At 62.3% G+C, this 56,148-nt stretch carries 49 protein-coding genes (2 of these 49 cut by a window edge); 23 read left to right on the plus strand and 26 right to left on the minus strand.

Features of this window, described 5'->3' with window-relative positions; genetic code table 11:
* The 3 genes in view from ACILSQ_RS01360 to ACILSQ_RS01370 are tightly spaced (at most 53 nt apart) and all read left to right on the plus strand, a layout consistent with a single transcriptional unit that may run on beyond the window.
* Window positions 1–305 carry the 3' end of a response regulator gene (locus tag ACILSQ_RS01360; protein ID WP_395741772.1) on the plus strand. The gene continues 946 nt to the left of window position 1, outside the view, so only the last 305 of its 1,251 coding nucleotides appear in the window; the start codon falls outside the window, past its left edge; the stop codon is at window positions 303–305.
* Between the two features lie 50 nt (window positions 306–355).
* Window positions 356–1,705, plus strand: a complete 1,350-nt coding sequence (locus ACILSQ_RS01365; RefSeq protein WP_395741773.1) for a sulfatase — start codon at window positions 356–358, stop codon at window positions 1,703–1,705.
* A gap of 53 nt (window positions 1,706–1,758) precedes the next feature.
* Entirely contained in the window at window positions 1,759–2,943 is a 1,185-nt protein-coding gene (locus ACILSQ_RS01370) for a DUF1080 domain-containing protein (protein ID WP_395741774.1), read from the plus strand.
* A gap of 25 nt (window positions 2,944–2,968) precedes the next feature.
* On the opposite strand, the gene ACILSQ_RS01375 is transcribed toward ACILSQ_RS01370, so the two are convergent.
* From ACILSQ_RS01375 to ACILSQ_RS01425, 11 genes are all read right to left on the minus strand, one after another.
* A complete protein-coding gene (locus ACILSQ_RS01375) occupies window positions 2,969–4,123 on the minus strand; it encodes a hypothetical protein (protein ID WP_395741775.1) in 1,155 nt (384 codons plus the stop codon).
* The gene (locus ACILSQ_RS01380; protein WP_395741776.1) at window positions 4,120–4,614 is read right to left on the minus strand and encodes a hypothetical protein; all 495 of its coding nucleotides are present in this window, start codon (window positions 4,612–4,614) and stop codon (window positions 4,120–4,122) included. The genes ACILSQ_RS01375 and ACILSQ_RS01380 overlap by 4 nt, the downstream gene beginning before the upstream one ends.
* A gap of 205 nt (window positions 4,615–4,819) precedes the next feature.
* Window positions 4,820–5,758 carry an ROK family protein gene (locus ACILSQ_RS01385; protein WP_395741777.1) on the minus strand — a complete coding sequence of 313 codons (939 nt, stop codon included), beginning with the start codon at window positions 5,756–5,758 and terminating at the stop codon, window positions 4,820–4,822.
* 456 nt (window positions 5,759–6,214) lie between these two features.
* Window positions 6,215–6,415, minus strand: coding sequence for a hypothetical protein (locus ACILSQ_RS01390; protein ID WP_395741778.1), 201 nt, complete (start codon window positions 6,413–6,415; stop codon window positions 6,215–6,217).
* A gap of 31 nt (window positions 6,416–6,446) precedes the next feature.
* Window positions 6,447–7,181: a type III pantothenate kinase gene (locus tag ACILSQ_RS01395; RefSeq protein WP_395741779.1), complete on the minus strand. Its 735-nt coding sequence runs from the start codon at window positions 7,179–7,181 to the stop codon at window positions 6,447–6,449.
* Window positions 7,178–7,912: a hypothetical protein gene (locus tag ACILSQ_RS01400; RefSeq protein ID WP_395741780.1), complete on the minus strand. Its 735-nt coding sequence runs from the start codon at window positions 7,910–7,912 to the stop codon at window positions 7,178–7,180. Before ACILSQ_RS01400 ends, ACILSQ_RS01395 begins: the two co-directional genes overlap by 4 nt.
* Window positions 7,913–8,164: 252 nt before the next feature.
* A complete protein-coding gene (gene pstB / locus ACILSQ_RS01405) occupies window positions 8,165–8,956 on the minus strand; it encodes a phosphate ABC transporter ATP-binding protein PstB (RefSeq protein ID WP_395741781.1) in 792 nt (263 codons plus the stop codon).
* Window position 8,957: 1 nt separating this feature from the next.
* The gene (pstB, locus tag ACILSQ_RS01410) at window positions 8,958–9,746 is read right to left on the minus strand and encodes a phosphate ABC transporter ATP-binding protein PstB (protein ID WP_395741782.1); all 789 of its coding nucleotides are present in this window, start codon (window positions 9,744–9,746) and stop codon (window positions 8,958–8,960) included.
* 16 nt (window positions 9,747–9,762) lie between these two features.
* Window positions 9,763–10,944 carry a phosphate ABC transporter permease PstA gene (gene pstA / locus ACILSQ_RS01415; protein WP_395741783.1) on the minus strand — a complete coding sequence of 394 codons (1,182 nt, stop codon included), beginning with the start codon at window positions 10,942–10,944 and terminating at the stop codon, window positions 9,763–9,765.
* Window positions 10,941–12,875: a phosphate ABC transporter permease subunit PstC gene (gene pstC / locus ACILSQ_RS01420; protein WP_395741784.1), complete on the minus strand. Its 1,935-nt coding sequence runs from the start codon at window positions 12,873–12,875 to the stop codon at window positions 10,941–10,943. The genes pstA and pstC overlap by 4 nt, the downstream gene beginning before the upstream one ends.
* A gap of 92 nt (window positions 12,876–12,967) precedes the next feature.
* Window positions 12,968–13,783: a PstS family phosphate ABC transporter substrate-binding protein gene (locus ACILSQ_RS01425; RefSeq protein ID WP_395741785.1), complete on the minus strand. Its 816-nt coding sequence runs from the start codon at window positions 13,781–13,783 to the stop codon at window positions 12,968–12,970.
* A gap of 275 nt (window positions 13,784–14,058) precedes the next feature.
* Here ACILSQ_RS01425 and ACILSQ_RS01430 point away from each other — a divergent pair, with 275 nt between their 5' ends.
* Window positions 14,059–15,726: a porin gene (locus ACILSQ_RS01430; RefSeq protein WP_395741786.1), complete on the plus strand. Its 1,668-nt coding sequence runs from the start codon at window positions 14,059–14,061 to the stop codon at window positions 15,724–15,726.
* A 157-nt stretch (window positions 15,727–15,883) separates the two neighbouring features.
* The gene (locus tag ACILSQ_RS01435; protein WP_395741787.1) at window positions 15,884–16,708 is read left to right on the plus strand and encodes a hypothetical protein; all 825 of its coding nucleotides are present in this window, start codon (window positions 15,884–15,886) and stop codon (window positions 16,706–16,708) included.
* 221 nt (window positions 16,709–16,929) lie between these two features.
* On the opposite strand, the gene ACILSQ_RS01440 is transcribed toward ACILSQ_RS01435, so the two are convergent.
* The 5 genes from ACILSQ_RS01440 to pyrH form a co-directional block, all read right to left on the minus strand.
* The gene (locus tag ACILSQ_RS01440; protein WP_395741788.1) at window positions 16,930–17,841 is read right to left on the minus strand and encodes an alpha/beta fold hydrolase; all 912 of its coding nucleotides are present in this window, start codon (window positions 17,839–17,841) and stop codon (window positions 16,930–16,932) included.
* A gap of 135 nt (window positions 17,842–17,976) precedes the next feature.
* A complete protein-coding gene (locus ACILSQ_RS01445) occupies window positions 17,977–21,066 on the minus strand; it encodes a DUF6600 domain-containing protein (RefSeq protein WP_395741789.1) in 3,090 nt (1,029 codons plus the stop codon).
* A 61-nt stretch (window positions 21,067–21,127) separates the two neighbouring features.
* Window positions 21,128–21,805 (minus strand): UDP-N-acetylglucosamine diphosphorylase, encoded by a 678-nt coding sequence (locus ACILSQ_RS01450; RefSeq protein ID WP_395741790.1) that lies wholly within the window; start codon window positions 21,803–21,805, stop codon window positions 21,128–21,130.
* A gap of 102 nt (window positions 21,806–21,907) precedes the next feature.
* Entirely contained in the window at window positions 21,908–22,474 is a 567-nt protein-coding gene (gene frr, locus ACILSQ_RS01455) for a ribosome recycling factor (RefSeq protein WP_395741791.1), read from the minus strand.
* 44 nt (window positions 22,475–22,518) lie between these two features.
* Complete coding sequence (gene pyrH, locus ACILSQ_RS01460) at window positions 22,519–23,256, minus strand: UMP kinase (protein ID WP_395741792.1); 738 nt, start codon at window positions 23,254–23,256, stop codon at window positions 22,519–22,521.
* 82 nt (window positions 23,257–23,338) lie between these two features.
* On the opposite strand from pyrH, the gene ACILSQ_RS01465 reads away from it, so the two are divergent.
* The 4 genes from ACILSQ_RS01465 (at window position 23,339) to ACILSQ_RS01480 (ending at window position 27,129) form a co-directional block, all read left to right on the plus strand.
* Window positions 23,339–24,502, plus strand: coding sequence for a trans-sulfuration enzyme family protein (locus ACILSQ_RS01465; protein WP_395741793.1), 1,164 nt, complete (start codon window positions 23,339–23,341; stop codon window positions 24,500–24,502).
* An 18-nt stretch (window positions 24,503–24,520) separates the two neighbouring features.
* Window positions 24,521–24,811: a hypothetical protein gene (locus ACILSQ_RS01470; protein WP_395741794.1), complete on the plus strand. Its 291-nt coding sequence runs from the start codon at window positions 24,521–24,523 to the stop codon at window positions 24,809–24,811.
* Window positions 24,812–24,985: 174 nt separating this feature from the next.
* A complete protein-coding gene (gene tnpA, locus ACILSQ_RS01475; protein ID WP_395741795.1) occupies window positions 24,986–25,432 on the plus strand; it encodes an IS200/IS605 family transposase in 447 nt (148 codons plus the stop codon).
* A 215-nt stretch (window positions 25,433–25,647) separates the two neighbouring features.
* Window positions 25,648–27,129, plus strand: coding sequence for a PLP-dependent transferase (locus tag ACILSQ_RS01480; RefSeq protein WP_395741796.1), 1,482 nt, complete (start codon window positions 25,648–25,650; stop codon window positions 27,127–27,129).
* Window positions 27,130–27,350: 221 nt separating this feature from the next.
* Here ACILSQ_RS01480 and ACILSQ_RS01485 read toward each other — a convergent pair whose 3' ends face one another.
* Genes ACILSQ_RS01485 through ACILSQ_RS01495 form a run of 3 tightly spaced genes read right to left on the minus strand, consistent with a single transcriptional unit; the run spans window position 27,351 to window position 32,957 of the window.
* Complete coding sequence (locus ACILSQ_RS01485) at window positions 27,351–27,608, minus strand: hypothetical protein (protein ID WP_395741797.1); 258 nt, start codon at window positions 27,606–27,608, stop codon at window positions 27,351–27,353.
* Entirely contained in the window at window positions 27,605–27,988 is a 384-nt protein-coding gene (locus tag ACILSQ_RS01490; RefSeq protein ID WP_395741798.1) for a hypothetical protein, read from the minus strand. The genes ACILSQ_RS01485 and ACILSQ_RS01490 overlap by 4 nt, the downstream gene beginning before the upstream one ends.
* 40 nt (window positions 27,989–28,028) lie before the next feature.
* Window positions 28,029–32,957 carry a PVC-type heme-binding CxxCH protein gene (locus ACILSQ_RS01495; RefSeq protein ID WP_395741799.1) on the minus strand — a complete coding sequence of 1,643 codons (4,929 nt, stop codon included), beginning with the start codon at window positions 32,955–32,957 and terminating at the stop codon, window positions 28,029–28,031.
* A 182-nt stretch (window positions 32,958–33,139) separates the two neighbouring features.
* On the opposite strand from ACILSQ_RS01495, the gene ACILSQ_RS01500 reads away from it, so the two are divergent.
* Entirely contained in the window at window positions 33,140–33,526 is a 387-nt protein-coding gene (locus ACILSQ_RS01500; RefSeq protein WP_395741800.1) for a molybdenum cofactor biosynthesis protein MoaE, read from the plus strand.
* 303 nt (window positions 33,527–33,829) lie between these two features.
* Here ACILSQ_RS01500 and ACILSQ_RS01505 read toward each other — a convergent pair whose 3' ends face one another.
* Window positions 33,830–34,057 (minus strand): addiction module protein, encoded by a 228-nt coding sequence (locus ACILSQ_RS01505; RefSeq protein ID WP_395741801.1) that lies wholly within the window; start codon window positions 34,055–34,057, stop codon window positions 33,830–33,832.
* Between the two features lie 103 nt (window positions 34,058–34,160).
* On the opposite strand from ACILSQ_RS01505, the gene ACILSQ_RS01510 reads away from it, so the two are divergent.
* The 6 genes from ACILSQ_RS01510 (at window position 34,161) to ACILSQ_RS01535 (ending at window position 39,894) form a co-directional block, all read left to right on the plus strand.
* Window positions 34,161–35,801: a fumarate hydratase gene (locus tag ACILSQ_RS01510; protein WP_395741802.1), complete on the plus strand. Its 1,641-nt coding sequence runs from the start codon at window positions 34,161–34,163 to the stop codon at window positions 35,799–35,801.
* 10 nt (window positions 35,802–35,811) lie between these two features.
* Window positions 35,812–36,090: a hypothetical protein gene (locus ACILSQ_RS01515; RefSeq protein WP_395741803.1), complete on the plus strand. Its 279-nt coding sequence runs from the start codon at window positions 35,812–35,814 to the stop codon at window positions 36,088–36,090.
* A gap of 150 nt (window positions 36,091–36,240) precedes the next feature.
* Window positions 36,241–36,582, plus strand: a complete 342-nt coding sequence (locus tag ACILSQ_RS01520; RefSeq protein WP_395741804.1) for a transposase — start codon at window positions 36,241–36,243, stop codon at window positions 36,580–36,582.
* Window positions 36,583–36,910: 328 nt separating this feature from the next.
* Window positions 36,911–37,921, plus strand: a complete 1,011-nt coding sequence (locus tag ACILSQ_RS01525; protein ID WP_395741805.1) for a hypothetical protein — start codon at window positions 36,911–36,913, stop codon at window positions 37,919–37,921.
* A gap of 63 nt (window positions 37,922–37,984) precedes the next feature.
* Window positions 37,985–39,049 (plus strand): hypothetical protein, encoded by a 1,065-nt coding sequence (locus tag ACILSQ_RS01530; protein ID WP_395741806.1) that lies wholly within the window; start codon window positions 37,985–37,987, stop codon window positions 39,047–39,049.
* A gap of 56 nt (window positions 39,050–39,105) precedes the next feature.
* The gene (locus ACILSQ_RS01535) at window positions 39,106–39,894 is read left to right on the plus strand and encodes a ThuA domain-containing protein (protein WP_395741807.1); all 789 of its coding nucleotides are present in this window, start codon (window positions 39,106–39,108) and stop codon (window positions 39,892–39,894) included.
* Between the two features lie 174 nt (window positions 39,895–40,068).
* On the opposite strand, the gene ACILSQ_RS01540 is transcribed toward ACILSQ_RS01535, so the two are convergent.
* The 4 genes from ACILSQ_RS01540 to ACILSQ_RS01555 form a co-directional block, all read right to left on the minus strand.
* A complete protein-coding gene (locus ACILSQ_RS01540) occupies window positions 40,069–41,640 on the minus strand; it encodes a long-chain-fatty-acid--CoA ligase (protein ID WP_395741808.1) in 1,572 nt (523 codons plus the stop codon).
* Window positions 41,641–41,787: 147 nt separating this feature from the next.
* Window positions 41,788–42,261: a 3D domain-containing protein gene (locus ACILSQ_RS01545; protein WP_395741809.1), complete on the minus strand. Its 474-nt coding sequence runs from the start codon at window positions 42,259–42,261 to the stop codon at window positions 41,788–41,790.
* Window positions 42,262–42,458: 197 nt separating this feature from the next.
* Window positions 42,459–43,796 carry an SBBP repeat-containing protein gene (locus ACILSQ_RS01550; protein WP_395741810.1) on the minus strand — a complete coding sequence of 446 codons (1,338 nt, stop codon included), beginning with the start codon at window positions 43,794–43,796 and terminating at the stop codon, window positions 42,459–42,461.
* Window positions 43,797–44,085: 289 nt separating this feature from the next.
* Entirely contained in the window at window positions 44,086–44,871 is a 786-nt protein-coding gene (locus ACILSQ_RS01555; RefSeq protein ID WP_395741811.1) for an NIPSNAP family protein, read from the minus strand.
* 519 nt (window positions 44,872–45,390) lie between these two features.
* On the opposite strand from ACILSQ_RS01555, the gene ACILSQ_RS01560 reads away from it, so the two are divergent.
* From ACILSQ_RS01560 to ACILSQ_RS01570, 3 genes are all read left to right on the plus strand, one after another.
* On the plus strand, window positions 45,391–46,740 hold the full coding sequence (locus tag ACILSQ_RS01560) for a hypothetical protein (protein ID WP_395741812.1): 1,350 nt from the start codon (window positions 45,391–45,393) through the stop codon (window positions 46,738–46,740).
* A gap of 204 nt (window positions 46,741–46,944) precedes the next feature.
* A complete protein-coding gene (locus tag ACILSQ_RS01565) occupies window positions 46,945–48,033 on the plus strand; it encodes a DUF4236 domain-containing protein (RefSeq protein WP_395741813.1) in 1,089 nt (362 codons plus the stop codon).
* Window positions 48,034–48,728: 695 nt separating this feature from the next.
* On the plus strand, window positions 48,729–49,238 hold the full coding sequence (locus ACILSQ_RS01570; RefSeq protein WP_395741814.1) for a hypothetical protein: 510 nt from the start codon (window positions 48,729–48,731) through the stop codon (window positions 49,236–49,238).
* Between the two features lie 90 nt (window positions 49,239–49,328).
* On the opposite strand, the gene ACILSQ_RS01575 is transcribed toward ACILSQ_RS01570, so the two are convergent.
* On the minus strand, window positions 49,329–49,592 hold the full coding sequence (locus ACILSQ_RS01575; protein ID WP_395741815.1) for a hypothetical protein: 264 nt from the start codon (window positions 49,590–49,592) through the stop codon (window positions 49,329–49,331).
* Window positions 49,593–49,796: 204 nt separating this feature from the next.
* On the minus strand, window positions 49,797–51,188 hold the full coding sequence (pabB, locus tag ACILSQ_RS01580; RefSeq protein WP_395741816.1) for an aminodeoxychorismate synthase component I: 1,392 nt from the start codon (window positions 51,186–51,188) through the stop codon (window positions 49,797–49,799).
* 73 nt (window positions 51,189–51,261) lie between these two features.
* On the opposite strand from pabB, the gene ACILSQ_RS01585 reads away from it, so the two are divergent.
* The 4 genes from ACILSQ_RS01585 to ACILSQ_RS01600 all read left to right on the plus strand — a co-directional run.
* Complete coding sequence (locus ACILSQ_RS01585; RefSeq protein WP_395741817.1) at window positions 51,262–52,671, plus strand: hypothetical protein; 1,410 nt, start codon at window positions 51,262–51,264, stop codon at window positions 52,669–52,671.
* Window positions 52,672–52,690: 19 nt separating this feature from the next.
* The gene (locus ACILSQ_RS01590; RefSeq protein WP_395741818.1) at window positions 52,691–54,706 is read left to right on the plus strand and encodes an SUMF1/EgtB/PvdO family nonheme iron enzyme; all 2,016 of its coding nucleotides are present in this window, start codon (window positions 52,691–52,693) and stop codon (window positions 54,704–54,706) included.
* A 5-nt stretch (window positions 54,707–54,711) separates the two neighbouring features.
* The gene (locus tag ACILSQ_RS01595) at window positions 54,712–55,599 is read left to right on the plus strand and encodes a hypothetical protein (protein ID WP_395741819.1); all 888 of its coding nucleotides are present in this window, start codon (window positions 54,712–54,714) and stop codon (window positions 55,597–55,599) included.
* A gap of 125 nt (window positions 55,600–55,724) precedes the next feature.
* On the plus strand, window positions 55,725–56,148 hold the 5' portion of the coding sequence (locus ACILSQ_RS01600) for an alpha/beta hydrolase fold domain-containing protein (RefSeq protein ID WP_395741820.1). The gene runs 509 nt beyond the window's last position; 424 of the gene's 933 nt are visible here — the first part of the coding sequence; its start codon is at window positions 55,725–55,727; its stop codon lies beyond the right edge, outside the window.

The following is a 56,148-nucleotide window of genomic DNA, read 5'->3' on the forward strand; positions in this document are numbered from 1 at the left end:
TGACCCTGACCGATGACGGTCCGGGTCTGGCAGGCACTGTGCTGCGCTCGGTGTTTGATCCCTTCTTCACGCACGCGGACGCTTCCACGGATGCCCCTGGCCTCAGCCTCATGGGAGTCTTCTTCCTGGCCTATCACCTCGGAGGACGCATCACCTCTCAGCGGACGGCGAAGGGTCTCATCCTGGACATCGTCGTGCCTGCCACCGCTCCAGCGCCGGTCGCTCCGGTGGATGGCAGCCGTGAATTCATCACGAACGTCCTCATGAACGACATCCTCTGGGAGCGCCTGCTGCCCAACGGCTGATCGATCTGACCTGCATGGAATGTGCGCAGAACCGCCGTATATAGGCGGCCATGCGCACATTTTTTTTGCTTTTCCTCCTCCTCTGCCCTGCCCTCCTCGCCGCGCAGCCTCCCAACATCGTCTTCATCCTCGCCGATGACTTCGGTTATGGCGATCTCGGCTGCATGGGCGGCAGGGACATCGCCACGCCGAACATCGACCGCCTCGCCGCCGAGGGCGTGAAGTTCACCGACTTCTACGCCAATGCGCCCGTCTGCACCCCCACCCGCGCCGGATTCATCACCGGCCGCTGGCAGCAGCGCTGCGGCATTGAGTTCGCCTTCGGCTATCAGGTGGAGCAGTTCCGCCGCATGAAGGGCGAATGGGTCCCTGAGCCCGACATCCACGGCCTCGGCCTCCCGCTCGGAGAAACCACCATCGCCCAGCGCCTCAAGTCCGCGCATTACGCCACCGGTGCCTTCGGCAAATGGCACCTGGGCTACAAAGACGAATACAACCCCACCAGGCGCGGCTTTGACGAATACTTCGGCGAACTCCTCGGCCATGCCGACTACTACAAGCACACCTACTACGACGGCACCTACGCCCTCCGCGACGGCATGGAACCGGTAAAACGCGAAGGCTACTTCACCGACCTCATCAACGAGCGTGCCGTCAAATTCATCCGCGACCACAAATCCGGCCCCTTCTTCCTCTATGTCCCGCACCTGGCCGTCCATTCGCCCTTTGAAGCACCCGATGCTCCGGACACCCCCATGGTGACCAAAGAAAGCATGCTCAAAGGCAGCCGCGCCATCTACAAGGCCATGGTGGAACGCATGGACAAGGGCGTGGGCATGATTCTTGCCGAATTAGACACACAAGTCCTCACCGAAAACACCCTCGTCGTCTTCTCCAGCGACAATGGCGGCGAGCGTTTCAGCCGCAATCTCCCCCTCTTCCACCACAAGGCCACCGTGTGGGAAGGCGGCATCCGCGTCCCCTGCCTCATGCGCTGGCCCGGCAAACTGCCGAAGGGAAAAGTCACCTCCCAGATGGCCATCACCATGGACCTCCACGCCACCTTCCTCGCCGCCGCCGGCGTCACCGAGCCCGCACCTAAACCATTGGATGGCATCAACTTACTGCCTCTCCTCACCGGAGATTCCAAGCCCGTCGAACGCACCTTCTACTGGCGCATCGACCGCTCCAACCGCAAGCAGCGCGCCATACGCCAGGGCCCCTGGAAATACATCAACGACGGCAACACCATGGACCTCCTCTTCAATCTCGACGACGACATCAGCGAACGCACCGACCTCGGCTACCAGCACCCCGACATCCTCGCCGACCTCAAATCCAAACTGAAAACCTGGGAAGCCGAGATTGATGCCACCGAGCGGGAGATCTGGGTGAAGTGAGTCTGTGAATCCCCGTTTGCTCCGCGCGTCTTCCTTTTTACCTCTCCACCATTATGAACCGACCCACGCTTCACACTCTCGCCCTGTCTCTGCTCTCCACCGCCGCGCTGGCTGATGGCGCGTTTTATGGCGATCCGCCGGATGCCACGCATCCGTGGGCGATTCATGACATGAACCGTCCGCAGCCCGTGCGCGTGGAGCCGGGCACTTTCAGCTCGCAGGAAAAGCCAGGCACGCCGCCTTCGGATGCGGTGATTCTTTTCAGCGGCAAGCCGGAGGAGATCGAAAAATGGCAGGCGGACAAAACGCCGGCGCAGCCGACCAAGTGGGAAGTGAAGGACGGCGTGCTGCAGTGCGTGCCGGGCAGCGGCTATGTGCGCACGAAAGAAGAGTTCTCCGACTGCCAGCTCCACATCGAATGGAGCGCTCCTTCCAAAGTGGAAGGCAACAGCCAGGGCCGTGGCAACAGCGGCGTCTTCCTCATGGGCCAGGTGGAGGTGCAGGTGCTGGATAATTACAACAACCCCAGCTACCCCGATGGCATGGCTTCGTCCATCTACGGCATCAATCCGCCGATGGCGAATCCGCTGCGCGCACCGGGTGAATGGCAGGTGTATGACATCGTCTTCCGCCGCCCGATCTTCAAAGACGGCAAGGAGCTGGACCCGGGCTACATCACCGTCTTTGTGAACGGCGTGCTGACGCAGGACCACACGCCGCTGGAAGGTGGTGGCGGGCACATGAAGCGCTCCACTCCGCGCGCCTTCCCTGACAAAGGGCCGCTCAAGCTGCAGGACCACGGCAACCCCGTGCGCTACCGCAACATCTGGTACCGCCCGCTGCCGAAGCGCGCCATCGACGGGGGTGAAGCCAGCCGCATGAGTGAAGAGGCCACGGCGGCGAAGCGTGCGGAGATTGCCAAGAGCATCCGTGACGCCGCCGTGAAGATGGAAGGACGTGAGAAGATGCTGCACCTCTTTGAGTCCCTCTGCTATGAGGACAACGCGGACGCACGGAAGTCCGCCCTCGCTGCCCTCAGCGATTTCACCAGCGCGGTGAAGGAAGTCCCTGCGGACAAGATCGACACGAAGAAAAATGAGATCCTCCAGGTGGCCAAGGCGCTGCGCTACCTGACCAAGTTCAAAATCGTGCCGGAAAACATCGACTCAAAGAAGGACCTGGAAGCCATCATCAAGGTGGAGGAATGGGAGCCCAAGCCACAGGCGAAGAAGAAGTGAGCCGGGCGGGGCAGGAATGCCCCGACTACTTGCCAAAGTACACCGCGTAGTAAGCGGTGCCTTCCATCTCCTCCACGCGCATGCGGCGGTTCCGCGCCTGCTCGCCCCAGCTTTCGGTGAAGATGACTTCACGTTTGTCGGCGCGGTAGCCATTGACGATGGAGGCGTGGGTGAAGGGGCTTTTCTTGGGCCAGGATTTGTGGTCCTCCATGCTGGCGGGCGGCAGCTCGGCCTTCTCGCCTCGCGCAATGCGTGCGGAGTAGGCGGAGTGGATGTAGTCGCGCTCCTCCGACCACCAGCGGAAGACGACCACAGGCATGCCTTGATCAATGCTCGCCTTCATCTTCGTGGCATCAAATTTCGGTGAGCGCTGCGCCTTCACGCCGGCCTCCTGCGCCACATTGCCAAAGAGTTCGCGGATGTCGGACTTGGTTTCGATGCCGTATTGAAAACCGCTGAGCACGGCGTACTCCTCCGCGCCAGGCTGCAGGCCCAGCATGCCGCCCACCATGGCCAGGATGGCGACACCGCAGTAGCCGCGGTTTCCCTGCGGCACCATGGGCACCACGGGCAGACGCCGCTCCGTGCTGCCCGCGGGGGCTTTGGCAGGGGCGATGGTCACGGGGATGCGCAGGGTGCGCGCATCGGCCTCGCTGCGAAAGAAATCGACCATGAGGAGCTGGTGTTCATAGCTGATGAGGCGGGCCGTGCCCTCCGGCAGTTTGAAGAGCCGCGATTGCAGATTCATCCCGCTGCGTTTGCCCAGAGTCCATTCCTCACCGGTTCCGGCACCGAGCTTCTTCAAACCTGCGAGCACAGCCTCCTGGCGCTCGCTGAATTCTTTGTCGAAGCGCTCTTTGCCCTGCTCAAAGGTTTCGCTCTTCGGCAGATTCGAGTTTTCGTAGCCAAAGAAACTCCCGGCATCGAAAATGACTGCACTGATGGAGTGCACAGCACCGTTCACAAAGCGTGCATTGACTGCCATGGGCTGCGTGCCGAGCAGTTCAAGGCGGCCTTTCGCGGCCACGCGGGAGATGCCCGCAGCCTCCACGGTGGGTGCTGGAAAGAGGGCGGCAAACTCAGCGTCCTGCCAGTGCGAGGATTCGATGAGCAACCGGTCCTGTCCTCGTGCAGCGGCGCTGAGGAGAAGGACACAGAGCAAGAGTCTGCGCAGGTTCATGAGTTCACGCGGGTGAGACGCAGGCTGACCAGGTTTTTCTCCTGGTGCAGTTTCACGATGAGGTCTTTGCCGGTGTTCACCTTTTCGTTGAATTCCGTCGTCCAGGTGGTGTTGCCCTGATACACGCCGATGCTGGTGGTGAGCCGTTTGACGAGCGCGGGAACGCCGCCGTCCTGCTTCGCGGGGTTGAACTCCACAATGACGGCGACGATGACGCCGCGCTCATTGCGCTCCACCATCGCGCGGGTGGCGGGAACGCCGAAGACGTTGCCGGCGGTCGCGGTTTGCTTGGTGTTGGGACTGCCCTGGACGTCCGCCCAGGTGCCGGGCAGCAGCGCGGCCTCCGACCAGTGAGACTCGATGCTGAACCACTGCTCCAGCGTGGTGCCTTCTTCGTCCTTGCCGATGTTGAAAAAGCCGCCGCCCTGGGGCAGCGACCAGGCGCTCAAGCCGCAGAGGCATACACCTGCGATGATGAGGAGTCGTTTCATGGCATGCTTATACCAGAAACGGGCACTGGAGGTCAATTCTACCGTTTTGGGGGGACCGTCAATCTTCCTCCTCCTCTTAATCATACTCCTCCTCCCTTCGTTCGGCTTCTTGCATCCGCGGCGACCTCCCCCCGCACTCCAGAACCGGGAGGAAGAGGAGGAGTAAGAGGAAGAGAAGGATTCCGATCCGCCGGTGTGGCAGCTTTTACACCGCGTCAGCCGCCAGCGCGGCGTTGCCGATGATGCCGGCTTCGTTGCTGAAGCGGGCGGGCAGGATCTGCAGGCGCTCCCAGACGACGGTGCTCAGCATGCTCTGCACCTTGTTCTTCAGGGGGGTGAAGATGAGCTCTCCGGCCTGGGCTACGCCGCCGCCGATGACGAAGGCGTCCGGATTGAGCAGCCAGGCGATGCTGGAAATGGCGGTGCCGAGCCAGTCGGCCACTTCGCCCCAGATCTGGCGCGCGATGTCGTCGCCGGCCTGTGCGGCGTCAGCGATCTTCTTGGGCGTGCAGTCGGCGATGTCTTTTTCGATGCCCGCCTCGGAGTAGCGCAGCACGGCGTGCTCGGCGATCTGCTGGTTTCCCGTGTATTTCTCCAGGGCGCCCAGGTTGCCGTAGTGGCCGGGCTTGCCGTCATAATCGATGCTCATCTGGCCGATCTCGCCGGCCACAAAGCCGCTGCCGCGGAACATCTTGCCATCGAGCACGAGGCCGCCGCCAATGCCCGTGCCCATGGTGAGGCCGATGACGTTTTTCAGGCCGCGTGCCGCGCCGTGGCGGAACTCGGCGTAGGTCATGGCGTTGGCGTCGTTTTCGACGAGGACGGGAAGGCCGGTCTTTTCGCCGAGGATGGTCTTGAGGGGGACATGCTTCCAGCCGGGGACGTTGGTGAGCTCATGCACAAAGCCGTGATCGAAATCCACGAGGCCGGGAACACCGACACCGATGGCGCAGATGGCGGGGTAGGTCTGCCGAAGTTTGGCAACGCGTGCGGCCATCTCGCCAATGAGCGCGGCGGGGCCGTGAAACTGTGTGGTGGGGATGGGTTCGTCGGTGACGAGGAGTTCATCGCCACGACACACACCGAGCTTCACGGAGGTGCCGCCGAAGTCGATGCCGATGGAAGTTTTATCTGTTTCAGCCATAACGCGTTCCCGCCGTCAAAGCGGGGCGCGGAGATTCCCATTAAATGTGGGGGACGCAAGGGGGAATGCAGGGGGGGGAGGCGGCGCACAGGGCTTACGCACGAAGCGTTTAGCCACGGGAGGGAGACGCCGGATGGAGGACAAAAAGGACAGAAAGGAGCGAGCTCTGTAACAGGCAGGTTTTTTGCCGGGGTTCATGCGTAAGCCCTGCCGGCATGGCGGAGGGATGTGACTTCCCACCTGGCGGACGGTGCGCGAATACCCAGGCGTTGAAATAGTTGAAACTGTTGAAATGCTTTCCGAGGCACGATGTTCCGGTCCTTTCGCCAGCATGAAATGGCCCCTCACCCGACCTTTGACTTCGTCTATCTCCGCTGCGCTCCGGTTCCCCGAAGCAAAACACAAAGCTGCACCACCCTCGACGGGGAGAGGGGATTCGCTTTTGCCCTCGCGACGTTATGAGCCAGCAGGGCTGTCTGCCGGAAGCGTCTCCAAACGCCCTCTGCGGCGATCTTCATCGAAAGCGGAGTCCAAGGTCGCAGTGACCCGGTCCAGCTCCAGTTGCAAAGCCACGCGATGCAGCACTTCCAAATCATCTGGAGGCATACGATCCACTTCTTCATGCAGAAGCGGACGCAGGTCGGCGGGAAAAGGCATGATGAGAAAGTACGCTGAAGCACCTAACCCGTCAACCATGCAGGTTCCCCACCAAACGCAGTCCGTGCAAGGTCAGATCCGGGTCGGTGGGGATGTCCTCTCCCATGCCGGAGATGATCCATTCGGCGTCTCCGCCGGTGGCGACGACGTGGGCGTCTTTGCTGCCGAGCTCCTTTTTGAGAGCTTCCAGGATGCCCTTCACCATGCCACGGTAGCCGATGGCGGCGCCGGCGAGGATGGCTCCCTCGGTGGACTGGCCGATGGCGGTCTCGGGCTCACGCAGATCCACGCTGGGCAGCAGGGCGGTGCGCTCGTGGAGGTAGTCGGTCATGAGGCGCAGGCCGGGGGCGATGACGCCGCCGATGTAGCATTTGTCGGCGGAGAGGATGTCGAAGGTCACGGCGGTGCCGAAGTCGATGACGATACCAGGCGCGCCGTGCATGTGGGCAAGGGCGACGGCATTGGCCAGGCGGTCGGCGCCGATGGTTTCGGGCCTGGGGTAGCGAATGCCGATGCCGAGGGGGGCGTCGTAGCGCAGCTCGATGAGCTGGCTGCCGAAGACCTCGCGGAAGGCGGGGACGACTTTCGGCACCACGCTGCAGATCACGGCGCTTTCAAACTGCCAGCCGCGCGTGACTTCGCGCACGGCGGCGGGGGAGAGCTCTCGCGTGGCGTGCTCGCGGCGGTCCAGAATGGTGTCGCTCGTGGCGAGCCCAAATTTCGTGCGTCCGTTACCAACGTCGATGAGCAACTGCCGCCTGCTCATGGCTTGGCGGAGGCAGCCTCCTTTTTGGGTTCTTCCTTCTTCTCCTTGTCCTTGTCTTCGGGCTTGGGGGCTTCGCCGAAAGTGTGCACATCGAGCATGCCTTCAGGAGCGCCTTTCGGCTCCGCGGGCTTGGGGCGGATGGGGTCGCCTTCCACCACGAGGGCCTTGGGCGGGTCCTTCACGTACTTCACGCATTGAAAGAGGAGGTTGTAGTTGTGGCGCAGCGCGGCGGGGTAGGCGATGCGGCCGGGCTCGGTGACGTTTTCACGCAGCAGCTTGCCAGCGAGGCTGGCGAAGACATTGCTGCCGAGCTTGGCGGCCTTTTCAGCGGTGCCGCCTGCAAGATCTCCCGCGGCCTTGGCGGCGGAGCTGCCGCCGCTGCGAAACATCTCGCTGCTGATTTTGCGCGCCTGGATGGAGATGGCCGCCTGGGAGGAAAGCAGGGTGCCGTCCGGCGCGAAGCTCATTTCCAGGCTGGCGTGGTCGTCCGAGGAGAACATGCCGCGCAGGTGGTCCACACGCACGGAGATGAACACGCCGCCGTCGGGCGCGGTGGTGACCTCGGGCTTGTAGGTGCGGTAATCGACCTCGGAGAATTTGTATTCGGCGGCCTTGCGTTTCTCCTTCTTCCAACCACCGAGGCTTTCGCCGAATTTTTCAATGTCCACCTCCACGCCGGCGCTGGCGACGCTGGCGGTGAGAAGGAGCAGGGCGAGGGGGCGGAGGTTCATAGCGGCGCGCACAATGCTGCAAGAAACGATTTTTTCAACCTTGGGGTGGAAGGTGGGGCCGCAAAGCGGGCTGTGGAGCGCGGGCCTCCGAGCCCGCAGCGCCCCGCGTCCATGGAAGACTCCGCATTTCCTCATTCCACGCGCCTCCTTTTTGCCGTGCATAGGCCAAGGTGTCTGCGGCATTGGCTCTGGTTGAACGAGCGTCCAGCGCATGCGACCTGCTGCGGGCTCGGAGGCCCGCGCTCCACTGGCTCACGTCAGGCGCCCGGTGATGTAGGCCTCGGTCTGCTCGTGGGCGGGCTTGTTGAAGATGGTCATGGTCTCGTCTTCCTCGATGAGGCGGCCCTTGTAGAAGAAGGCGGTGCGGTCGGCGATGCGCTTGGCCTGCTCCATGTTGTGGGTGACGATGATAAACGTGTACTGGCCGCGGAGCTGGTGGATGAGCTCCTCAATGCGCGCGGTGGCGATGGGATCGAGCGCGGCGCAGGGCTCGTCCATGAGAAGGATGCGCGGCTGCAGGGCGATGGCGCGGGCGATGCAGAGGCGCTGCTGCTGGCCGCCGGAGAGGCCGGTGGCGACTTCGTGGAGGCGGTCCTTCACCTCATCCCAAAGCGCGGCGGCCTTGAGGCTGCGCTCGGCGGCTTCTTCGAGGTCGTGGCGGTCCTTGATGCCGGCCACGCGCAGGCCGTACACGGCGTTTTCAAAGATGGAGCGCGGGAAGGGATTGTACTTCTGGAAGACCATGCCCACGTTGCGGCGCAGGTTGATGACATCGACATCCGGGGCGTAGAGATCGACGCCGTCGATCCTGATCCTGCCGCTGACGACGCGGGCGGATTCCACGAGGTCGTTGATGCGGTTGATGGAGCGCAGCAGGGTGCTCTTGCCGCAGCCGGAGGGGCCGATGAGGGCGGTCACGTCCTCGCTACGCATGTTGAGGTCCACGTCAAAGAGCACCTGGTTGTCGCCGTAGGCATAGTTGAACTTCTCCACCTGGATGAGCGGCTCTGCGGCATTCACGGGGGCTGGATTTTCGGCGGCCATGTCAGCTAAAAGTACCCCGCAAATACGACTCCGTCAGTCTTTCGCGCGGATTGGTGAAGAGCTCCTCCGTGGGGGCAAACTCCACCAGCCTGCCCAGATGCAGAAAGGCGGTGTAGTCCGAGACGCGCACGGCCTGCTGCATGTTGTGGGTGACGATGACGACGGTGAACTCCCTGGCGAGCTGGTGCATGAGCTCCTCGATCTTGAGCGTGGAGATGGGGTCCAGCGCGGAGCAGGGCTCATCCATGAGCAGCACGTCCGGCACGGTGGCGATGGCGCGGGCGATGCAGAGACGCTGCTGCTGGCCGCCGGAGAGCGCGAGCGCGTTGGCGTGCAGGCGGTCCTTCAGTTCGTCCCACAGTGCGGCGTGGGTGAGGGAACGCTCCACGGCTTCATCCAGCACGCTTTTGTTTTTCTCGCCATGGATGCGCAGGCCGTAGGCGACGTTTTCGTAGATGCTCTTGGGGAAGGGATTCGATTTTTGGAAGACCATGCCCACCTGCTTGCGGAGCTGGGTGAGATCCACGTCATCATCGTGAATGTTCTTCCCTTTCACGAGCACCTCGCCCTTCGTCACGCGCGCACCCGTCACGCGGTCGTTCATACGGTTGATGCAGCGCAGCAGCGTGCTTTTGCCGCAGCCGGAGGGGCCGATGAGGGCGGTGACGCGATGATACTCCACCGCGAGATTGATGTCGTACAAAGCCTTGCTGGCACCGTAGCAGAAATCCATGTCACGCACCTGCACGACAGGCGGAGGAGTGGATTTGGCGGCGGGTTCTGCGGACATGAACGGAAGGAAGCAATTACCAGCGGTACTTGGCGCGCAGGCGTTTGCGCAGCATCACGGAACTGGCGGCCAAAGAAGCGACCAGCACGAGGAAGACGAAGACCGAGCCATACTGCGCACGCTCCGCGTACTCGTTCTGCGGTATCTTGGCGGCGAGTGTGTAGATGTGATACGGCAGGGCTTGCACGGACTCGGTGAAGATGCCGAGGAAGCGCTGCACGCTCTGCTCCCAATGCGCGAAGATGGAGGCGTCCGCAGGCAGCGGCGGCAGATCCTTCTGCCAGGGCAGCTTGTCCTTGAAGGCCAGCGCGGCGGTGAACATGATGGGCGCGGTCTCACCGGCCGCACGGGCGATGCCGAGGATGCTGGAGGTGAGGATGCCGGGCGTGGCAAAGGGCAGCACGCTGTAGCGGATGGTCTGCCAGCGCGTGGCTCCGAGCGCCATGCTCGTTTCCCGGAACCCCTGCGGCACGGCCTGCAGGCACTGCTCGCTGGCGGTGATGATGACGGGCAGGATGACGAAGGCCAGTGTGAAGCCGCCGGAGAGCACGCAGGTGTCCCAGCCTTCAAAGCTCAGCGTGGTGAAGCCCAGCGGGATGGCAAACACGGAGCGCTCCGCCACGACGCTGACGAATTTTGGCGCGGTCAAAACGAAGGCTCCAAGACCGAAGAGACCGAACACGACCGAGGGCACACCAGCGAGATTCAGGATGGCCAGGCGCACCATTTCCAGGAACTTGCCGTGCTTGGCGTACTCGCTGAGGTAGATGGCGCAGGCCACGCCGAGGAAAAGCGCCACGCCCACGCTGACGATGACCAGCAGCGCGGTGCCGACGATGGGGCCGAGGATGCCTCCGCCGGAGTAGGAGATGGTTTTCTCAGCACGGAAGTTGTCGCCGAGCTGCTTCTTCACCGCATCGGCGCCGTTCACGTCTGTCTCGATGTGGTGGCCCTGCTGGTCCTCAATGACGTGCAGGGTGGCGGGCAGCTCGGTGAGGAACTTCGTGTTCACAAAGGGCCACCTGGACTGGAAGGTCACGGGCGCGCCTTTGATGAAGATGTGCAGCATGATGGCCAGCGTGGTGAGCACCACGATGTAGCTGCCCATGCGCAGCGCCCAGCGCGCGGCGGTCTCGCGCTTTTGGATGCCGGAGCTGTCGCCGGCAAAGGGGTTGTCGTTGGAGGGAGAAGGGGTCATGCCTTGTGCGGTTCAAAGCGGCGGGCCACCGTACGGGCGCACCAGTTCACCAGGAGGGAGATGGCAAAGAGCACGATGCCGACCATGAAGAGCGCCTGCCAGTGCGAGCTGCCGCGGGAGACTTCGCCAAGCTCCTGCGCGATGATGCCGGTGAGCGTGTGGGCCGGGTGGAAGATGACACCGGGCCCGGCGCTGAAGTCGGGAATGGCGATGCGATTCCCCGCGACGAGGAGCACCACCATCGTTTCGCCAACGACACGGCCGAGGCCGAGCAGGATGGCGGAGAGGATGCCGGAGATGCCGGCGGGAACGATGACGCGGAAGACGGTCTGCAGCTTGGTGGCGCCGAGCGCGTCCGAGGCATCGATGTAGGCACGCGGGACGTTGTTGAGCGCGTCTTCGGAAAGGCTGAACATGGTGGGCACGGCCATGAAGGCGAGCAGGCACCCCGCGTTGAACATGTTGAGGCGCTCCTGAATGGGGAAGCCGGGCACCCACTGCAGCCAGGGCCATTCACTGACGTCTTTGATGAGGTCTCCCACCAGCGAGATGCCGATGAAGCCGAGCACCACGGAAGGGATGGCCTGGATGAACTCGATGATGGGCTTGATGATTTCCTTCTCGCGGTCGCTGGCGAACTGATTGGTGTAAATGGCGGCCACCACGCTGACGGGCGTGGCGATGAGAATGGCGATGGCGGCGATGACCAGGGAGCCGGTGAGCAGCGGCACGAAACCGTAGAAGTCCTGCCAGGAGCTGTTGGTGATCCACTGCGTGCCGAAGAAGAAGGCGCCGATGACGCTGAAAATGGAGACGGGCTTGTCCCAGCGCCAGCCTTCCAGGGTGGCGGCGGCGGCGCGCATTTCACGCGCGTGCGCGGGGATCTCCGCGCGCACTTCATTCACCAGCTCCCGCGCGGAGGGTGTGCCGGCATCCTGCGGCAGGGCGGCGGCGGCTTTCTCAATGATGGCGGCGTATTTTTCCACCTGCTCACGCAGCTCCGCGGTGCGGGCGGTGATCTCCCTGGTGCTTTCCTCCAGATTGACGGGTTCGGCCACGGACTCCTCCGCCTCCTTGGTGAGGCTGGCCTTCTCCTTGGGGTCGGTCTCCTTGGCGGCGGCCTCCAGCAGGCGCTGGCGGTTGGTTTCCAGCACGTCAAACTCCACGGCTTTTTCCTTGGCCTCCTTCGCCTTCTCCTTCAGCTCGTCCACCACCTCCTGCAGTGCTTCGGGGGCTTCTTCAAACTCCTCCTGGGCCTGCACCAGCGCGGCAAACTTCGCGCGGGCCTCGCGGTCTTTGGCGCTGAATTCCGCTGAAAGCGTCTGCAGCAGCGGCGGCATGTCCGTGTTTTCCGGAGTGAGGGCGGCAAACTCACGCTGCATCTGCTCGCGCTCCGCGGCGGTGAAGAGGGCGGGATAAGCCAGGGAGGCGGCGGCGGTGGTGGCGGCGTCCCGCAGTTCCTTGCGCAGCACTTCGATGTGCTCCGGCGCGGGCGGTGTTTTTTCCAGGGCCTGGGTGAGGGAGTCGCGCGGGCGGGCGGTTTTGTCCTCCACCTGGCGCTTCAGCAGAAAGGCGGCGTCACGGCGGTCACGCGCGGTCTTGCTGAGGGTTTCCAGCGAGGCGCTGACGGCCTGGCGCAGGCTGCTGGAGAGGGCCTGGTTCTGCTGCAGCGGGTGGTCAATGATGTCGCAAAACTCCAGCCCGGCGCGGCGGTAGGTCTGCAGCTCGTGCCTGTAGGTGGGGAGGAAGTCGATGCCCTCCCGCAGCAGGAAGACCATGATGAGCACGAGCACGATGATGGCCACGCTGGCATTGCTGCCGAAGAAATACTTGATCAGCTTCTGGGGGTCGAAGCCGAGGACGGTGTGCTTGCGACTCCTGAGCAGCACGCTGCGCAGCGGCGGTCTGCTGGGCGTCGGAGAACTGTTCATGCAGCGGGGGTCTTGTGGCACCGGGGGCAAAACGAAATCCGGCGGTCGAGACGAGTCTCTTCCGCCGGACTGGGGGGTCGGTCAATCAACAGTTATTTCGCAATACTGAGAGGGACGAAGCCGGCCTTGTTGACGATGGCGTCTCCCGCCGGGCTGAGGCAGAAGTCGATGAAGGCCTTGGTGGTGCCGGTGGGCGAGCCGCTGGTGTAGAGGAAGGTGGGGCGGGAAAGCGGGTAGGACTTCACCGTGGCGGGATTTGGGAAGGCGCCGGCGATGGAGACGACCTTGATGCCCTTGGCGCCGGAGTAGGCGTAGCCGACGTAACCGATGCCGTTGGGGTTGGAGCCCACTTCGGCGGCAATCTGCTCATTCCCGGCCATCTTCTGGCTGTTCCGGCCGTATTCGCGGCCCTTCATGGCCAGGCCGATGAAGTCCTTGTAGGTGCCGGAGGAGGTGTTGCGGGTGTACACGGAGATGGGGCCGGGGGCGCCGCCCACTTCGCTCCAGTCCTTGATGTCGCCAGCGAAGATCTGCAGGAGCTGCTTCTTGGAGAGATCGGCCACGGGGTTGTTCTTGTTCACCACCACGGAGATCATGTCCCAGGCGACTTCATATTCGGTGAGGGACACGCCCTTGCTGCGGCAGAGGGTGCGCTCGTCCGCCTTCACCTTGCGGCTGGACATGCCCACTTCGGCGGTGCCGGAGGCGAGATTCGTAAAGGCGGTGGAGGAGCCCTCCGCAGCGATGTCAAAGCTGACCTTGCCGCCCTGCTTTTTGAAAGCTTCGGCGAGCTGGGGCACGAGCTTGGCGCCGAGGGTGTCCGAACCGCGGATGCGCAGGGTGGTCTGGGCCTGAAGCGAGAGTGCCGCGGCAAAGGTGGCGGCGAGGGAAAGGAGGGCGATCTTCATGAGGGGTATCTGGGTGAGGGTTGGTAACGGGCGGATGATTGAAGGGAGGGGGGACTGGGTCAAAATGCACTCTGTGACGAAAGCGTCACATTGAGGGTAAGAAGGCCGCCGTGTTCGCTCAAGCGGCATCTGCGCTGTGAACAACCTGTGTCGGTGACGAAAGCGTCACATTAAGCGTCTGGCAGGCATTTCTGGTTACAGCCATGTGACATTCATCCCTGGGAGCCATTTCAGCCTGGGGAGTTTTTTGTTCAACTCACCTGACACACCCACACATGCGCCTCAAACATTCACGCATTGCCCGCGTCCTGGCTGCTTTTGCCGCCGTCGCCATCGCCCTGCCGCCATCCTTGCCCGTCGCCGCCGGTCCGGCCATGGAAAAGCTCTTCCAGATCATGAAGGCCAAGGGCACGCTGAGCCAGGAGGAGTATGACATGCTGGTGGCCGTCTCCCGTGAGGAGGACAAGGAGAGGGACAAAGCCATCGCGGCAGCGGTGCCTGCGCCCGCACCCGCGTCCACGCCTGCGGGCACCACCCCCGCAGCTCCGGCTCCGGGGGCAGCGGGCCACGCCACGGACACCGCCGCGCTGGAAAAACGCCTGGCGCAGACGGAGAGCAAGGTGGGGCATCTGGAAAACGCTCTGCATCAAACGGGAGACACCTCCCTGGAGAAGCGCCTCTCCCAGACGGAGAGCAAGGTGGGCAACCTGGAGAGCGCCATCACCCACACCACGGGCCAGATCGAAGAGATCGCCAAAATCACCGACAACACCTCCCCCTCCACCATGTCCAGCGCGGAGCTGGACGCCATGCTGGCAGACAAGTGGTATGAACGCCTGAAGCTGAAGGGCTACCTGCAGATGCGCGCGGAGAGCTTGCTGCGTGCCGATGGCGCCCCGCTGTTCGTGGCCAATGACCCGAACGCCGGTTCACAGCCCAGCCTGGGGCTGCGGCGCGCCCGCTTCACCCTGAGCGGTGACATCACCCCCCACATCTACGTCTTCATCCAGCCGGAGTTTTTCTCCAACATCGGCACCACCAGCGGCACGCAGGCCGTGCTGCAGGCGCGAAACTTCTACTCGGACATCTCTCTGGATCCGGCGCGTGAGTTCCGCGTGCGCCTGGGCCTGCAGAAGCTCCCGTATGGCTTCCAGACCCTGCAGTCCTCCCAGAACCGCCTGGCGCTGGAGCGCCCGGAAGCGATCGACTCCGCGGTGGAAAACCAGCATGACATGGGCGCCTTCCTGATGTGGGCCCCCTACAAGATCCGCGAGCGTTTCAAAGACCTGGTCAAGATGGGCCTGCGCGGCACGGGTGACTACGGCCTCATCGCCTTCGGCGCTTATTCCGGCCAGGGCATCAACCGCCCGGACGTGAACGGCATGCCGCACTGGATGGGCCGCATCACCTACCCCTTCGAGTTTGACAACGGCCAGTTTCTTGAGCTCAGCCTGCAGGGTTATGCAGGTCAGTTTGTGCCGACCACGGCCGCCATCGGAGGCATCACGCCCACCGTGGCCAACAGCCGCGGCATTGCCGACCGCCGCGTGGCCGTGTCCGCCATTCTGTATCCCCAGCCGTTTGGCCTGGAAACGGAGTGGAACTGGGGCCAGGGCCCGCAGCTCTCCAGCGACATGCGCACCATCACCTCCGCCAGTCTGAGCGGCGGCTATGTGCAGGCGGTGTACCGCCATGTGTTTGCCAGCCAGCGCGAGTTCATTCCGTTTGTGCGCTGGCAGACCTACAATGGCGGCCGCAAGTTTGCCACCAATGCACCGGTGGACAAGGTGAACGAAGTGGGCTTCGGCTTCCGCTTCATCCCCTACCCCGAGCTGGAGCTCACGGCCATGTTCCTGCACGGCACGCGCACCAACACCAACGTGGCCCCTTACGGCAGCACCTCTTATGACTACCTGGGCCTGCAGGCGCAGGTGAACTTCTAAGCCCCCCATTTTTTTGGTCAGGTTGAGTGCGAGGCCGGATGCATCGGGAATGCATCCGGCCTTCTTCGTTTTCAGGAGGGGGCGGTCGAACGGATGCAGGGTTGCTTTGTCCCAAGTCTTCCCTTACTTTCGATTTTGCTCCAAATTCAGCGGGCTCATGGAAACCATCATCCAGCAGATTCTCTATGTCGCGGCGGCCATTGTTTTTGCCGTCGCCTGCCGGTCGTTTCACAACCGCTTCATTCAGAAGCTGGGCTGGCTCGCCCTGCTGGGGGCCTCCTACCTCATCGGCTATTTCATCTCCGGCACGCATGCGGGCGGCGTGGTGGTGGTGGGCGGCTGGTTCATGGTGCCCTGGCTGGAAATCATCTTCCGCGTACGGCGCCTGCGCTTCCCGATCAAGAGCGAGGTCAAGCACCGCTTCCCCCCCTCCCGCGAGGTGTTCCCGGAGCTCTCCGATCTCAGCAGCGAGGCGGAGGACGACGGCTTTGTGGAAGTCGGAGACACCGGCTGGCAGTTCAGCCAGACGGACTACTTCATGCGTCTGTTTTACCATGCGGAAAAACGCACGCAGGCCGCCATCGCGCTGGCTCAGCAGGGGGACTTTGGCTTTTCCTACGTCAGCCTCACCTCACGCACCGCCGGCGGCATCACCTTCACCACGACGAACTACCCCTTCGCCGCCACGATGAAGTACTCGCCGAAGCAGCGCCTGAACCGCTTCACGCACGCGGTCTCGTTTTCAGACCTGCTGGAGCGCCACGAGTACTTCCTGCAACACGAGGGCGTGCGCCTGGAAGACCTGGCGCTGCAGGACACGGAATACCTGCACGCGTACATCGAGCGCGACATGAGCGTGCAGATCGACCACAACATCACCGCCGGCGTCATCGAGCCCACCGGCAACGGCGAATTCCGCTACTCCTGGCGCGGCTGCATCTTCCTCTACTGGCAGGTGCTGAAGGACATGCTGCGGGTGTGAGCCGGGTGCGATCCTGCTCCTCCTCTTCCTCTTACTCTTACTCTTCCTCCCTGATCAGGGCACGATGAGTGATCTGCCACCGGATGATGGTGGAAAAACTCAAAATCTGGAGGTTCGGAAAATCTTTCTACCCCCCATTTTTCTACCTTTCTTCTGGAGCAACGAGCCCACGCAAAAGGGAGGAGGAGTAAGAGGAAGAGTAGGAGGAAGATGGGCTGCAGTCACAGCTTGGGCAGCCACTCGCGCAGCTTGGCCATGGTCAGGGCCGTGTGGCTCAGCAGGAAAAAGTGATCTGCCTGCGGCACGATGAACTCCTGCGTGAGCGGGGCCAGGCGGCGGATCTGCGCGATGTTGCGTGAAAAACTGCCCGACTTCACAAAGGATTCCTCGCCGCCGGAGATGAAGGCCACTTTGGCCTCGCGCGGGAACTTCGGCAGCAGGTCTTCGGGTGGTGGCGCGGCGATGCAGATGAAGCGGTCAAAGCGTTCCGGGTGCTGGGTGAAGACTTCGCAGGCGCCAGTGCCGCCCGCGGACAATCCCAGCAAAACCGGCTTCACGATGGGACGCCCCAGGCGGGCGCTCACGGCCTGTACGCACTCCTGCACATAGCCGGCGGGGATGCCTGCCGTGTTGATGCCATAGGCCGGGCAGATGAGGACGAACTTCGGGAAATGCTCCGCCAGCAGGTGCTGATACCACAAAAAGCTGCCGCCATACCCGTGCAGAAAAACCAGCACCGGCGTGCGCGCATCCGCCCCCGCGGGCACATGCACCAGCGCCAGGCCTTCCTGCGGGCGCTTTTCCGCAAAACAGTACGGCAGCGCCGAGGCCACACTGGAATAGGTGGGTGATTGAGCGATCAAGGCATAGCGCTCCGCCACCAGAGGCCGCATCATGCCCGCCTGCGCCGGGGTCAGGCCCAGCATGGAAGGCTGTGACAAGGCCAGGGCCACAATGGCCGACTCCGGCAGCGTGGTCAGCGCCAGCCGGAAGGCAGGCAGGAAATCGGCCGCCGGGCGGCTGAGCTGCGGCGGGCTGGCCCCATGCGCGGTGTTCCACGAGACGCGAATCACTTCATCCGCCTGTGCGCCCAGAAAACTCGCAAACAGGAAGGGCAGAAGAAGCCGGCGCATGTGGAAAGCGTACCATGAGGGCAGGTGGCATCACAATAACGAAGTGAGCACAGGAACAGCCCCGGCTTGAGCGGGCGAATGAAACAAAACGGGAGGATCAGCATGATCCCTCCCGTCCTCGAATCAGCTTTACGATCACGGCTGCGGCCGGTTTCGTGCAGCGGCCTCAGCCGCGGCGCGCTGGGCTTCCTCCTGCGCACGGCGCGCGGCTTCTTCAGCCTGGCGCTGGGCCATTTCCTGAGCACGACGGGCCTGCTCTTCGGCCTGGCGTTGCGCCACTTCCTGGGCGCGCTGTGCGGCCTCCTGCTGGGCACGCATTTGCTGCTCTTCGGCGGCGCGGCGGGCCTGCTCCTGGGCACGCTGTATCTCCGCCTCCTGGGCACGGCGGGCTTGCTCCTCGGCCTGGCGCTGCGCCATTTCCTGGGCGCGGCGTTCGGCTTCCTGCTGGGCACGCATTTGCTGCTCTTCGGCGGCGCGACGGGCCTGCTCCTGGGCGCGCTGCATCTCTGCTTCCTGGGCACGGCGGGCGGCTTCCTCCCGCTGACGCTGGGCCATTTCTTGGGCGCGCTGTGCGGCTTCCTGCTGGGCGCGCATTTGCTGCTCTTCGGCAGCGCGGCGTGTTTGTTCTTCAGCCTGACGTTGCGCCATTTCCTGGGCACGCCGTTGCTCTTCAGCGGCGCGGCGGGCTGCCTCCTCCTGCTGACGCTGCTGCATGGCGGTGGCCTCGGCCTGCTGCTGGCGCGCCTTTTCAGCTTCTGCGGCGGCAGCCTGTTCGGCGGCCATGCGTTGCTGCTGCGCGGCGGCGGCTTGTTCGGCGGCAGCGCGCTGCTGCTGGGCGGCCATTTCCTGCTGTTGCTGCTGTTGCTGCTGTTGCTGTTGTTGCGCGGCGGCCGCAGCCTGGGCCTGCTGGCGGGTTTTCTCCGCCTCGGCGTTCGCGGTGGCCTGGGCCTGCTCTGCGGCCATGCGTTGCTGCTGCGCGGCGAGAGCCTCCTGCTGTGCGGCTGCGGCGGCGCGCTGCTGCTGGGCCGCCATTTCCTGCTGCTGCGCAGCGGCGGCGGCGGCTTCTGCCTGGGCTTGCCGACGGGTCTTCTCCGCCTCGGCAGCGGTTGTTTGTTCGGCGGCGGCCCGCTGGCGCTCGGCGGCCATGTTTTGCTGCTGCTCTTGAGCGGCAACGGCGGCTTGAGCTTGAGCCTGGGCCTGCTCAGCAGCTCTTCTTTCCTCCGCCTTGCCACGCTCCCTCATTTCGCGCTGCTGGTGCTGCTGCATCTCAGCGGCGTGGCCCTGCTCCCGGGCGGCGTGCATGCGGGCTCTCTCCGTTTCAGGGGCGGTGTTCCCGGCTGCTTTGTCGGCCATCACAGCCGGAGGTGAAACGGCCGGCTCGGAGGGCGGCTGTGGCACAGCGGCGGGTGGGTTGGCGACCACTGCGGGCGCAGGCTCAGCGGGCTTGCTGCTCTCGACAGCCGTCGGCGCAGGCGCCGGGGTGGCGGACACGGCGGGCGGCGGAGACGCGGGCACTCCAGGTGGCACCGCCACAGGCGCGCTGTTTTCTCCCACCCGCGGCTCGGCACGCTGGCCCGGCCCATGCGGTGCTCCAGCTCCAGGCCGGTCATGAGGCCGGTGCTCGCGGGTCATGCCCGTGCCGGGCTCCACGGCCACCGCCGGGCGCACCGTCTCCTGAGCAGGCGCATTTGGCGCGGAGGGTGTGCCTGCAGCCGGTGTCTCAACGGCATGGCGCTGAGATTCGCGCGGCCAGGGCCCACGCCCCGGCTGAGGCTGAGGCTGAGGCCGCGCAACCACCGCTGCTTCCACGGGCCTGTCCGCAGGGCCGGCCGGGCGCGGGGCCTCCTGAGGCGGGGCATTCGGCGCGGCAGGCGCTCCATTCACCACCGCAGGGCCGCCCGCAGGAGAATGCTGCGGAGATCCATGCGCCGGGCGCCCGGGCATCGCATGATGCTGCGCAGGAGAGTACGGCGCCCGTGGCTGCTGCACTGTGGCGGTCTCTTTTTCCTTGGCGATGTTTTCGCGAATCTGCGCGAGCGCCTGCTGCGGTACGCCTTCAAAGCCGCTCATCGGCGTGGGGCGCTGGATGTGTTCTTTGATTTCAGGCCGCCTCATGGGGCCGCCGGGTGCCATGCGCGGCAGCTCCACCATGGCCACAGGGCCCGCAGCGTCTCGATGCTGCTGCCCATGCGGGTGCTGGGAGGGGAGCTGACCCGCAGGCAGAACCTGCACCTGACGCTGCGGCACGGGATGGTGGCAGGCCTGCTCCATCTGCGCGCGCGGCGGTCCTCCCTGCTGCGCAAACGCATGCCCGTGACCATGGCCGCGGCTGGGCACGATCTGCGTCACATTCACGCTCTGCTGGTAGATCGTGGTCTGCTGCGTGACCGGTGCATAGACATGGATGTAGGTGGGGCTCACAAACACATTCGTGCTGATGAAGGTGTAGCTGGCCGGGCCCAGATTGTAGATGGAGTCGCAGTCCCGATACACCCCGGTGCACACGCCCGGCTCCGGCGGCAGCGGGGCCCAGCCCACGCAATCCCGGCTCTGACGCCACGCCACCCAGGCCGGCGCCCACTCGCTGCCCGGCACCCAGACCCAGCCGTAGCGTGCCAGGTGGATCCACCGCCCGTAGTGGTAGGTGGCCCAGCCAAAGGGCTCATTGGACTGCCAGGCCCAGCCGAGAGATGACCACACCCAGCACCCATCCACATAGGGCCGCCAGCCCGCCACGGTGATGGTGGGCCGCCAGCAGTAGCCGTAGCCATTCACCTCAAACCAGCGGCCATAGGGGGCCAGACGATCATAGAACAACGAGTAATCCGGCAGCGCCACGGGCTTGGACACCACAGGCGGCGGAGTGAGGGCGATGCGCTGCGCGATGGCATCGCTCTTCGCCCGGGCGCTCTCCGCCTGCACGCGCAGCTCGTCATTCTGCCGCTTCAGCCCCTCCAGCGAACCGCGCAGCTCCGCATTTTCATGGTCCTTGAGCGCCTGCTGCATCTCCGCGAGCTGCTTGTCCATCAGCGCCGTCTTCGTCTCGATCTCCAGCGCCTGGCGCTGCAGGGCATCGCGCGCTTCAGCGAGCTGGCTGTCCTCCTCCACCACGGGAGCCGGGGCTGCCTGCTCCACCGCCGTGACGGCGGGCGGCGCGGATTTGTCGCAACCTGCCAGCGACAAGACGGATGAAACGACAAGGAACAGGCGGAGGCGTGTTTTCATAAACGTGGGGCTGCCTGCTCAGACTCCCGCGACCAGAATTGTATTCAATTCAATCCCGCTGCTACCTGCGCCGCTTGACCACCTGCTGCGTCTGCCGTGTCTTAAGCATAAGATCCGCCTCCAGCACGCCGCTGAAATGCGTGAGCGGATACACAATGCTGCGCCGGCCGATGATGCTGCCGGGGCTGATGACGCTGTTGCAGCCGATCTCCGCGTAATCTCCCACGATGGCGCCAAACTTTCGCAGGCTGGTGGGAATGACGTCCGTGTCCGTCTTCACGGTCACCTCCAGACGGTCGAGTCGCACGTTGGAAAGGATCACCCCGGCGCCCAGATGCGCCTTGTGGCCGAGAATGGAGTCGCCGACGTAATTGTAGTGCGGCACCTCGCAGCCGTCGAAGACCACGCAGTTCTTGAACTCGCAGGAGTTCCCCAGCACGCAGCCGTCGCCGATGATGACGTTTTCGCGAATGTAGCAGCCCGCGCGGAGCTGGCAGTTCCGCCCGATCCAGGCGGGCCCCTTGATCACCACACCGGGCTCCAGCGTGGTGCCTTCATCAATGAACACATCCTCCCCGATGAACGCCCCAGGCGGCACCTGCACGCGAATCTCCCGCTGCAGGCGGAAGTCCAGATACGACTCGATCCGCGCCAGCGCCGTCCACACCGGCGAGTCATCCGGGAAAAGGATGCCGTGCTTCGTGTGGGTGAGGTCGAGGTAGTCGCGCGCGGGGAACATCCGAAAAAGTTCGAAGTTACAGGTTTAAAGTTTCAAGTTTTCAGCGGCGGCGTCTCAGGGTGAACTTGAAACTTTGAACCTTAAACTTGAAACCGGATCGGCTTACACCGTCAGGATTTCCTTCTCCTTGGAAACGACGTGCTGGTCGATCTCGGCGATCTTCTTGTCCGTCATGGTCTGGATTTCCTTCTCCATGCGGTGGAGGTCGTCTTCGGTGATGTGGCCGTCCTTCTCGCCTTTCTTGATCGCTTCCAGAGCATCGCGGCGGGCGGAGCGCACGCGCACGCGGGCTTCCTCGCCCAGGCTCTTGCACATCTTCACCATCTGCTCGCGCCGCTCCTGGGACAGGGCGGGGATGGGCAGGCGGATGACCTTGCCCTCGATGCTGCCATTGAGGCCCAGGCGGGACTCGCGGATGGCGCGGTCGATGTCCTGCAGCGTGGAGGAATCAAAAGGTTCAATGCGGATGAGGCGTGCGTCCGGCGTGGTGATCATGGCCAGCTGCTTCATCTTCATGTGGCTGCCGTAGCTCATCACATGCACGTCCATGTTTTCCACCAGGGTGGGGGAGGCCTTGCCAGTGCGCACGGTGGCAAATTCGTGGATGGCGTGCTCCACGGCCTTCGTCATGGCCTCGTCGGCCTCCATCATCGTCAGTTCAGGGTCCATAGCAGATCGGTCTCTCTATCTCGTTTGGTTTTGGGAAGGAGGTTTCAGCCTTTGGCGTCCACCATTGTCCCGATGTATTCGCCGATGAGCGCGCGGCGGATGTTATCAGGTTCGTTCATGCTGAAAACTCCGATGGGCATGTTGTTCTCCATGCAGAGGGAGAAGGCGGTGGAGTCCATCACCTTGAGCTGGCGGGTGAGGCACTCGTGGAAGCTCACGCGGTCAAACTTCACCGCGTTCGGGTTCTTGTTGGGATCGCTGTCGTAGATGCCGTCCACCTTGGTGGCCTTGAGCACGATCTCCGCATTGATCTCGCTGGCACGCAGCGCGGCGGTGGTGTCGGTGGAAAAGAAAGGATTGCCCGTGCCTGCGGCGAAGATGACCACGCGGCCCAGCTCCAGGTGGCGCATGGCCTTGCGGCGCACGAAGGGCTCCGCCACGTTGTCCATCTTGATGGCGCTCTGCACGCGGGTGGGCACGTCCATGGCCTCCAGCATGCTCTGCACGGCCAGGGAGTTCATCACCGTGGCCAGCATGCCCATGTAGTCGGCGGTGGCGCGCTCCATGCCTTTGTTGCTGGCGGTGATGCCGCGCCAGAAATTTCCGCCGCCCACCACGAGGGCGATTTCGAGGCCCGTCTGGTGCGCCGCCTTGATCTGCGCCGCCATGTCTTCAACGATGGGAGGGGAGATGTTGTCCGTACTGCCGGGTTCTCTCAGCGCTTCACCGCTGAGTTTGAGCAGAACGCGACGAAATTTTCGGGGAGCTGTGGTGTCGGGCATGAAAGATCAGATTTAACTCATAAAGCATGAGCGCCGGGGCCTTGCAAAGCTAAATTCTGCATGTCACACATCCCGCAACATCATGAAGGAAGACCCAAGCATCCCCTCCGACGCACGCTTTGAGACACGCGCCATCCACGTAGGCCAGGACTACCGCAGCGAAACTGGCGCGGTGATCCCGCCGATCTACATGACCTCCACGTTTGAGACGGGGAATCCCGGCAGTTTTGATTACACACGCTCCGGCAACCCGAACTTCCGCAACCTGCAGACCACGCTGGCCAGCCTGGAAAATGCGAAGCACAGCACCGTCTTTGCCAGCGGCCTCAGCGCCATCTCCGCCGTGCTCTTCTCCCTCAAGACGGGAGACACCATCCTCTCCGAGCAGCAGATCTACGGCTGCACCTACCGCATCTTTGAAAAGGTGCTGAAGCGCTTTGGCGTCAAAATCAAATACGCCAACCTCACCAACCCGGAGAACTACGACCTCATCACCCGCCTGAAGCCCGCGCTGGTCTGGCTGGAATCGCCGACGAACCCGCTGCTGAAGATTCTGGACATCAAGGCCATCAGCGAGGTGGCGCACAAAGCGGGGGCCGTGGTGGCCATGGACAACACCTTTGCCTCCAGCCTGCTGCAGCAGCCGCTGGACCTGGGCGCCGACCTCTCCCTGCTGAGCACCACCAAATACACCAACGGCCACAGCGACTGCCTAGGCGGTGCCGTGTGCACCAACTCCGACGAGTGGCAGGAGAAGATGATCTTTGCGCAAAAAGCGATCGGCCTGCAGCCCAGCCCCTTTGACGCCTGGCTGACCTCCCGCGGTGCGAAGACCGAGGCCGTGCGCATGGAGCGCCACTGCTCCAATGCCCTGGAACTGGCCCAGCGCCTGGAAGGCCGCAAAGGCGTGAAGAGCGTGAAGTACCCCTTCCTGAAAAGCCACCCGCAGTTCAAGCTGGCGAAGAAACAGATGACCGCCGGCGGCGGCATGCTGCTGGCCGACTTTGGCCTCAGCTACGCCGACACCCTGGCCTTCATCCGCCGCCTGCGCCTCTTCACGCAAGCAGAAAGCCTCGGCGGCATCGAAAGCCTGGTGGCCCACCCCGCCAGCATGACCCACGCCTCCATCCCCAAAGACGCCCGCGAAGCCGCCGGCGTGACGGACGGGCTGGTGCGCTTCTCCGTGGGTATCGAGCACGTGGAGGACCTGTGGAAGGACATTGACCGGGCGCTGAAGGGGAAGTGACTCGGTCCAAGCTCTCTCATGCCTCCCGATGCCAAGCCTCTGACCGACGCGCAGCGCCAGGCGCTTTGCCAAATAATGTATCGCGCCTTTCTCGAAATTCGCTCGCTTGGATCAAGCGGAACGGAGCAGGCTGCGGGGCTGGCAGATGCTTTCCACAACTTGCCCAATGATCTATGGCGGGACGACTTCAGCCTGACCTTTTTTCGCGACGCTTTTGTAGGAAATTATCAAGCCAAATACCCCAGGAGCGGAGGCGTCTTTGATTATGTCGCCATGGTCAACGAAATCATCGCCATGGAGGATCATTGAGACCGCGCAGCAGGGTGACATTGGGTGCTGCTGTTCATGTTCCGGAGCTCCCGGAGGGAGCAGAGATATTAGCCGGTGGTGAAGGGAGCGTAGCGACCGAGAACCACCGGACCCGCCCCTATCACACCGCACATCTGAGGGTTGCGCCCCGGCAGGGGCGCGAGAAACTGTCGCATGCCCTCGACGCATCTTTCGCTGCATTACCATCTCGTGTTCAGCACGAAGAACCGCGAGCCCATGCTGGCTCCGACTGCACGTAAACGTGTGCACGAATATGTGGGCGGTGTTATCAAAAACATGAACGGCGTGGCTCATGCCGTGGGAGGCACCGGAGATCATATCCACATCGCGGCGGGATTGCGGGCAACGCATTGCCTGGCCGATGTGATGCGCGAGGTCAAAAGTGAATCCTCCCGTTGGATTCATGAAGAGCTGCGGCTTGCTGGATGCGCCTGGCAGGAGGGTTATGGCGCATTCACTTTTGCAGCGCCAGATTTAGAGGCGATGCGTTCCTATGTCCTAAACCAGGAAGAGCACCACCGCGTGAAAACGTTCCAGGAAGAATACGTGGCCATGCTCCAGCGCGGCATGGTGGTGCATGACGAACGGTTTCTCTGGTAGCGAGGGCGCTGGACAGATGGATGCTTCTCGCGCCCTTCCAGGGCGCAACAAAAACACACGATGGATGTATGTGGCGGGTCCGGTGGTTCTCGCTCGCCAAGCCTCGCTTCACCACCGGCTAATTTCTCTGCTCCCTCCGGGAGCCGCCAGAGAGCATTCGCACCTTCATTCCCGTTGCCTCCTGCCCGCCCTTGAAGAAAAGTGTCCTCCCCCCAATGACCGATCTGTTTACCCACCCTCTCTGCAATGCTGACGACCTCGGCAAGGCGATCCCTGACCACGAGCTCGGCGTGTCCGTGTGCCTGCCGCTGTGGGAACATGTAGTCGGTTATGAGGAGGGCGACCAGCGCATCGTTTCCAAATTCAAATCCGGCTACCCGCGCTTCTGCTGCCCGCCGGCCATCACGCGTCTGTTTGCCGCGGCGGAAAAGGAATTCGCTGCTCCCGGCGAGCGCTGCCTGGTCTTTCCGCGCGTCGTGCATGCGGAGCGCTGCATCAAGTTCATCGGCATTGGTCGTGCGGTGGAGTGGACGGCGCATCAGCTCGGCGTGGCGGTGTTTCCCGCGGACAGCTACGTGCAGGCGCGCAAGTTCTGGCGCTTCTGCGGCGAGTGCGTGAGCACGCGCCAGGCCTGCAACGCCCTGGGCGAACACAAGAGCACCGTGACCGCCGAAGAGGGCCAGGCCGCGAACCGCACCATCCGCGAACGCATTGCCAAACTGGCCGGGCAGCAACCGGAGGATGTGTTTCTCTTCCCCTCCGGCATGGCGGCAAACTACGCTGTGCACCGCATGCTGACGCAGTGCTTTCCCAATCGCAAAACCGTTCAGCTCGACTTCCCCTATGTGGATGTGCTGAAGCTGCAGCAGTTCTTCGGCAGCGGCGCGCACTTCCTGCCGCTGGTGAAGGACAGCGAGTATGAAGACCTGCGCACGCTGCTGCAACAGGAGCCGATCGCCGGCATCTTCTGCGAAGCGCCAAGCAACCCGCTGCTGCGCTGCGTGGACTTTGAGCGCCTGCTCTCCATCCGCTCTGCCGCGCAGCCCGGCGTGCCGATCATCGTGGACGACACCATTTCCACCGTGGCGCATGTGAATGCCCACCGCGTGGCCGATGCGGTCACTTCCAGCCTGACCAAGAGCTTCTCCGGCGCGGGCGATGTCCTGGCGGGAAGCGTGGTGCTGAACCGCAACTCACCGCATCACGCCGCCTTCTCCGCCTTCCTCACCGCGTATGCCGACCACGAACTCTGGCGCGGCGATGCCGTGGCACTGGAGCAGAACAGCCGCGACTTCACGGAGCGTGCCGACAAAATGAGCCGCAACGCCCAGGCGCTGGCAGATCACCTGCGCACGCACCCGAAAGTGGATGCCGTCTGGCACGCCAGCCGTGAAGGCGGCAAGGGCTACGAATTCATCCGCCGTGAGAATGGCGGCCACGGCTGCCTCTTCTCCTTCACGCTGAAAAACCCGCAGCAGACCAGCGCCAAATTTTACGACACCCTGCGCGCCTGCAAAGGCCCCAGCCTGGGCACGAACTTCACGCTGGTGTGCCCCTACACCCTTCTCGCCCACTACGAAGAACTCGACTGGGCCGCGAGCTGCGGCGTGAGCCGCTGGCTCATCCGCGTGTCCGCCGGACTGGAGGACACAGCGGATTTGATCGCGCGGTTTGATGAGGCGCTGGCCAAGGTTTGATCGCTGCATTGCCCTGCCGGAACGGCAGGCTTCCGGGTCGTAGGTTGGGCGTGTTTGGCGGGCGATGCTTCCTCAATCACATGCCCGCCCCTTCGCCAAACCGCCCGACTGCGAGGGCATACGCATGCCGCAGAGCTTGCCGCACGCCGTCAGATGGGCGGGCTTACTCCACACCCATCCACAACCCGAGGCGCGCACTCACGCCCACGCTCCGGCATGATCTATTTCCTCCTCTGCCGCCAGAGATAACTCAAAAAGTGCCCCAGCCCGCTGAACTTGTACTGCGGATCGACCCAGCGCTCGATGACATAGAACGCAAAGTAATACGCCCGGCAGAAACCCCACACGCACAGCGCCAGCAGCAGCGCGGTGCGCCAGCTCCAGTTTTCAATGAGCAGGATGGCCGCGGACATGAGGCCGATGACCAGAAACAGCCAGCCTTTCAGCCACATGGCCTTCGTGGATTGCAGGTCTCTCATGGCTGGGGTTTGGGCGGCAGCAGGGTGTCTTTGATCTGCTTGGCCTTTTCGATCACCCGCCGGGCCTTTTCGATTTTTGTCGGCGCGGGCGCCTGCGCCGGCTCAGACGCTACAGCCGGCTTCCTCAACCATCCGAAATAGACCACCAGGAACAGCAGCCCGAGAGCCAGAGTGGTATGCAGGCAGCTGCGGATGAGATACCGCGTCTCCTCCGGCAGCTTTCTCATTCGCCGCGGTCCGGCGAACTTCGTACAGCGGCAAAGCCAGAGCACGCCATAAACGACATTCTCCACCACATAGAACAAAAGCTGCAAGAGCCGGATCACCAGCTCCAACACTGCTTCAGCCAAGGCAGAGAAAATATCGCCAACTGCGTCCATGAAGCGGAACCGTAAGCCCCCGCGCCGCGAAGTCGAGCGATCACTTCTTCTCCAGCTTCACATAATCCAGCCCCACCATGTAGCCCGGCACGGCATCCACATTCTTGCCCGTGATGGTGAAGATCAGTTGATGCTCCCCGGCACTGAGTTCATGCGTGCCCCAGTCCAGCTCGTCGCTATGGATCACCTTCGGGCCATTGTAGCCGTCCCAGGCGGTGGCGACGGGCTTGCCGTCAAGTGACACATCGATGATGCCGTAGTCGCGCGCCAGCGTGAGCGCAGCCAGGAGCCGATACTTGCCCTTCTCCGCCACCGGCAGCGCCAGCGTGAGCTTTTGCCCGGGCCTGCCACCCGTCCACCAAAGCTGGGAGGCGCCGCTCCACTCCTTGCCAAATCCACCCATGCCCTGCGGCTTGGCATTGCCTCCTGTTTTGTTCAAGACCTTGAGCGTTTCTCCTTCGGTCGCTCCAGGTATTGTAGTACCGGCTTTAGCCGGTCCGGAAGCCCCGCTCTGCAAATACTTCACCAGATCAATCACCTGCTCCGGCTTCAGCGCATCAAACAAACCTTCCGGCATCGTGCTCAGCTTTGACACCTCGCGCTTCCCAATCTCCTTCTGCGGCAGCGTAAACTCAATGCCGCCCATCATGGCGATGCGCACCGTGGCCGGGCTTTCCTCCTTGATGACACCGCTCATCACACGGCCGTCCTTCATGCTGAAGACGTTGAGCTGGTAGGCTTTGCCTATCACCGCATTGGGATCCAGCACGTTTTCGAGCAGGTAGTTCAAATCCGCGCGATTGCTGCCGGTGATGTCCGGGCCCACATTCTGTCCTTCGCCAAACAGCTTGTGGCATTGGCCGCAGGTCATGGTGAAAAGCATCTTCCCCTTCGCCAGATCCCCCTTGGCCACGGTCGCGGGCGTCAGTATCTCGCGGTATTTCTTCGTCCGCTCCGCCAGATCCGCCTTCGGCGCATTCACATCTCCCCAGGCCGATTTGATGAGGGCGTTGATCTCTTTGTCATCAAAGGCGGTGAGCTGCCGCACCAGGAAAGGTGAAAGCGCCGTGGCAGGCACGGCCTTGGCCTGCACGGCCCTGAGCAACTCCTTCGCGCCTTCCTTCGTCGAGGCAAGGGTGTTCACCGCATCCGGCAACACATCAGGAGCAAAGTCTTTCAGCAGCGTGCCCACCACTTCGGGTGTTTTGGGGTCCTTCAAAACGGCCAGAGCCTGCAAGCTCTCGCGCTGTGCACTCGGAGAAATCATGGGTTTCCATCCAAGCATTTCTTGCAGCCGCCCGGCGGTTGGAGTGTCTTTGCGCAGGACGAGGATTTTGAGTGCATTGCCGCGTTCAGCCGCCTTGTCTGCCGTCAACAGCGCACGCAGCTCATCCAAGGCCGCGGGAATGCCCATCAGACCTTCCAGCTCCGTCATGGCCTGCTTCCGGGGGTAGGGGTCTTCTGCCGCGGGGGTTTCCAACAGTCTGGCACGCATCGTTTCCCAGTTCTGGGGTTGCTTGATGGCATTGCCCGCAAGCCCCGCTTTGAGCACGGTCTTGATCAGCATGTCCCGCTGCGTGGAGTCCTTGCTCTGACTGGCCAGCTTGAGCAGGCCCAGGCGTCCGCCTTCCTCTGCGCCCATGCGACGATAGATGAATTCCGTGACCGTCGGAATCTTGGACACAGCGGCAAGCTGGAGCCCCGCTTTCGCATCCGCACCCACCAACGGCTCGATGCCATACCAGATGAGCAGCGGGATCATGGGATCGTCCTTGTCCTCGCCATGCTTGAGCAGAGCGGTTGCGAGAATCAATTGGGAATGCGTCGGCAATTTTTGAAGCATCGAAGCAAGCTCGCGCCGAACGGCAGGAGAAGGCTCCGCCGCACCCGCTTTTGCGAATCGATCATCAAACGCTTCGAATCTCTCCTGTGGCTCAATCTCGCTGGAGAACAAGCGCACCAACCTGGCCCGAATCACCTCGTCCGGGTGATCCCACAAAGGATGATGGGGACCGATGTCAAGATTCCCGACCATTGCGCGGCACCAGAGAGAACGCAGCAGTTGCTTGCTCGGACCTTCATCGGAATACACCGAAAGGTGCAGCGGATCATCGCGATCAACGTCCGGCTGATTTGCATGCTCCATCAGCACCCTCCTCGCCATCCGCGACTCCCACTCGTTCTCCGTCTGCACCGCGAGCTTCGCCAGCGTTTCATTGTTCTCCTTCGCAAGATCCCCTTTCCACGGCTTCCAGCCATCGTAGCTGATGCGATAAATCCGCCCATTGCTGCGGTCCCAGTTTTCCACCGCATTGCTTCCACGGTGGCAGATCTGCACATCGCTCCAATCACTCACATACAGAGCTCCATCCGGTCCCACCTTCTGCGTCACAGGGATGAAGTTCATGTCATTGGCGCGCATGAAATCACTGCCGTGTTTGCCGATGTAGGTGCTGGCGTGGGGATCGGTGTAGTTGCTGACGAGACGGTGGCCGTGCAGGTTGCCAAACAGAAGCTGATTGCGATACGTCGGCGGGAAAAGGCTGCTCTGATAAATGGCGAGCCCGCAGTGCGCGTGGCCGCCGCCGAGGGCATTGGTGTCGTTGTTCATGATGCCGGCGCCGGTGGTTTTGTCGAAGGTCACATCGGGCCGCGCGCTGCCCGCGTAATGCGCGTGGTCGGCGATGGTCTTGATGTCCTCATACGTGTAGGGATTGAAGTGCTGCCCGGCCTGCCGCTGGTAGCGCCCGCCTGGCACAATGTGGTAGAGGTGCGGGATAACGCACGCGGTCACGAAGAACTCGCCATGCTGGTCGTAATCCAGCCCCCAGGGATTGCTGGTGCCTTCAGCAAAAATTTCAAACTCATGCCGCGTGGGGTGATAGCGCCAGATGCCAGCATTGATGGGCTTGCGCTGATCATCCGGCGTGCCGGGCTTGCCCACCTTGCTGTGCGTGAAGACGCCGTGGCAGCCGTAGAGCCAGCCGTCCGGGCCCCAGATAAAGCTGTTGAGCGTCTCGTGCGTATCCTGGCTGCCCCAGCCGTCCAGCAGGGCATAGGCGGTGAAGTTGAGGCCGGGCACCTGAGTACTGGGGCCATTCCTGGCCCCAGTCTGGCCAGCACTCGTTCCTTCACTCGGGCCAGGAATGGCCCGAGTACTGCCCAGAGGCAGCGGCTTGTCGCCGTCGCGCGGAATAAACATCAAATACGGTGCCGCACCCACCCACACGCCACCAAAGCCCAACTCGATACCGCTCACCAGATTCAAGCCCTCGCAGAAAATCTTCTTCGTCTCAAAGACGCCATCGCCATCCTTGTCTTCGAGAATCTTGATGCGGTCCTGGCCTGCGCCCACCTCACGCGGTTTCGGGTAGCTGTTTCCCTCCACCACCCAGATGCGGCCGCGCTCATCAAAGGTGAAGGCGATGGGCTGCACAAGGTCCGGCTCCGCGGCGATGAGCTCTGCCTTAAAACCGCCGGGGAGTTGCATGAGATCCAGCGCGTGAGGGAGCGCACGCGTCCCGCGTGCTGCGTCCGGCGTCCCGCCGGATGCCGTTCTATCACCTTCGCCAGCCGAAGTGCCTCCGCCGGCCTTGGGACGGTCTTCCGCGGGACGCGAAAGACTGCCTGCGGGACGCAGGCGCTCCCCGCTGACGCGCGTGCCGTGCGCATAATCCTTCTGCGGCATCAGCGCCGGCCCATACATCTTCTTCGGCGTCAGGTCCGCGGTGGTGTCCTTGCGCTCCTGGGTGAGGATGAACACGCCGGCTTTGTTTCCCACCACGATGTCAGGGAGCTTGTCGCCATTCACATCGCCCACCTGCACGTCCACGCCCACGCCGCTCTCGGCATCCACGAGGTGCGGCACGAAATCGACGCCTCCTTTGCCATCGCGCTTCGTTTGATACCAGTAAATGACACGATGCCCGCGCTCATCGGGGTCGTGGCCGTTGTGCGCCCAGTAGCGCTTGCCGGTGACGATGTCCTGAACTCCGTCACCATCGATGTCGGCGAGATAGGCCGCATGCGGCTGGGAGAAGACGATGCCGTAGTCGTTGTCCTGCGGCTGCTCGCTGGCGAGCATGACGCGCTGCCATGTGGGGCCGACGTTCAAAGTTCCGCTCACCTCCTGCTTCACCCCTCCAACGACCACATTTGCGCTGGCAGGCACCGTGGTTTTTTGCTGAAGGTAAACCGCCACGCCGTAGCGATGCGCGGCGAGGCTGGTGAAGACGTCGTTCGTACCGTTGCCGTCGAAGTCATACGCAAACATCTGCGCGCCACCGCCGATGCCCGCCGCAAAATTGTGCTGCTCCCACGTGGCACTACCCGGCTTGTTTTCCCACCAGCGGCGTGCCTCCAGCAGGTCCAGCTTCCCATCTCCATTCACATCGCCCACGCCGAGGCCGTGGGTGAACTTGGCCACCTTCATGTCCTCCGTCACCGCCACAAAAGGCCACTTTTCCGCAGGCTTCTCCCAGTTCGGCGCGAACCAGCCAAATTTGCCGCCGGTGCTGCACACGATCTCCGGTTTGCCATCGCCCGTGATGTCAGTGAAGACGGGCGATTCATTGTCCACCACATCGGCCACGATGTGCATGGGCCAGGGTTTGTCGTCGTGCGTGCCGGGGTTCAGATACAGGCGCGCTTCTTTGCCGGGGAAGCCGAGGATGAGGATGTCGTTCTTCTGGTCCGCATTGAAGTCGTGCACGTAGGCGAAGAAGTTGTCCGAGTAGCCATTGATGTTGAAGATCTTCGGCTCGTAGTAGGCGTGCTTTTTCTCAAACGCCGGGCCCTCCCACCAGAACGGGCCGGCCACCACGTCGGGTTTGCCATCTCCATTGATGTCGCCGATGGCTGCGCCTTCGGAATAAAAATCGCCGTGAAGCTGCTGACGTTTCCAGGTGATCTGGGTGGCGGCGTGAACGGTCGTGGCCGCAGCGAAAGCGAGAAGGAGCAGGCGTTTCATGGTTGGAAGAACCAAACGCTATCAGAAACCGGTGCGAGCGGACAAGTTTTATGAGAAATCGGCCATGACTTGGGAAAATCCAGCCATGAAGGGTTCACCGTGGAGAGCCCCGAGAAACACCAAGTTCCGGAGTCATATCTCTGTGCCTCCCTGTGAACTCTGTGGTAGTTCTTTGAGATTCCATGCCCCCCGCCAGCTTCGTCCTCAGCCCAGACCCCATTCCCACCACCCCTGCCGAGTTCCAGCCGGGTGAGGGGGCGGAGGCGCAGTTTCTCGGCGTCGTGCGCGGTCAGGAGGACGGGCGGGTCATCTCCGGCATCGACTACAGCGCCTACCTGCCCATGGCGGAAAAGATGCTGCAGGAGCTCATCGATCACGGCCAGCGCGACCACGGCCCGCACCGCGTCTTCATCCAGCACCGCCTCGGCTTCGTGGCCGCCGAGCAGCCCAGCATCCTCATCCGTGTGCGCACCAAGCACAGCGGGGAGTCCTTCGACCTCTGCCGCTGGTATTTGAAGGAGATCAAGACCCGCGTGCCGATCTGGAAGAAGCCGGTGTTTGCCGAGTGAATCACAGGCCGTCCAGCCGTAGCCGAAGCAGCTCAGGGTCTTGCCTCATATCGATCAGCACATGGATCATGATGCGGCGGGCTTCTTCGACGTAGAAAATGCCAAATCGCTTTCGCGGCCCGGCCAGCAACCTACGGATGCGTTGGGTGCCCTGGACCCTTCGCCCCTAACGCGTGATACTCGGCCAACAAGCTCAAAACACGTTTCAACGGTTCCCGCAATACCTTGATGGCAAGGTCGTGGTCTCCCACCTGTTCATAGAGCCGGAGCAAGTCTGCCTCTGCTCCTGCCGTCCAGACAACTTCAAGCGCCACGGCCTGCGAAAACGCGGGATTGGACTTCCTCCCAAGTAGAGACCGCCTGCGGGTTGGCCGCATGGGCAGCAAGGCGCTGATCCAGCAGCTCCATGATGGCGGAATCGACCACCACCTCACCGCCCTCGGCATCGGCGGAGTCCAAAAGCTCTTCAGCCAGTTGCCGTTTATCACGGGAACTGAGCTGCCGAACGGCAGGCAACGTTTCCAGAATCATGGTGAGAGCTTACCCCCGCAACTCCGCCTGACAACGTGCAAAATGCCCCCTTTCCCCCGTTGCCGGAAGGGACTTTTCCCTGCACACTGCCTGCCCTCAAGCCATGCCCACGCCCCCCTTTCACTACCAGGAACTTCTCGAACTCGGCACCGATGACACCGAATACCGTTTGCTGACCAAGGAGCACGTCTCCGTGCAGAAATTTGGCGAAAAAGAAGTCCTCGTCGTCGATCCCGAGGCTCTCACTCTGCTGGCCAACCAGGCCTTCCATGACATCAATTTCTTCCTGCGCCCGAAGCACCTCAAGCAGGTGGCCGCCATCCTGGATGACCCCGAGGCGAGCGAGAACGACCGCATGGTGGCGCTGACGATGCTCAAGAACGCCGACGTGGCCTCCGCGGGGCTGCTGCCGTTCTGCCAGGACACCGGCACCGCCATCATCATGGGCAAAAAGGGCCAGCAGGTGTGGACCGGCGGCGGCGATGAGGCGGCGCTCTCGAAGGGTGTCTATCTCGCCTACACGGAGAACAATCTGCGCTACTCCCAGAACGCGGCGCTGAACATGTACGACGAGAAGAACACCGGCACCAACCTGCCCGCGCAGCTCGATCTCTACGCCACGGACGGCGATGCGTACAAGTTCCTCTTCATCGCCAAAGGCGGCGGCTCGGCCAACAAGGCCTACCTCTATCAGGAAACGCGTGCCGTGCTGAATCCGAAGAGCATCGTGAAATTCCTCAGCGACAAGATGACCTCTCTCGGCACCGCCGCCTGCCCGCCCTACCACCTGACTTTTGTCATCGGCGGCACTTCGGCGGAATCGACGATGAAGCACGTCAAGCTGGCCTCCACCAAGTACTACGACAACCTCCCCACCACCGGCAACGAGCACGGCCGCGCCTTCCGCGATGTGGAGCTGGAAGGCCAGATGCTGCAGGCCGCGCGCGAGTGCGGCATTGGCGCGCAGTTTGGCGGCAAATACTTCGCGCTGGATGTGCGCGTGGTCCGCCTGCCACGCCACGGCGCCTCCCTCCCCATCGGCATTGGCGTCTCCTGCTCCGCAGATCGTCAGGCCAAGGGCAAAATCACACGGGATGGCGTGTTCATCGAGAAGCTGGAAACGAATCCCCTGCCCTACGTCCCCGAAGAGCTGCGCCACCGCAAGGACACCAACGCCGTGCGCATCGACACCAACCGCCCGATGGCCGAGATCCGCGCGGAGTTGAGCAAGTACCCCACCACCACACGCCTCCTCATCAATGGCCCCATCATCGTCGCCCGCGACATCGCGCATGCAAAGCTGAAGGAGATGCTCGATGCCGGCAAGCCGCTGCCCGACTACTTCAAGAACCACCCTGTGTACTACGCCGGCCCCGCCAAGACTCCCGCTGGCATGCCCAGCGGCAGCTTCGGCCCCACCACCGCCGGCCGCATGGACAGCTACGTGGAGCTCTTCCAGAGCCACGGCGGCAGCATGGTCATGATCGCCAAAGGCAACCGCGGTCAGCAGGTCACGGACGCCTGCAAAAAGCACGGCGGCTTCTACCTCGGCAGCATCGGTGGCCCCGCCGCCATCCTCGCCAAGGAGAACATCAAGAAGGTCGAAGTCGTCGAGTTCGCCGAGCTCGGCATGGAGGCCATCTGGAAGATCGAGGTCGAAGACTTCCCCGCCTTCATCCTCGTGGATGACAAGGGCAATGACTTCTTCCAGACCGTGGGTCCGGGCTGCTCGGTGAAGCATTGAGAAGAGGCTGATGAAAACTCCAACAGACCTTTTGCAAGATCTGCCCATACGCTGGCAGGCCAGGCTGTTGGAGCATTTGCGCAGCAAAGGACGTGACCGACTGGGCGCTGAGGACTTTCCATGTGGCACCACGCTTGTTCTCCAATTCGAGGACGAATCAGAGGTCCGCTTTCAATATGCCTTCGCCATCCATGACGAGAGCGCCGGAGAGATTGGTGTGTTTACCGAGCATTGCGGCTATCATGTTTTTCCTGCTGGAGGAACTGTGATGAAAATCGAAAACGCCTGAGTTCTTCGAGCCGGAGGCTCGTCGGAAATATAGAGACAAGCCGGTGGTGAAGCGAAACCGCGAAGCGGTGCAGCGGGAACCACCGGACTAGTGTCCACAACCCCGGATATCTGAGGGTTGCGCCCCGGCAGGGGCGCGAGAAGCTGTCGCATGCCCTCGACGCATCTTTCGCTGCATTGCCATCTCGTGTTCAGCACGAAGAACCGCGAACCCTGGCTGTCCCCGCCTGCACGTAGTTGCGTGCACGAATACGTTGGCGGCATCATCCGCAGCTCGAACGGTATCGCACACGCCGCGGGTGGCACAGGCGACCACATTCACATCGCAGCTGGATTGCGAGCCACGCATTGCCTGGCGGACGTGATGCGTGAGGTCAAAAGTGAATCTTCTCGTTGGATTCATGAAGAGCTGCTCCTGGCTGGATTCGCCTGGCAGGAGGGCTATGGCGCGTTCACGTTTGCAGCACCAGATTTGGAAGCGGTCCGGGCATAAGTGCTGAACCAAGACATAAGTGCTGAACCAAGAGGAGCATCATTGGGTGAAGACCTTTCAGGAGGAATATGTGGCGATGCTGCAACGTGGCATGGTAGCGCATGATGAACGATTTCTGTGGTAACCGAGAGCGCAGGAGCAAGCGGTCCCTTCTCGCGCCCTTTCAGGGCGCAACAAATACACACGATGGTTGTTTGCGCGCGGTCCGGTGGTTCTCGCTCGGCAAGCCTCGCTTCACCACCGGCTAATTTCTTGCGAGCCTCCGGCTCGCGAGACAGCGCCAACACTGCAATGTGCACACCGCCCGCAGCGTTGTCGTGCCCCAGCCATGCATGCGACTCATCTGCTTCTCCCGCTTCTGCTCGGTGCTCTTGGCCTGACTCAGTTGCACGCAGAGGATGCTCTGCCCATCACCGCGAAATTCATCACCACCTGGGGCAAGGAGGGCGAAGCGCCGGGGGAGTTCAACATCCCCATCGGCATTGCCGTCAATGCGGCGGATGAGGTGTTTGTGGCGGATCATTACAACAGCCGGGTGCAGAAATTTGATGCGAACGGCAAGCTGCTCGCGCACTTCGCGGTGCTGCCGAATCCGGGTGGCATCGCCTTCGATGGAGACCGGATCTACCTGAGCCACTTTCCAGTCTCGCGGCTGACGAAGGACACGAAGACTCCGGACCGGATGAGCGTGTATTCGCAGAAGGGCGAGTTGATCCGCGAGTGGGGCAGCAGCGGGAAGGAAGACGGCCAGTTTGATTTCCCCGGCGGAATCGCCATCAGCAAGACGGGCGAGGTGTTTGTGGCGGATCAAACCAACCGGCGTGTGCAGGTGTTTGACCGCGAGGGAAAATTCCTGCGCAAGTGGGGCGAATACGGCGTGCAACCGGGGCAGTTTGGTGGAAACACGAATCCCAAATCACGCGTGGGCGGGCCGAATTTCATCGCGCTGGGCCGGGACGGCAGTGTCTTCACCACGGAGGCGAGCGTGGGGCGGGTGCAGCAGTTGACACCGGAAGGCAAACCCCTGCTGGCCTGGGGCACGCTGGAAGACAAACCGGGCGGCTTTGGTGGGAAGTTCACGGCCTTCAAGGCAGGCCTCGTCGGGCCCATCGGCCTCTGTTTTGATCACGAAGGCCGGCTCTGGGTGACCGCCGTGAGCGGGCGCGTGCAGTGCTTCACACCGGAGGGGAAATACCTCGGCGGCTTTGGCGACACGCAGGGCACCGAGCCCGGGCACTTTTACGCCCCGCATGGCATCGCCATCAACAGCCGCGACGAGATCTTTGTGGTTGATACCTACAATCATCGTGTACAGAAGTTTGCGCTGAAGGTGAAATAGTCCGCTGCGCCACGGTCATCTTCCTCTGTGAGGAGCTGATGAGAAGAAGCGTTTGTCTGCCCTATGCGTTTTGAGTTTTGGTGCGCCGGTCTTTCGTTGGCGGTCTGCCTGTCACCGTCCATGCTGGGGGCGGCAGACACGTCCGTTTCCTCTCTCCCTGACCTGAAGCTGACGCTTTCGGCCGCCACGGCAGGCAGCACGGTGCGTCTTGCCAAGGGAGCGGAGATCGCGCTGAAGGATGACCAGATCATCGTCCCGGAAAAGGTCACATTCACGGGCGAGGGTGCCACACTCACTGCGGAACCTGTGGGAGAGCGTGCGGCGATCGTGCTGCTGCCGGGGGCCCGGCTCACCGCGTTACGTGTCATCGGGCCGAACCCGCTTTTCAAGAATATCGACGCCCAGCCGTCCAAGCCCTCGGGCTATGCCGTCTCCTGCGTGAATGCGGAGGTGGATCACTGCGAGATCCTGCAGTTTCAGCGCGGAGGCATCGCCCTGTTTCGCGACAGCGTGAAGTCCCACATCCATCACAATCACCTGCATGACATCGCCGCGTATCCTGTGCTGATCGGGAATGGCAGCGGAGACGGCCACATCATCGAGCACAACCGCATCGAGTGGGCCTGGCATGCCATCGCCAGCAACGGCTCACGTGGAAGCGGCTACACGGCACGCTTCAATGAATTCATCCGGATGCCGAGGCCCAGGGCCTTTGAAGCGAGCGGCGCGTCGCCGCCCAACTGGTGCCTGGACACGCATGAAAACAACGGTGCGGAGACACGCCCGCCGCGCCCAGCCACACGCCTGCTCGTGGTGCATGACAATCTTTTTCGTGCGCACCCAGACGTGAAGGTGGGGGATGGCAGCGAGCTGCTGCAAACCAACGGGCTCTACCCCAAGCACGACATCTACGCCGGAGACTGCCCGGGCGTGACCACCACCGTGGAGATCTACAACAACCGTTTCCTCATGCACGAGCGGACGGCGTCCAAGGACAAGTTCAAGCCCTTTGGCCGCGCCATCCGCCTCGTGGGCCTGCGCGGGAATCCCGCCCTCGAAGACGACCCGCTGGAACCCAAGGGAGAGTGGAAGGCCAGCATCCATGACAACCGGTTCGGTGGTGAATAACCGCCAGTGACGAAACCGCAATTGCGCACTCCCGGCAGCACGCTTGAGTGCCCGGCATGTCAGCCAGCCCCATCCGCGTCACCATCTGGAACGAGTTCGTCCACGAACGGCAGAATCCCACCGTCGCTGCCATTTACCCCAATGGCATTCACGGAGCGCTGGCGGAGGCTTTGTCCAAGCACGGCAACTTCCACGTCCACACCGCCACGCTGGATGAGCCGGAGCAGGGCCTGCCGCCGGTGGTGCTGGATCAAACCGATGTGCTCCTTTGGTGGGGCCACGCGGCGCATGACCAGGTGAGCGACGAGCTCGTCACGCGCGTGCAGGAGCGAGTGATCGCGGGGATGGGTCTGATCGTGCTGCACTCCGGGCATTTTTCAAAGGTCTTCAAACGCCTCATGGGTACAAGCTGCGCCCTGTGCTGGCGCGAGGCGGGCGAGCGGGAACGGGTGTGGGCCATCAACCCTGGGCATCCGATCGCGGCAGGCATTGGCGACTGCATCGAGATCGAGCAGTCGGAGATGTATGGGGAGCCCTTTGGCATTCCCACACCGGAGGAGCTGATCTTTGTCTCCTGGTTTCAAGGCGGCGAGGTGCTGCGCAGCGGCGCCACGTGGACGCGCGGCAGCGGCCGCATCTTTTACTTCAGCCCCGGGCATGAGGTGTATCCCATCTACCATCATCCCGACATTCAGCGCGTCATTGCCAATGGCATCCGCTGGGCGAGGCCGCAGGGACCGGCGGCGAACATTCCGAGGCATGTGCCGGTGGAGCAGGCGCGGGAGAAGATCGAGGCACGCGGGGGCACGGTGCACGTAGAGGATGGCAAGCTGGAGGGGCATTGAGAGCCTCGGGAGGCGGACCTCCGAGTCCGCAGCACTCCGCTGCAGATCGGACTCCGCTTTTGCCTGCCGCTTTGACGTGCCGGGAATCCGTGTGTTTGCGACCTCCTGCGTGTGCAATCACCCCATAAGCGCGGACGACCTGCTGCGAACTCGGAGGTCCGCACCCCTTCCCTGCTACTGCTTGGCCATGTTCGCCCGGCCGCCGCGGAGGACGTATTTCTGGATCTTGCCGGTGGCGGTCTTGGGGAGTTCGGAGATGAACTCGAAGCCGTGGGGGACTTTGAAGTGGGCGAGGTGCTCGCGGCAGAAGAGGCGGAGTTCCTCGGGCGTGGTGGTGGCACCGGGGCGCAGAACGATGAAGGCCTGCGGGGTTTCGCCCCATTTTTCATGCGGCAGGCCGACGACGGCGGATTCCTGGATGGCGGGGTGGCGGAGGAGGACGCCTTCGACTTCGACTGAGGAGATGTTTTCGCCGCCGCTGATGATGATGTCCTTCCAGCGGTCGCGGATTTCGATGTAGCCGTCCGGGTGTACCACGGCGGCGTCTCCGCTGTAGAACCAGCCGCCCCGGATGGCCTTGGCGGTGGCGGCGGGGTCGTTGTAGTAGCCTTTCATCACGGCATTGCCGCGAATGATGATTTCGCCCATGGAGGCGCCGTCTTTGGCCACTTCTTTGCCGTCGTCATCCACCACGCGGACCTCGGCGTTGGCCAGGTATTCCACGCCCTGGCGGGCTTTGATGACGGCGCGTTCGCGGGCGCTGAGCTGGGCGTGTTCGGGGCGGGATTCGCTGATGGTGACGATGGGGGAGACCTCGGTGAGGCCGTAAACGTGGGTGATGTCCCAACCGAGTTCGCCCTCCATCCGCTCGATGGTGGCGGCGGCAGGCGGTGCGCCAGCGGTGATGACGCGGACGCCGCGCGGGGCACCGTGGCGGACTTCCTCCGGCGCATTGGCCATGCCGATGAGAACGGTGGGCGCTGCGCAGAGCAGGGTGCAGCCCTCCTGGCGTATGGCTTCAAAGATGAGCCGGGGGTCCGCTTTGGGAATGCACACGTGCCGCCCGCCCACGGCGGTGACGGTCCAGACGAAGGTCCAGCCATTGGCATGAAACATGGGCAGCACCCAGAGGTAGCGATCTGCGCTGGTGATGTGGGTGTGCATGAGGTGGCCCATGATGTTGAAGGCCGTGTTGCGGTGGCTGACCATCACCCCCTTGGGATTCGCCGTGGTGCCGCTGGTGTAGTTCAGGGCGATCATTTCGGTCTCGCACACGTCGGCGGCGGTGAATTCGGGCGCGGAGGCTGCGAGCGTCGCTTCGTAGTCGGTCCAGCCGGGCTTGCTGCCGGTGAGGGCGATGAAGTGCTCCACCCCGGGCACTTGGGAGCGGATGGAGTCCACCGCGTCCAGGTAATCCGCATGCACGCAGACGACCCGTGCCCCGCTGTGGTTCAGGATGTAGGCAAAGTCGGCGGCGGTGAGGCGGAAGTTGATAGGAACGATGACCGCGCCGATCTGCGGCACGGCGTAGAAGGCCTCCAGGTGCGAGTGGGTGTTCGGTGCGATGGTGGCCACCCGATCCCCCGCCTTCACGCCCAGCCCCTGCAGTGCAGCGGACCAGCGGTCGCAGCGCTCAAAAAACTGGCGGTAGGTGAAGCGGCGCTCCCCATCCACCACGGCCTCGCGGTCGGCATACAGGCGGCGGGCACGGCGGGCGAAGTCGAGGGGCGAGAGCGGAGTTTCCATGGGGAGAAAACGCAAACCCTAGCCGAAGGCCTCTCAGAAAGGCGAGAGAAAAGAGCCCCTTCACCACCTCTAGCAGGCAACAAAAAGCCACGCGACCGACAAACGGCCTGCGTGGCTCAACCTGGATTCAGGTTTGGGGGGAGTCGGTTATGCCGGGCGGCTCTGGATGCGGGCCACCATCTCGCGCACGTGCCAGGCCTTGTAGGCCCGGGGCTTCAGGATGGCGAGGCTGCGGGAGAAGGAGCCCCATTTGAGCACGTGGATGGTCACGTGCCGGGTGCCCCAGCTATGCATCATGCCCTGGGTGGGCTTGTAGAGGTCGATGGTGCGGGTGCCCACGAGGGCGGAGCCGTAGTCATCCACCACGTAGAGGGAGGGGTCTCCCTTGATCTGGAACACCGTGCCCACCGGGTAGATGGACCAGTCGGCAGCGGCGCTGCGAATCTGGCCGTGGCGGAGGGGGGTGCCGGCGGCGGTGCGAGCACCGTATTCGATGTGGTCGCTCTCGTCGTGAGTGTAGGCGGTGGTTTTGACGCCTGCAATGACCTGGCCTGGAGTGCCAGCTGGGTTTGTGGTGGTGGAGGAGCTTTTAACTTCTTCCGCAAAAGCGGAAACGCACATGGCAGCGAAGCACAGGAGGATGGATCGGTTCAATCTTTGGTTGGGTTGTTGGGGCGCGCTCGTTCTGAATGGGGGTTCAGGCGGAGGGGCGCGCATGGTGTCGAGTTCGACACCCCTGTCAACGCGGGGATTTGTAGCCGGAACGGGCCGAAAACCGTGCTTTGGCGTCTTACAGAGCGAATTTTAGCGCCAAAAGGTCACTTCAAACGCAAAACCGCCCCGTAAGCCTCCGCCCCACCCGGCGAGGTCAGGGTCTGCCCGCCGAATGTCGCAGGTGCGACACTTGCCCCCGAAAAAACTAGCCGGCCAGAGGGATTCCAGGCCATGCAATAGGCATTGTCTCCCTTAACCCCCCCGCTTTGGACGAGCCATTCCAGGCCGCCTTTGGCGTCAAAAGCGGCGGTGAAGATGTCAGTGGCACCTTGTGTCTTGAGTGTCTGTCCGGCGAAGGTGGCGGTTTCGGAGAACTCGCCCGTCACGAAGCAGCGGCCGGTGTTGTCTGTGGCTACGCCGAGGCAATAGTCGGTGGCCGGTCCCTGAAGTACATGGCTCCAGACGAGTTTTCCTTCGGGGCTGTAGTGGGCGAGGACGCCGTCGTTGTCCTTGTCCCCGGTGGTCTGCACGGGGCCGCCATTGAGCACGCCTTTGAACATGCCGGCGCACCAGGTACGACCTGCGGTATCGACAGTGATTTCGTGGAAGCCGGCGCTGGGTACGCCTGGCAAGGTGGCGGCCCAGACTCCCTGGCCTTCGGGGGTGAGTTTCAGCACGATGCCTGCCTGTGCTTTGGATTGCAGCGTGATTCCATCCATTGAGCCGTCTCCGCCGCCGCTGCCTCCTATATAGATAGAGTCTTTGGCATCGACGCCAATGCCGTGGCCGCTGCCGGAGAATTTGCCGGTGGTGGTTTTGACCCACTTGAGGGTGCCTGAGGGGTCGTATTTGGCGCAGAAGATGGGGCGGGTGGTGCTGCCGGCATTGACAGTGACGTTGCCGAACTTGGCTTCGCCTGCGACGGCGCCGGTGACGACGATGTCGCCCTGGGAATCGACGGCGATGCCGTGGCCGTAATCGTAGCCTTTTCCGCCGGCGGTTTTGATCCAGAGGAGGGCACCTTGTGTGTCGTATTTGGCAATGAAGACGTCATAATCACCCGCGTTCGGCAGGGTCTGGCCGTTGGCCTGGGCATCGGTGCTTTGGTAGTGGCCGGTGACGTAGATGTTGCCGGAGGGGTCGGTGGCGACGCCGTAGCCGCGGTCCACCAGGCTGCCGCCGAGGCTGCGGACCCAGAGGAACTTTCCTTCCGGGGAGACTTTGGTGAGGAAGAAGTCTGTGCTGCCGAGGCCGGTGCGTTTGAGGTCGCCGAAGGTGCCGTCGTCGGTGGTCTCGCCAGCCATGAAGACATTGCCCTCGCGGTCAAAGGTGACGGCGCGGGTTTTGTCGCTTTTGGCTCCACCGGCGGCGGCGACCCATTCGAAGGTGGGGGTGGCGGCTTGGAGGGAGGTGGCGAGGAGGAGGAGGCAGAGGGAGCGCATGGACCGAAGGGTACGGGAGTATGAGAGGGAGTGTTACGCGGGATGCCAGCTTTTCATCTTCGCAAAAGCGTTGAGCCAAACCCACCCGGATCAAATGACGAAACCAGAGCCGAACAAAGTGAGACAGACGACTGAAAGGAGCCCGAAGGGTGAGCGAAGCGAATCAATGAGGAATGACGAAACTCCTAGCCAAGACCGCGCCGCGAACACCTACCTTCGAGCTTGGTCATTCGACATTATTCGTCATTCGGAATTCTGATTTCGTCATTCCGAGGTCGGCCACCCATGTTCACTGGATGGGCGAGAAATCCGTGGGCTTCATGTAGATGCTTTTCACGCCTTCGGTCAGGGGCTCGATGGTGAGGGAGCCGCCGTTGGCGGTTTCGCTGGCGGTTTTGGCTTTGACCCAGTCGGGGTCGGCGCGGAAGGCGGCGAAGGAGGCGAGGCCGGCTTCCTTGCTGTCGTGGGCGAGGATGTAGATGAGCTTTTTGGCGGCGCCTTTGTCGATATCGGTGGGGGTCCAGTAGGCGAGGTTGGTCATGCCGTGCTTGGTGAAGAGCTTCATGGTGTGGTCGCGGAAGCGGGAGTGGAGGGCGTCGAGCTTGCCGTCCTTGGTGGTGTAGGTGCGGAGCTCGAAGACGCGGGGCTTGCTGGCTTTGGCGACGGCCACCGGCGGGGAGTAGTCGGTGGTGGTCATGAAGATGGACTCCGGGGGCTTGGCGAGGATCTTGCCGGCTTCTTCGCTGGCCTTGCGGGCGGCCTGCCAGTCGGGATCGGCGCCGAAGGCTTTGAAGCTCTCCTTGGCGGCGTCGCGGCTTTTGTGTTCGAGGACGTAGATGAGGGTGGTCTTGGAGCCGTTTTCTTCATCGACGGGCACCCAGTAGCCGATGTTTTTCATGCCGTGCTTTTCAAAGAGCTTGCAGGTGTGGTCGCGGAAGCGGGAGAGGAGGGCGTCGAGCTTGCCTTCGTTGCAGGTGTAGATGCGGAGTTCGTAAACGGGGGAGGCGTCCGCGGCGCGGAGGAGCGGGGCGAAGAGAGTGGAAAGAGCGAGGGCGAGGAAGGTGAAGCGCTTCATGGGAGGGTGGAAGGAACGGCGGTGGGAGGGAATGCTTATCAACTGAGAGACGAGAATGGAGGGCCTACGGAACACACGGAATACGCGGAAAGGATTCCAAACCGGCTACTTCGAAGGTGAGGTTTCAGGGCTTAGGAGGCACGGTTTGTCACAACGCAGAGCACCGGAACTCAAGGCGGCTTGATTGTGGGACGGGGAGTAACGGCGGGGGGCGAAAGAGGGCGCTATTTTTTGGCAAAGGAATGTATTGGCAAAGGAATGGCCGGAGATTTGCGACGCAAAGATTTGGAGCGAAGCGGAAGCAGCCGAAGGCAAATTAGAAGACCGCAGAGAATACTTTCTGATGGCCTACGGAGCCGAGCAGCAGCGAGACAGACGACTGAAAGGAGCCCGAAGGGTGAGCGAGAGCGAATCAACACACGGAATACGCGGAAAGGATTCAAAACCGGGGGATTCAAAGTGAGACGATGCGATAGTTCGAGCTTCTGGCGCAGTTTTGTATGTCACACGTCCCGTCTTATGCTCGCGCTTCCTTTTCATCTTCGTGTCCTTGCCACCGCTTTACTCGCCCTCGTGGCCTCGGGAGCAGGGGTGGCTGAAGATGTTTCGAAGCTGTCCACGGCGGGGGTGGGACAGTGGCAGAAGGCGGCGGCGGAGCATGCGCATATTCTTTCGCAGGTGCGGTGGACGCCGGTGGCTGGTACGATGCCGGAGAGGAATGGGGGCTTTTTTGAGAAGGGGAAGGAGTACACGGGGGTGCCTTATTCGAGCGTGAAGGCGGATGGGAGATACATCGGCTTTGACATCAATTTGCGGACGTTTTTGGCGGCGGTGGAGAATCCGCTGAGTGTGCTGTATTCGCAAAGTCTGGCGGGGAAGACGGCGAATGCGGCCAGTTTTTATGGGACGGTGTGCTCGTCGTTTACGAGTTATGCGCTGCAGTGTGCGATTCCGGAGGTGAGTCGGCGGCAGGGGCCGACGGTGGGGAAAGGGGTGGAGCTGGTGCAGCCGCAGGGGGCTGAGGCGGCGCAGGTGGGGGATATCATCTACACGCCGCACACGACGGAGAGAGACGGCTCGCATGTGGAGATGGTGACGGCGGTGACGAAGGATGCGCAGGGACACGTGACTTCGGTGCGGGTGGAGGAAAGCCGGCCGATGACCACGAAGACGACCGATCGCAATGCCGAGGCTTTTGACGCGCATCTGAAGCACCGGAACAAGCAGCTTTTCCGGGTGACCGATCTCGATGCGTGGCGAGGTGGCAATCGGGCTGAGTCGTTGCACTTCCCCAATTATGAGCTGGACGCGAGACGGCCGGAGATCAATCGCACGCTGCTGCTGGATCTCGGGGACTGGGTGCCGTACCAGAAGGGGAAGCCGGTGAAGATGAATGTGATGGACCGGGACGGGCTGGGCGTGAAGGCGCTGGTCATCAAGCGGGATGGCAAGGTGGTGGAGGAAGTGGCGATGAGCGGTCCGGGTGTGGTGGAGCGCCGCTTCACGGACTGCGGGGACTACACGGCGCATGTGCTGCGGCCGGATGGCTCGGCCAGTCCTGCCTGTGAGTTTGCGGTGTGCGATCTGGATTTGAGTCTGCCGGAGGGAAGTGTGTCGCTGGCCGAGGAATGGCAGGTGACGTTCCGCAGTGAGAACATTCCGATTGCTGCGGTCTATCTCTTCAATGAGGGGGACAGCTACGGGCGGCATCCCATCGTTCTAAGTCCGGAGCAGCGGCGCGCCGGGGCTGTGAGCATTCCTGCGGGGCTGCTGAAGAAGCCTGGGAAATTGCAGGTGTGGGTGATTGGGGAGCACCGGCTAGGGAGGCTGAAGGTGAGGAAGGATGTGTGGGTTGGGGGGAATGAGTAGGCTGCAAACGTCCCGTGAGACCATCGTGAACGGCACTGGGTTTGGAGCAGTAGGATGATTTAGGCGCGCGGGGCCGCGAAGCCGTGCGCGATGGCCCTAGCAGCGTCCTATTGGATCTACGAATATTCTCCGGCGGCGGACAAGCAAGTAATTCGCTTAATTCTTAATAGTTGCACTGCATTTAAAGGGTTTTACCGTCCTACCATGGGCATCTATCTGCGTAAAAGCATCCGTGTTGGACCGTTTCGCTTTAATTTGTCAAAGTCGGGAGTCGGTGTGTCTGCTGGGATAAAGGGATTTAGGCTGGGAACGGGACCTTGTGGAAACTATGTCCATATGGGCGCCGGGGGTCTCTATTATCGCAAGACCCTAAATTCATCGAGGTCGCATCCAGGGCGTTCTTCCTCTGTCCCTGGCCAAGACTATGGACCTCGGGCCTCCACCATTCAAATGCGAGAGATCGAGTCAGGAGATGTCAGCGGCATGGCTCATTCGTCTTCCGTTGAGTTGTTGCATGAGATCGCCGAAAAGGAAAAAGCGATGGCCATGCTTCCTTGGTCCGTTGCTGCCGCTGGCGTGCTTTTGGCATTTCTTTTTTTGAAGGAGTTTTCGATTCCTCTTCTTATCATTGGAGTATGCGTCAGCATAGCTTTGATTTTGAGCGCTGTGCACATGGACGGCCTGCGAAAAACTGTGGTGTTGTTTTATGACCTAGATCCGACGACTGAACAGGCGTACGAGCTGCTCATTGACCACGGAACGAACTTGGGAAAGTGTGGCGGGGTTTGGCATGTTTCGGCATCAGGGAAGGTGCATGACCGGAAGTACCACGCTGGCGCTTCAGACGTTATTGATAGGAAGCCAACTACAATTGAGCAGAGCTCTCCCCATTTTCTCAAAACAAACATAAGGACGCTCGCCATTTCTGTTGGGCGTCAAGTCCTCTACTTCTTCCCGGATCGCATTCTTGTTTATGATCGGGGAAGTGTAGGGGCTGTCGGATATGATGAAATCCGTATTGAGGTCAACCCAAGCCGATTTATTGAGTCGTCCACCCCGCCAGCTGATGCCGAGATTGTCGATCATACTTGGCGCTATGTGAACAAGAAAGGAGGGCCAGATAAGAGGTTCGCCAATAATGTGCAGCTTCCAATTTGCCGATATGAGGAACTACACTTCACAAGTCGCACAGGGCTTAACGAGATCCTCCAACTTTCGCGGCATAGTCTCGGAGCGGGATTCGTGCAATCTGTTGAATATCTAGGCCAGTTTGCCCAAGAGATTGCTGGTTGATCCTTGAATAGGAAATTGCAGGTGTGGCTGATTGGGAAGCTCCGGCTGGGAAAGGCTGAAGGTTCGGAGGGATGTGGAGGGTGGGGATGGGCTCTAAGCTGGCGGCGAGATATAACAGAACACGTGAACCCAAGGCGGCTTGACTGTGGAACGGATAGTGACAGCGGAGCTTGTGCGGAAAAGAGTGCGCTGCTCTCTGGCAAAGAAATGAAGGATCAAGGGAATGGCTCCCCCATTTCTTACATTAACGCCAAAGAGCTTTAATTGCTGCAGCAATTGCACCCAGCCCCGAAACTATTGACCCGGGTGCAAGAAGAGCCGTCACGAGCACAGCAAGCGCAAGAATAATAGCTGGCAAGTAAGGTGCCCAGGTTTCTGCATATCTACGATGTTGTTCTGCACTCCAACGAGAGCTGACTAATTGCTTTTTTCGTCTCATGGCTTCGTCTGGTTTGATTTCACACCTTTGCTGAACTTCTGCGGATGTCTTGATTGTCTTGTTGGGTTATCGATGTATGGATCGATTGCGTTTTTAAAGGAAGATAAATACTCTGCACAAATCACAACTACTGTTCAAATGAACAGTAGTTGTCAAATTTAATTCTTCGCTTCCCTTTCAGATTTTGGAAAAATAATGCGATTTTCGTCATAATGACGGCTATGATACGTCATATTGACGAACAAATAAAGAAACTATGACAGATGACAAAAAAAAATATCGGACCGACGTGGCGGAAAATGAACCTTTGATCGCACTCGAAACCGCAATGCACGAATTGCACGCATCACCACTTTCTCTTGCTAAGCGTATGCGAGAATTAGGTGATAACCGTTCATTAAGCGTTATCACGCGAAGCCTTCAAAGAATGTTGGCAGGCGAAACTCGGGTGTCCGGCGAAATTCTGGTAATTGCCAATTTGATGGTGCGCGAGCTTCGCCAGTTGTTGAAACAATACGCACACCTTGAGTGGAAACCATTGGCCAACGGTGTCATCACAACTATCACAGACGATTTCAGAATAACCTTGCACCCAAAATCAAAGGATAGGTGGCTAGTTAATTTGGTTTATCTCAAAACTGGCTATAGCCCGTCTTGGCAGCCATGGCAAAATGGTCTAGACGCTGCAAAACATATGGCCATCTCTTGCCTGGAACCGGCTCGCAAAGAAGTGGAACAAATCGAAAAGGAAAAATTAGTGGCTTAGTTTTAACAGCCCGAATTTATATGGCACGTAGTGCGAAGGTTGCGCATCTGATATTGATGCTGCGAAGTACACCGAGTTCGAGCATGGCGCTCACCGCCGTGCGGCACGATCCGCCAGTGCATCACGTTCAGCTCGAACAGCGGCGGCGACATCCATTTTGATGCCGAGCTTGGGCACCACAAGAACTCCATTCTCGTACACTCCTGAAATCACCTCGGGAAGCTGATCAGACATCGGTGCAAGCACAAGCCTGCCGCTGGGTGAGCGTGCGGTTTTAGACACGAGGGGAACGTCATCTACTGTCTCCATTCGAGAATCGCGCCCGGCATCAGCCTTTGTTGGTATGGCGGACATGGGGTGATTTTGCCACTGAATGGCAAGAACGGCAATGGGAGCGTGAGTTCGTCAGTGGGGGCTGTTCTTGTTCCTTTGGTGGGCCGGAGGAGGTGGTGAGACTGAAGCTCGTTCTTGACCCCGCGAAAGCGGTAGCTCCGATGCAGGCTTGCGCCTTGCATCTGCGCGACCGCACTCCAGGACGCTGGCGCGCTTGAGTCTGTGCTAGCCCGCTGCCGCGAGGATGCCGGCGGCTTTGTGGAGGGTTTCTTCGTATTCGTGCTGGGGGACGGAGTCGGCGACGATGCCGGAGCCGACGTGGAAGGTGATTTGGTTTTCTTTTTGGACGGCGGTGCGGATGGCGATGTTCCATTGGCTGCGGCCGTCGAAGCCGAACCAGCCGATGGCGCCGGTGTAGAGGCCGCGGGGGTGGGGCTCGAGTTCGGTGATGATTTCGGTGGCGCGTTTTTTGGGGGCGCCGGTGATGCTGCCGCCGGGGAAGCAGGCGCGGAAGGCATCGACGTGGTCGATGTGGGGACGGAGGGTGCCGGTGACGGTGGAGACGAGGTGGAAGACCTGGGCGAAGCTTTCGACACGCCAGAGCTCGGGGACGGAGACGCTGCCGAATTCGCAGACCTGGCCGAGGTCGTTGCGCTGGAGGTCGGTGATCATGAGGAGTTCGGCGCGTTCTTTGGGGGAGGTGGTGAGTTCGCGGACGGCGGCCTCATCGCGGGCGGGGTCGGCGGCGAAGCGGGGGCGGGTGCCTTTGATGGGGCGGGTGGCGATACGGGAGCCCTGCATGCGGAGGAAGAGCTCGGGGGAGGCGGAGAGGACGGTGGTGCCGGCCAATTGCATGAAGGCGGCGTGGGGCGCGGGGGAGACCGTGCGGAGTTTTAGATAAAGGGCGAGGGGGTCGGCACCTTGCGGCCAGTGGGCGTGCCAGGGGTAGGAGAGATTGACCTGGTAGATGTCTCCGGCGGTGATGTAGTCCTGGGCGCGCTGGACGATGCGGATGAATTCGGCGCTGGTGAGGGCGGGCTGGAAGTGGAGGGATGGAGGGGGAGCGGACAGGAGTGTCCGCGCTCCCGTTGGGGGGCTGGGAGCGGATGCGGGCAGGAGTGCCCGCGCTCCCTTTGGAAGGCGTGGGGTTGATGCGGGCTGGAGTGGCCGCGCTCCCGTTGGGCTGCTGGGTGCGGAGGCGGACAGGAGTGTCCGCGCTCCTGTGGGCGTGTTTGGGAGCTTGAAGTCGCCGAACTGGTACCACTTGGAGGTGTCGTGGTGATAGACGAGGCCGTGGGGGTAGATGCCGAAGGTGAAGTGGCCGTCATAACCGACCCAGCCGTAGAGGCCGCCGGCGGAGGCGCGGGGGATGCGGAGGGCGGAGCGGACTTTTTCCCAGTCGTGGTCGATGTGACCCTGGAGGGTGGCGACGGGTTCGGCGGTGAGAATGGAGATGGCGCCGGGGGTGGCGAGGGAGGAATCCATCCAGATGAAGCCTTCGCGGTGGCACAGTTGTGCCGCGACCTGGGCGGGGGTGAAGGAAAAGCCGCACGGGTGGTAATGCGGTGACGTTTCAATGGCATGAGAGAACAACGGCAGGGAGTGACCTTCCGGCATTTTGAACGAAGAACCCTGGAGCATTGACACTAGGAGCCGTAAATCGTACCATGGGCGTCTTTTTCAGCAACTCGTGACTCCTACATCCACCATCCTGGCCTCTGAGCGTGACCGTTCTTCAGCGATTGCGTGCGGGACGCTGTGCGTGCTGGCGGTGGTGCAGATGATCCTGGCGCTGGGGCTGCTGACGGGGGGCCACGGGCCGGAGGCGCAGGCCAAAACCGTGGCTGCCGCGCCGGGCGGGGCCGTGCCAGCCCAGATGCCGAACCGGATCACCGTGACACCGAGCGTGGTGCCGGAGATTGGCCAGATCGCCACGCCGCCGCGTGCGAGTGCTCCGCCGCTGCCGGGGTCGCTGGTGCCGGCACCTGCGGCGCCTGTTTCGAACGGGCCGCCGCCGATCGGCTCATTCACGCAGCCGGGGGCCGGGGGGCCGCAGACGGCGCCGCCCGCCCCGCCTGCGTATGCACCGCTGACCGCGCCTGGGAGCGGAGTGAGGGGAGCGCCTGTACTGCCGCCTGCGGCTGATGCGCAGAAGTCTGCCCGGCCGCCGCTGCCGGGGTCATCCGCACCGGTGCCCGCGATGCCTGCGCTGCCGGGGTCATCCGCACCGGTGCCTGCGATGCCTGCGCTGCCGGGAGCTTCTGCGCCGATGCCTGCGCTGCCGCCCGGGTACGGGCCGGGGGGGGTGAAGGAAGATGCTGCGACGAGGGCGATGCGGGATGTGAACTTCGTGCTCAACACCGCCAAGGAGCTGCGCGGAATGAGCGACATGCAGGGAACGCTGGACCTGCTGCGGCGGGCGAACGAACTGACGCCTGACCACCCGGCGATCATGGCCGAGATAGCGCAGACGTATGAGCAAATGGGGCTCACGGCCAAGGCCATGGACGCATGGCGAAGCATTCAGCTTCTGGGAGCCACGAAGGCGGGGAGTTATTTTGAACTGGCGAACCGGCGGCTGGGCTCGGGCTCGGCGGGGGTGACGGCTCCGGCACTGCCAGGAGCGCCGGGCGCTGACAGCGAGAAATTTGTGCGCCTAGGCGCGTGCCAGGTGACGCGGGACACGACGGTGAGCAGCGGGGAGCGCTATGTGCTGCGCGTGCCCATCGTGCGGGCGGGTAACCGGCCGATCAACCGGAATGAGCTGGATCTGAACGTGTACTTTTTTGACCGGGTGAACCATGAGAAGGTGGCGCAGACGATCGCGCCTGAGCCGGCGGTGTCGTGGCAGTCGTCCCCGGTGGACTGGAAGGGGACGGGTGAAGAGGTGGTGGATGTGATCTACCACCTGCCGGCGCTTTCCGCGGCGGAGATCCAGCAGCATGGACACCGCTCGTACTTTGGTTACATGCTACAGCTTTACTACAACAACAAACTTCAGGATGTGGCCGCCGAGCCCCGCGATCTCCTGGAGTTCGGATCCGCGCCAGGCACCGGACCTGCGGGTGCGAATCCGCTGCTCCCACCAATGGGGAAATGATCGCCACTGACATGCCTGCATGAATCTTTTGTTTGTCGATTCCAACGCCGCGCTGCGCGGCCAACGAACCATCTGGCTGAGGGAGCACCTGCCGGGCTACACGGTGGTGGACTTTCCGAGCGCGAAGCTGGCGGCGGCGTGGGTGGGGAAGGCGGACTCGCTGGACATCCTGGTGACGGAGGCGATTTTTCCGACGCAGGAGACGGGGTTTGCGCTGCGGGACACGGTGCGTGCGCGGTTTCCGCAGACGCGGGTGCTCTTCACGACGCGGTATGACCTGACGGGGTTTGAAGACCAGATCGCGGACGGGCTGGTGCTGAAGGACGGGCCGTACACGCCGGAGAAGCTGCTGGAGCGGGTGCGGGCGCTGCTGACGCTGCCGGTGGAGTCCAACGAACCGGCGCCGACGATGGTGCCGGGGACGGTGCTGGGAAACTACCAGGTGCTGGAGCGGCTGTACATTGAGACGGAGGCGGAGACGTACCGCGCGCTGCAGATCACGGTGCAGAGGCCGGTGGCGCTGGTGCTGCTGAAGCCGGAATACCTGAACCAGCCGGAGGTGGTGGCGAAGTTCAAGGAACGTGAGCGGGTGAAGGCCTCGCTGATGCATCCGCGGATAGCGCCGCTGTATGAGGCGGGGGAGACGAACGGGTGGCTGTTTTACACGCGGGAGCTGCCGCGGGGGCGGAGCCTGTCTGAGATCGAGCTGACGGACGAGGTGCTGAGCGAGCGGCGGCTGGCGGAGGTGTTGTTTGGGGTGGCGGAGGCGATGCAGTTTGCGACGGAGCGGGGGTACCACCACCGGAGCATCTCGCCGCGGGACATTTACATCGATGCGGACCACCAGGCGAGCATTGTGAATTTTTTCCGCCCCGCGGCGGTGAAGAAGCGGGATGCGCACGCGGACGTGAAAGCCTTTCTGGGACTGATGCGGCAGGTGGCGGCGGAGGGCAAGGCGCGCGGCCTGCTGCAGTCGCTGGCGGATGCGAACCATGACTGGAACGGACTGCTGAACGCGCTGGATGATGTGCGCGACGACATGCGGGAGCGCAGCATCGTGCGGAAGATCGAGGCGGAGACGCTGCCGGTGAACGTGAACGGCAGCAAGCCATGGTGGGTGTGGATGGTGATATTCATCATTCTGCTGGTGGTGGCGGGGCTGGGCGCGCTGATGAACGGCCGGAACACCGTGCCGGCCGCGAATGCGACGGCGCTGCCGATCGAGCTGGTGCACATCCCCGGCGGGAACTTCATCTACCAGAAGAATGAAAAGATGCGGCTGCCGGAGTTCTGGATCAGCAAGCATGAGGTGACGATCGGCCAGTATGCGGAGTTTCTGAAAGCGCTGAAGAGCGCGGAGGAGCCGGGGGCCTATGACCACGCGCTGCAGCCGAAGACGAAGACGAGCCATGAGCCGGTGAAGTGGGGGCAGTACTATGCGGCCGCGAAGGCGGGGACGACGTACAACGGCGAGAGCATGACGCTGAACACGCCGGTGTTTCAGGTGGACTGGTGGGATGCGTACGCCTTTGCGAAATGGAGCGGGCAGCGGCTGCCGACGGAGCAGGAGTGGGAGAGGGCGGCACGTGGCAAGGACGGCTTTATCTACCCCTGGGGGAACACTCCAAACCCGAAGGCGGCGAACCTGGGAGATGACTATGACGCCTCTCCCAAGGGGAAGGGAGGCCAGATCGACGGGTACAACCTGTGGGCGCCGATCACGCGGGTGACGCAGGATGTGAGCCCGGACGGCGTGTGCGACATGGCGGGGAACGTGAGCGAATGGACCGCGGGCGAGACGCAGTCCGGCGAATGGCCCCCGCACCCGGACTATGTGGACCTGAAGGTGCCGGTGGTGCGGGGCGGACACTTTGGCCTGAAGAGCAATGACCAGCTCCTGACTGACCGGCGCTTTCCTGAATCCGCGAACGAGGCTACACTGGCGCGGGGCTTCCGCACCGCGACGAGCACCGCGCCCGCGCCCGGCCATGCCACCTCCCCCAACCGCAAAGCCCAAGCCAAACCCAAGCCATGAAGCTCATGAACCGCCTTTTTCTTCTGCTGATCCTCTGCCTGTGCTGCGGCCAGGCGCGGGCGCAGTATGTGACGAACCTCACGCTGATCAAAGACCACTTTCTGACGGGAGAGCCGGTGGTGGCGGTGGTGAGCATCACGAACCGCTCCGGCGCGGATGTGATCGTGGGAGGGCATGGCTCGCGGGACTGGCTGCAGTTTGAGATCACGCAGAACACGGGGCAGAACCTTGCGCCCATCACGATTGGCTCCGCCGAGCCCATCACGATGAAGGCGGGGGGCACGCTGAAGCAGACGGTGGAGCTCTCCGGGGGCTACTCGACAGCCAATCTCGGCACGTTCTCCATGGTGGCAAACGTGCTGCACCCGCTTTCGGGGCAGTTCTTCCAGTCCAACAAGGTGCGGCTCACCATCACGGATTCGAAGCCAAACATGTTTGACCAGCCGTTTGGGGTGCCGGAGGGATACGCCAACGCGGGGCGGCAGCGGCGGTACCAGGTGATCCTGTTTCGCGAGCTGAACGAACTGCAGCTCTACTGTCGCCTGACGGATGACCGGAGCGGGTCGTACATCGCCACGTTTCTGCTGGGGCCGGCGATGATGGTGGTGCAGCCGCAGATCGCCATCGACGTGCACAACAAGCTGCATGTGCTGTTTCTGGCGCAGCCGCACATTTACTGCCATGTGGTGGTGAACCCGGACGGGAAGGTGCACCAGCGCTCGTACTACCGTGACCCTGAAGGCAACCGGCCGGAGATGATCATGACCTCCACCGGAGCGAAGGTGGTGGGGGGAGAGCCCTTTGACCCGGGCGCGCCGCCGGTGAGAAAGAAGGGCCTGCGCAAGGCCTCCGAACGGCCGAAGGACATGGAAAGCGTGCCGAAGAAGAAATAAGCAAGCGACGTGGTGAAAGAGGGCAGCGAGTGCGTTTTAGTGCCAGCGTGCCCGGAGGCCGTACGCGGACGGGGGCTCCGGCCTCAGACATTCACAAGAATTCACATTCATCATCAGCATCCCCTATGACTCTTCGTTTTTTTCTTGGCCTCGTGTTTTCACTTTCCGTGGGTGGTCTTCATGCTGCGGACACCAAGGCTGCTCCCGCGAAGCCGGGCGGGAACGGGCCCAAGTGGAAGGCGCTGAAGCCGCAGACGCCGGCGGGCTTTACGCTGAAGACGCTGGAGGTGGCGAGATATCCGGAACACACGGTGGAGCTGTATGTGTATGTGCCGGACGCGGAGGGCACGTGGCCGTGCGTGCTGGACATTCACGGCGGCGGCTGGAAGGCGCGGCAGGTGGAGGCTGACAAGCCGATGATGGAGCGGCTGGCGCAGCGGGGCTTTGTGACGGCGCTGGTGAGCTACCGGCTCTCCACACAGGCGAAGTACCCGGCGGCGCTGCATGACTGCAAGGCGGCGCTGCGCTGCCTGCGCGCGCATGCGAAGG

This window comes from Prosthecobacter sp. (genome assembly GCF_044227185.1).
Taxonomy (GTDB): domain Bacteria; phylum Verrucomicrobiota; class Verrucomicrobiia; order Verrucomicrobiales; family Verrucomicrobiaceae; genus Prosthecobacter.

What these genes read in the sequence shown, in the direction of transcription:
- ACILSQ_RS01365 (WP_395741773.1), top strand. Translation starts at nt 356, where the DNA reads ATGCGCACATTTTTTTTGCTTTTCCTCCTCCTCTGCCCTGCCCTCCTC.
- ACILSQ_RS01370 (WP_395741774.1), top strand. Translation starts at nt 1,759, where the DNA reads ATGAACCGACCCACGCTTCACACTCTCGCCCTGTCTCTGCTCTCCACC.
- ACILSQ_RS01375 (WP_395741775.1), bottom strand. Translation starts at nt 4,123, where the DNA reads ATGAACCTGCGCAGACTCTTGCTCTGTGTCCTTCTCCTCAGCGCCGCT.
- ACILSQ_RS01380 (WP_395741776.1), bottom strand. Translation starts at nt 4,614, where the DNA reads ATGAAACGACTCCTCATCATCGCAGGTGTATGCCTCTGCGGCTTGAGC.
- ACILSQ_RS01385 (WP_395741777.1), bottom strand. Translation starts at nt 5,758, where the DNA reads ATGGCTGAAACAGATAAAACTTCCATCGGCATCGACTTCGGCGGCACC.
- ACILSQ_RS01390 (WP_395741778.1), bottom strand. Translation starts at nt 6,415, where the DNA reads ATGCCTTTTCCCGCCGACCTGCGTCCGCTTCTGCATGAAGAAGTGGAT.
- ACILSQ_RS01395 (WP_395741779.1), bottom strand. Translation starts at nt 7,181, where the DNA reads ATGAGCAGGCGGCAGTTGCTCATCGACGTTGGTAACGGACGCACGAAA.
- ACILSQ_RS01400 (WP_395741780.1), bottom strand. Translation starts at nt 7,912, where the DNA reads ATGAACCTCCGCCCCCTCGCCCTGCTCCTTCTCACCGCCAGCGTCGCC.
- pstB (WP_395741781.1), bottom strand. Translation starts at nt 8,956, where the DNA reads ATGGCCGCCGAAAATCCAGCCCCCGTGAATGCCGCAGAGCCGCTCATC.
- pstB (WP_395741782.1), bottom strand. Translation starts at nt 9,746, where the DNA reads ATGTCCGCAGAACCCGCCGCCAAATCCACTCCTCCGCCTGTCGTGCAG.
- pstA (WP_395741783.1), bottom strand. Translation starts at nt 10,944, where the DNA reads ATGACCCCTTCTCCCTCCAACGACAACCCCTTTGCCGGCGACAGCTCC.
- pstC (WP_395741784.1), bottom strand. Translation starts at nt 12,875, where the DNA reads ATGAACAGTTCTCCGACGCCCAGCAGACCGCCGCTGCGCAGCGTGCTG.
- ACILSQ_RS01425 (WP_395741785.1), bottom strand. Translation starts at nt 13,783, where the DNA reads ATGAAGATCGCCCTCCTTTCCCTCGCCGCCACCTTTGCCGCGGCACTC.
- ACILSQ_RS01430 (WP_395741786.1), top strand. Translation starts at nt 14,059, where the DNA reads ATGCGCCTCAAACATTCACGCATTGCCCGCGTCCTGGCTGCTTTTGCC.
- ACILSQ_RS01435 (WP_395741787.1), top strand. Translation starts at nt 15,884, where the DNA reads ATGGAAACCATCATCCAGCAGATTCTCTATGTCGCGGCGGCCATTGTT.
- ACILSQ_RS01440 (WP_395741788.1), bottom strand. Translation starts at nt 17,841, where the DNA reads ATGCGCCGGCTTCTTCTGCCCTTCCTGTTTGCGAGTTTTCTGGGCGCA.
- ACILSQ_RS01445 (WP_395741789.1), bottom strand. Translation starts at nt 21,066, where the DNA reads ATGAAAACACGCCTCCGCCTGTTCCTTGTCGTTTCATCCGTCTTGTCG.
- ACILSQ_RS01450 (WP_395741790.1), bottom strand. Translation starts at nt 21,805, where the DNA reads ATGTTCCCCGCGCGCGACTACCTCGACCTCACCCACACGAAGCACGGC.
- frr (WP_395741791.1), bottom strand. Translation starts at nt 22,474, where the DNA reads ATGGACCCTGAACTGACGATGATGGAGGCCGACGAGGCCATGACGAAG.
- pyrH (WP_395741792.1), bottom strand. Translation starts at nt 23,256, where the DNA reads ATGCCCGACACCACAGCTCCCCGAAAATTTCGTCGCGTTCTGCTCAAA.
- ACILSQ_RS01465 (WP_395741793.1), top strand. Translation starts at nt 23,339, where the DNA reads ATGAAGGAAGACCCAAGCATCCCCTCCGACGCACGCTTTGAGACACGC.
- ACILSQ_RS01470 (WP_395741794.1), top strand. Translation starts at nt 24,521, where the DNA reads ATGCCTCCCGATGCCAAGCCTCTGACCGACGCGCAGCGCCAGGCGCTT.
- tnpA (WP_395741795.1), top strand. Translation starts at nt 24,986, where the DNA reads ATGCCCTCGACGCATCTTTCGCTGCATTACCATCTCGTGTTCAGCACG.
- ACILSQ_RS01480 (WP_395741796.1), top strand. Translation starts at nt 25,648, where the DNA reads ATGACCGATCTGTTTACCCACCCTCTCTGCAATGCTGACGACCTCGGC.
- ACILSQ_RS01485 (WP_395741797.1), bottom strand. Translation starts at nt 27,608, where the DNA reads ATGAGAGACCTGCAATCCACGAAGGCCATGTGGCTGAAAGGCTGGCTG.
- ACILSQ_RS01490 (WP_395741798.1), bottom strand. Translation starts at nt 27,988, where the DNA reads ATGGACGCAGTTGGCGATATTTTCTCTGCCTTGGCTGAAGCAGTGTTG.
- ACILSQ_RS01495 (WP_395741799.1), bottom strand. Translation starts at nt 32,957, where the DNA reads ATGAAACGCCTGCTCCTTCTCGCTTTCGCTGCGGCCACGACCGTTCAC.
- ACILSQ_RS01500 (WP_395741800.1), top strand. Translation starts at nt 33,140, where the DNA reads ATGCCCCCCGCCAGCTTCGTCCTCAGCCCAGACCCCATTCCCACCACC.
- ACILSQ_RS01505 (WP_395741801.1), bottom strand. Translation starts at nt 34,057, where the DNA reads ATGATTCTGGAAACGTTGCCTGCCGTTCGGCAGCTCAGTTCCCGTGAT.
- ACILSQ_RS01510 (WP_395741802.1), top strand. Translation starts at nt 34,161, where the DNA reads ATGCCCACGCCCCCCTTTCACTACCAGGAACTTCTCGAACTCGGCACC.
- ACILSQ_RS01515 (WP_395741803.1), top strand. Translation starts at nt 35,812, where the DNA reads ATGAAAACTCCAACAGACCTTTTGCAAGATCTGCCCATACGCTGGCAG.
- ACILSQ_RS01520 (WP_395741804.1), top strand. Translation starts at nt 36,241, where the DNA reads ATGCCCTCGACGCATCTTTCGCTGCATTGCCATCTCGTGTTCAGCACG.
- ACILSQ_RS01525 (WP_395741805.1), top strand. Translation starts at nt 36,911, where the DNA reads ATGCATGCGACTCATCTGCTTCTCCCGCTTCTGCTCGGTGCTCTTGGC.
- ACILSQ_RS01530 (WP_395741806.1), top strand. Translation starts at nt 37,985, where the DNA reads ATGCGTTTTGAGTTTTGGTGCGCCGGTCTTTCGTTGGCGGTCTGCCTG.
- ACILSQ_RS01535 (WP_395741807.1), top strand. Translation starts at nt 39,106, where the DNA reads ATGTCAGCCAGCCCCATCCGCGTCACCATCTGGAACGAGTTCGTCCAC.
- ACILSQ_RS01540 (WP_395741808.1), bottom strand. Translation starts at nt 41,640, where the DNA reads ATGGAAACTCCGCTCTCGCCCCTCGACTTCGCCCGCCGTGCCCGCCGC.
- ACILSQ_RS01545 (WP_395741809.1), bottom strand. Translation starts at nt 42,261, where the DNA reads ATGTGCGTTTCCGCTTTTGCGGAAGAAGTTAAAAGCTCCTCCACCACC.
- ACILSQ_RS01550 (WP_395741810.1), bottom strand. Translation starts at nt 43,796, where the DNA reads ATGCGCTCCCTCTGCCTCCTCCTCCTCGCCACCTCCCTCCAAGCCGCC.
- ACILSQ_RS01555 (WP_395741811.1), bottom strand. Translation starts at nt 44,871, where the DNA reads ATGAAGCGCTTCACCTTCCTCGCCCTCGCTCTTTCCACTCTCTTCGCC.
- ACILSQ_RS01560 (WP_395741812.1), top strand. Translation starts at nt 45,391, where the DNA reads ATGCTCGCGCTTCCTTTTCATCTTCGTGTCCTTGCCACCGCTTTACTC.
- ACILSQ_RS01565 (WP_395741813.1), top strand. Translation starts at nt 46,945, where the DNA reads ATGGGCATCTATCTGCGTAAAAGCATCCGTGTTGGACCGTTTCGCTTT.
- ACILSQ_RS01570 (WP_395741814.1), top strand. Translation starts at nt 48,729, where the DNA reads ATGACAGATGACAAAAAAAAATATCGGACCGACGTGGCGGAAAATGAA.
- ACILSQ_RS01575 (WP_395741815.1), bottom strand. Translation starts at nt 49,592, where the DNA reads ATGTCCGCCATACCAACAAAGGCTGATGCCGGGCGCGATTCTCGAATG.
- pabB (WP_395741816.1), bottom strand. Translation starts at nt 51,188, where the DNA reads ATGCCGGAAGGTCACTCCCTGCCGTTGTTCTCTCATGCCATTGAAACG.
- ACILSQ_RS01590 (WP_395741818.1), top strand. Translation starts at nt 52,691, where the DNA reads ATGAATCTTTTGTTTGTCGATTCCAACGCCGCGCTGCGCGGCCAACGA.
- ACILSQ_RS01595 (WP_395741819.1), top strand. Translation starts at nt 54,712, where the DNA reads ATGAACCGCCTTTTTCTTCTGCTGATCCTCTGCCTGTGCTGCGGCCAG.